Consider the following 56,225-nt stretch of genomic DNA (forward strand, 5'->3'; position numbering starts at 1 on the left):
CACAAACTTGCGCTCGATATAGTGCGCCGGTTCGATTACATCGCGGTTGGCAATGTGTCCGCCTCTAAACTTGCCAGAACCAGGATGGCAAAGAGCGTCTATGACGCGTCCTGGTCGTCCTTCCGAGACAAGCTCCGTTACAAAGCGATTGCGCACGGCGCCACGTTCGAAGAAGTGAACGAAAGCGGTTCTACCCAAGCCTGCTCGTCGTGCGGTTCCAATGACAGCACAACGCGGCCGAAAGGTATCGCAGGCTTGCGAATAAGAGAGTGGACTTGCAGCAGCTGCGGAGTTGTACATGATCGCGATACCAATGCCGCGCTAAACATTCTCCGATGCGGACGTGCATCGCTAGTAGTAGGAATCCCCGTCCTTTAGGACGGGGAGGACGTCAACTGTCAGCCCTCCCGCAGGTAAGCTGGTCCGAGGCAATGCTCGCGTGCTGACCACAAGCCACTGCCACGGCGGGCGACGTAGACCTCAACGGCGTCATTCAACCGCAATCCGCGACAATGGGCAATCATCGGCGACGGCGTTCCATCAAACCGTCACCACGATCTTGCCAACTTGCCGCGCAAGGTCCGTCTCGCCGTCGATGCGTTGGTGGCGGCATTGCCCAAGCGCATGCAGTGAGCGTGCGGCCACCGCCGGCTCTTACGGCAAGACAGGTTCTTCCATCTGATAGGCCCGGTGAAGCAGCGCCAGGAAGCTCGGCGTCTCAGGGATGGCCACGGAACCGATCCGGCTTACCGTCACCCCCGGCGTCCAGGAGTTCATCACCGCCGCCCCGGCCAGGCCAGGCAGGTCGGCGGGCGTCACGGGCTGCACGCGCTGACGGAAACCGAGGCGATCCAGTTGCTGGCGGACGATGCCCATGGTCGTGCCGGCCAGCATCTCGGCCTCGGGCCACACTACCGTTTCGCCGTCCCAGAAGACCAGGTTCCAGATCGTTCCCTCGCTCAGGCGCCCCTGACGGTCAACGAAAGCGGCATCGTCGAAACCTTGCCCGACGGACTGACGGAGGAAATACGTCTTGGCCACTTCGCCAACCTGCTTCAGGGCTGGCAGCACCCGTTCGTGGGCGACAGTCGCCAATGCTAGCGGGCCCCTTGGGCCGGACGCGGGCGGCCCGGTACGGACCAGTACTTCCGGCTCGACATCCGCGCCGGCCACGGTGAACTCACCCGCCGGCGAGTACACCGTGGCTACCAGCGAGACGTCCGCTGGCGCGCACGCCAGCGCCGCGCGCAGATAGGCGCGCACCTGATCGTCGGCCAATGCGCGACCGAACAGCGCCATCGAGGCCACGCTCAGCCGCTCGAGGTGGAGATCCAAGCCACGGACCCGGCCTCCACGCACCTGCATCGCGGTGAAGTGCGCATAGCCCGCCAAGGCGAGAGGTGCCAACGCTTCGATGGTAGCCGGCAGGCCATTGCGTTGAACGATAGAAGAAGACTGGCTAGCTGACATGGACAGGCTTCACTCGGGTAGTTGCGTGGAACGGGCTTGGCGAGGGGCGCGTCCCGCACCCATGCGCATGGATTGCCGCAACTATCTGCTATTGACCGGGCTTTGAGAAACGAGTATTTCTTGCTGGATCATTAAATACGGCTTGAAGATCGATGAGGCGAATGCTGCCGGGAACACGAGCACTGAGGACCTTCGAGGCGGCCGGGCGGCACCTGAACTTCACGCGCGCGGCGCAGGAGGTGGGGTTGACGCCGGCGGCGGTCAGCTACCAGATCAAGGAGATCGAGGACCAGCTGGGCATTACCCTGTTCGCGCGCACCAGCCGCAGCATCCAGCTGACGCCGGCCGGCGCCGTACTGTTCGAGGCGGCTGCCGACGCGCTCGACACCCTGCAGCGAGCCACCAGCCGGGCCCGGAGAATGGCGCGGGGGCCGGCACATCTGCGCGTCTCGCTAGGCGCGGTGTTCGCCACCAACTGGCTGCTGCCCAGGCTTGCACGGTTCAGGGCGGCGAACCCCACGCTGGAACTCATATTCGATATTTCCGATCAGGTACGGGATTTCGACGTGGACGATATCGATATCGCGATCCGCTTTGGCGCCGGATCCGTTGAGGGAGCGCGCTCGGACCGGCTGTTCGACACCGTCGTCGTCCCGATCTGCAGCCCGAAACTGCGCGAGGCCGGTTTCAGGCTGCAAACACCGCAAGACTTGTTCGGCCACACGCTGTGCTATGTCGACTGCCCGGTCGACGGCATGGTCTGGCCCGACTGGCGCATGTGGATGGCCGCCGCCGGCGTCGATGATTTTGACGACAGCCGGTGCGTTGCGTTTTCCGATTCGAGCCATGTCGTGCAGGCCGTGATCGACGGCGCCGCGATTGGCCTGGTGGAACTGCCCATGATTGCCAATGACCTGTCCCAGGGCCGGTTGGTGCGGCTATTCGAGATTGGCGTCAGCATAGCGCCTGAGTATGCCTATCATCTCGTCTATCCGGAGCGCAGCAGCCAGGACCCTCGCATCCTGGCGTTTAGCCAATGGATGCGCAACGAGACCGCTCACCCTGTTCAGAGCGGTCATCCGGGCTGACGGTGGAGATCGTGGATGCCCCCGGCGCAGCGCGGGGGCACTAAGCATCAGAAGATATGCTTGATGCCAACCATCGAACCCAACTGCTTACCGCCCGGAGCAGGTGCCGTACCCGTGCCCGCACTGCTCACCGACAGCGCCGATTGCCCACCGTTGGCGAGATAGCCGGCCGTGGCATACACCGAGGTCCGCTTGGAGAACGCGTAGCTGGCGCGCAGGGCACCCAGCCATGCCTTGTCCGCGCTGTTGCGGTACTTCAGGTAATACAGCTCGCCCGCGACATTCACCGTGGGCGTGACATCGTAGGACACGCCGCCGTAATACAGGTTGCTGCGCGACGCCGTCAGCGCCTCGTTGCGACGGGCGACCCAGCCCAGGCCCGCCTTGGCGTTGCCGGCGAGCACGTAACCACCCAGGACCAGGCGGTCATCCTTCAAGTTGCTGTTGGTCAGCCCGCCGAATGCGCCGGGCCCGCCGCGCAGCGAGTCGTACCCGGCGGAGACGGACCACCAGTTGGTTTCGTACTGCAGCAGGGCGGACCACTCACGGCAAGCCTTGCTGTCAGCGGCATTCTCGCCGGCGCAGTTGGTGCCGGAAGGGCTCGGCCCCGCGTTGACCGTGTCGCGGCCAAAGCTGTACGTGGCGCCCACCGTCAGCCCGCCAAACTTGCCCTTGTAGGCAACGGCGTTGTCGGCGCGGGCGTTGGGGAAGTAGTTGTCCAGCGAGCTGGAGCCATAGGCGTTCGGCCCCAGGATGTCGGAGTCCAGCATCGCCCAGAACAGCATGGTGTACTGGCGGCCGAAGCTGATCTGGCCCCAGTTGTTGCTCAGCCCCACCCATGCCTGGCGTCCGAACAGCCGTCCCCCCTGGTTGGACGCCCCCGTATCCGGCCCGAAGCCGGACTCCAGTGCGAAGTTCGCTTTCAACCCGCCTCCAAGGTCCTCGGTGCCACGCAGGCCCCAGCGCGACGGCACCGTGCCGCTCAGGTTCGGCATGCGCGTGACGCTGTTGCTGGCGGCACCGATGTGATTCACGTACTCGACACCGGTATCGACCACGCCGTACAGCGTGACGGACTGGGCCGAGGCCCAAGCCGGCAGCGTGCAAAACAAGGCAAGCGCTAAGGGGCGCAGCTTTCTCATGTTGACTCCTCCTTTCTTCTTGTCAGAGCCCGCGGGTTGCGGGCGGTTGGCTCAATCCAGGTACTGCAGTCCGGCGCGGGCCAGGGCGTCGCGCAGGTTGTACATATCGAGTCCCAGCTCGCCGGCGGCGAAGCGCTCCCGTTTTGCGGCTTCGTTGGCCGTGCGCGCTTCGGCAGCCTCGGCCACGGCCATGGCGCAGGCCGCGGGCACCACCACCACGCCGTCGTCGTCGGCGATCACCACGTCGCCCGGATTGACGAAGGCGCCCGCGCACACCACCGGCACGTTGACCGAGCCCAGCGTGGCGCGCGCGCAGCCTTTGGCGTGCACGGCGCGGCTGAATACGGGGAAGTCCATCGCGGTCAGGTCCTTGACGTCGCGCACGCCGCCATCGATGACCAGGCCCTTGGCGCCGCGCGCCCGGTAGGACGTGGCCAGCAGGTCGCCGAAGAAGCCGTCCGTGCTGTCCGACGTGCAGGCGGCGACCACCACGTCGCCGGGCTGGATCATCTCGGCCGCCACATGCAGCATCCAGTTGTCGCCGGGCTGCAGCAGTACCGTGACGGCCGGGCCGCACGTGGCCGCGCCGGCATACACCGCGCGCATGGTCGGCTTCATCAGGCCAAGGCGGCCCATCGCTTCGTGCACGGTCGCCACGCCGAAGCGAGACAGGCGTGCCACCGTTTCGGGATGCGCCCGTTCGATATGGCGCCGGACCACGCCAAGCTGGGTTTGAGAGGGATTCACTACAGTCTCCTTATGTTCTCAGTGTCAGAGTCCGCGGGCCCTGAGCCGGGCGTCCAGGCGGGGATACACGCGGCGGGCGTTGCCCTCGAAGATCTTGTGGCGCTCCTGCGGCGTGAGCTGGCCCGCCTGGTCCACGTAGCGGCGCGTATCGTCATAGTGGTGGCCGGTGCGCGGATCGATGCCGCGTACCGCGCCGATCATCTCGGAGGCAAACAGGATGTTGTCGACGGGGATCACGCGGGTGAGCAGGTCGATGCCGGGCTGGTGATACACGCACGTATCGAAGAAGATGTTGCCGAGCAGATACGCCTCAAGCTCAGGGAGCTTCAGCTCCTGCGCCAGGCCACGGAAGCGCCCCCAGTGATAAGGCACCGCGCCGCCCCCGTGCGGAATCACGAACTTCAGCGTGGGAAACCGCTTGAACAGATCGCTGGTCAGGCATTGCATGAAGGCCGTGGTATCCGCGTTCAGGTAGTGCGCGCCGGTCGTGTGAAAGCACGCATTGCAGCTGGTGCTGACATGGATCATCGCCGGCACGTCATACGCGGCCAGCATCTCGTAGATGGGATACCAGTACGGGTCCGACAGCGGCGGCGAGGTCCAATGGCCGCCCGAAGGATCGGGGTTCAGGTTCACGCCCACGAACCCGTATTCGACGATGCAACGCTCGAGTTCAGCGAGGCACGTGCGCGTGTCCACGCCCGGCGACTGCGGCAGCATGGCCGCACCCACGAAGTGATCCGGGAACAGTTCCGCGACCCGGTAGCACAACGCGTTGCACAGGCTCGACCACGTGGCACTGGTTTCGAAGTTGCCGATGTGGTGCGCCATGAACGATGCGCGTGGCGAGAAGATGGTGAGATCGGAGCCGCGCTCCCGCATCATCCGCAGCTGGTTGGAGGAGATGGCTTCGACCAGCTCATCGTCGCTGATATGCAGATCTGACGCAGAGGGGCCGAGGCTGGGCGAGGCAAGGTTGGCGATCTGCTGCTTGCGCCAGTCTTCCAGCGCCTTCGGCGCGGTAGTGAAATGCCCGTGGCAATCGATGATCATAATGACGTGTGCTAAGCGTGTACGTTCAGTTTGCAGGCCATGCAGCGGCGGGGATCATGACCTCGCCGCGCATGATGGGTCGGGCGGTGCGAACCAGCGCGCTGCGCGCGATGGTGTTCGGCCGCGTGGGATCGATTTCCAGCTCGACGGTGAATTCGCCGGTGGGGTGTTCAACGCTGATGGCATGGACTGGGCCGCTGCCGGAGATGTCGGCGATGCCTTGCGCTACCGTTTGGGGCAGGACGCAAGCGGTGCCCACCGTCACGGCCGCCAGCACGCCGATGGCGTCGTGGCAAACGTGCGGAATGAAGCAGCGTGTGGCAACGCTGCCGCCGGCACGCGGCGGGGCGATCAGGCACATCTTGGGATAGCTCTTGGCGGTGACGTCGCCCAGTCCCATGCGATGTCCTGCTTCCAGGCGCAGCGCCTCCAGCGTGGCCTTCAGCGGCGCGTCTTCGTTCAGGGCTTGCACGCTTTCATAGCCGGAGCGCCCGAGATCGCTGGCGCGCAACAGCACCATCGGCATGCCGTTGTCGATGAGCGTCGCGTCCACGGTGATCGTCTTGCCGGTGGCAGCGTCGCTGACCGTCAACCGGTCCAGCGCATTGCCGCTGGGAAGCAGGGCAGGGCAGACGGACCCCGCCGTATCCAGGAAATCGATCACGATGGGCGCGGCCGTACCGGGCACGCCATCGATGCGTGCATCGCCTGCGTAGTGCGGCTTGCCGCCCGGCGTCTGCATGGTGATGTCGCACACCATCCCGGTATTCCGGGTGAGCACCCGGGCACGGGTGACATCGCCGGAAGGCTTGAGCAAGCCGCGCTCCACCGCGAACGGCAGCACGGCGGCCAGCATGTTGCCGCAGTTGGGCGTGGTGTCCACCGTATCCGTCCTGGGCTGGAGCTGCGCAAAAAGAAACTCCAGATCGGCCTCGCCCGGCACGCCGCGCCCCACGATGCCAATCTTGCTGGTCAACGGATGCGCGCCACCCAGGCCGTCGATCTGCCGCGGATCCGGCGAGCCCATGGCGGCCAGCAGCACGCGGTCCCGCGCAGGGGTTTGCGCAGGCAGATCCGCGGCGAGAAAGAAGGGGCCGCGAGACGTGCCGCCACGCATCAGGATGCACGGTACCGGCATGAGATCCGAAGCGATGAGGTCATTCATGGAACACGATCCGCGTACGTCGATGATGGGCGAGTATTGGCGCTAAGCCCTTGCGGCGGGTTGCCTTCTGACCCGGCCAGTGTTCCAATCTTCTTATTGGCTTGGCGAACCGAAAGCACAACGAAGGCGAAACTCAGGCACCCGATGGATCTCCCCCCGATCAGCTTGCATCACCTTTATGTGTTTGCCGGCGTGGCTGCCGCAGGCGGCGTGCGGCGCGCAACGGAGACGCTGCACCGCGCGTCGTCAGCGATCGCGCGCTCGGTCAGCGCGTTGGAGAGCAGCCTGGAGGTAGAGCTCTTCGAGCGCAAAGGGCGGGGCATGCTGCTGACCCGCGCCGGAGAAGAAGTGCTGCTCCGCGTGCAGCAGATCGACGCCATCCTCAGAGAGGTCCGGGACGAAGCCATGCGCCTGCGCAGCCGGCATGGCGGCGCTGTCGCCAGCCTCGAATCGCTCTACAACGAGCGCCGGCTGGAAGTCGCCACCATGCTGGCCGAGGCACACCACATGCCCAGCGTGGGCGCGGTGCTTGGCATTTCGCAATCCGCCGTCAGCCAGGCGGTGGCGCGGCTGGAGGAGATACTGGGGCAGCCCCTGTTCCTGCGCACCGCGCGCGGCATGATTCCCACGGACGCGGGCGACCGCTGGATGGTGCGGTTCGAGCGCGTGCTGGCGGAACTGCGCCATATCAAGGCCGACGTGGCCGCACTGAGCGGGGTGCTGGAGGGCGTGGTCACGGTGGGCGCGCTGCCGCTCGGCCGCACCCAACTGCTGCCGGCCGCCATCGCCGGGCTGCACGCGCGCCACCCGCGCTTGCGCTTTCGCTCGCTCGAGAGTCCTTATGAGGAACTGACCGCGGGGCTGCTCAGCGGGCGCATCGACCTGATCCTTGGCGCCTTGCGGCCGGGCTCCGCCCAGGGTCTGGCGATGGAGCCGCTGTTCGAGGACCGGATGGCGCTGATTGCCAGTGCCGACCATCCGCTGGCATCCAGGCGGCGGCTCACCCTGCGCGATGTCGAGGCCTACCCGTGGGTGCTCTCCCGTGCCCGCTCACCGCTGCGCGAGGCGCTGGACGGCTACTTTGTGCAACAGGGACGGCCCTTGCCGCAACCCTTCGTGGAAACCGGAGACCTGGCTTTATTGCGCGGCCTGCTGCTGCGCGGCGAGATGATCACTGCCTTGTCTGCCCACCAGCTTCATTATGAGATCGAGCAGGGATCGCTCTGCGTGCTCGATCTCCCCATACCCGGCGCGAGCCGCCCCATCGGCATCACGACCCGCGCGGGCGCTCGGCTCTCGCCCGGCGCCGACGCGCTGCTTGCCGAGCTGCGCACCTGCAGCGCGGCCTGGCGCTGAAGTCCACGCCGCAGCCGGTGCCGCGGCGCTAGCCGCCCGTGCATCGATAAGCAGATGGCAACGCCCCGCCAGCCGAAAGCAATACATGCAGACCGCCCGGATCGTAGACTAGCCTTGCCATGAACGTTGCGCTGGCGCCCACACCCAGCATGGCGATTCTGGCCATTAGTCAGATGAACGATAAGAACCCGCGTTCGGGTTCACCAGGAGACGGCATGACTGCACGGCCCCGGCTCGATATCCGAGCCCACATCAATGATAGAAAAATGTCGAGCTACCAGTGGCTGCTGCTCGGCTTATGCTTCCTGATCGTCGCCACCGACGGCATGGATGTCGCCATCATGGGCTTCCTCGCCCCGGACATCACGCGCGAGTGGGGCATCTCCCGTGCCAGCTTCGGCGTCGTGATGAGCGCTGCGCCGCTCGGCCTTGCCATCGGCGCGCTGCTGGTCGGCCCGCTCTCCGACCGCTTTGGCCGCAAGAAGCTGCTGATCGGCTCCATCGCGCTGTTTGGTTCGTTCAACCTGCTGAGCGCGTTTTCCGACGGCATCGTGACGTTGTCGCTGCTGCGCTTGCTCACGGGCCTAGGCCTGGGCGCGGCCATGCCCAGCACCACCACGCTGCTCTCGGAATACGTGCCGGAACGCTCCCGCAGCACGCTGCTGGCCGCCATGTTCACCGGCTTCAACCTGGGCTCCGCATTGGTCGGTTTCGGCGCCGCCGCGCTGTTGCCGCACTACGGCTGGCGCACGGTGCTGATGGTGGGCGGCGCGCTGCCGCTGATCTGCCTGCCGGTCTACATGCTGCTGATTCCGGAATCCGTGCGCTTCATGGCCGTGCGCAAAGCGGCCCCGGAGAAGATCGCCCGTACCCTGCGCCGCGTGTGCGGGGGCAACATTGCGGACAATACCGAGTTCACCATCAGCGAGCCGCCGGTGCCCACCTCGCAACCCGTGCGCACGCTCTTGTCGCCCGGCTACCGTGGGATCACACTGTCCCTGTGGCTCACTTACTTCATGGGCTTGCTGGTGATCTACCTGCTCAGCGGCTGGCTGCCGACCCTGATCAAGGACGCAGGACTGCCGATCGAGCGCGCCGCCAACCTCACCGCGCTCTTCCAGCTGGGCGGGACTGTTGGCGCACTCGTGGTCGGGTTCTACATGGACCGCCGCGCCGCCAACAAGGTCATCGCGCTTGCCTACGTTTGCGGCGCAGCATGGATTCTCCTGCTGGCCTCGGGCAATGTGAGCTCCACGCTGTTTGCCTTCTACGTGCTGATGGCGGGCTTTTGCATGAGCGGCGCACAGACCGGCCTGAACGCCTTCGCCCCCGGGTGCTATCCCACCCCGGTGCGCGCCACCGGCGTGAGCTGGATGCTGGGCATCGGCCGCTTCGGCAGCATCACCGGGTCCATGGCTGGCGGCGTGCTGCTCGGCCTGGGCTGGGGCTTCAGCGCGGTCATTGCCATCCTTGCCGTCCCCGCGGCCATGGCCGCGATATCGATCATTTCCACCAAGGTGCAGCAACGCGCCGTACCCGCCTGAGTCGTTAACATGGCCACTATCATCGGCGCCATCGCGTCATCCCACACGCCCACCATCGGCTTCGCGCTGGATGCGGGCAAGCAGCAGGATCCCGCCTGGGCTCCGATCTTTGCCGCGTACGCGCCGGTCAGCGAATGGTTGGCCAAAGCCAGGCCGGATGTCCTGGTCATGGTCTACAACGACCACGTGACATCCTTCTTCTTCGACCACTACTCGGCATTCGCGCTCGGGGTCGGCGAGTCCTACGCCGCGGCCGATGAAGGCGGCGGCCCGCGCGCGCTGCCCGCCATCGGTGGCCATCTTGGTTTGTCCAGGCACATCGGCGCATCGCTGATGGCCGATGAGTTCGACATGTCCTTCTTCCAGGACAAGGCGCTCGACCACGGCTGCTTCTCGCCCTTGTCGGTCCTGCTGCCGCACGGCGAGGGCTGGCCTGTCAAGATCGTGCCGCTGCAAGTCGGCGTGCTGCAGTTCCCGGCGCCGTCCGCGCGCCGCTGCTACAAGCTGGGGCAGGGGCTGCGCCGCGCCATCGAGAGCTACCCGGAAGACCTGCGCGTGGCCATCGTGGCCACCGGCGGGCTCTCGCACCAGGTGCATGGCGAACGCGCCGGCTTCAACAACACCGCGTGGGATCACCGCTTCCTGGATCTGTTCGAATCCGACCCTGAGGCGCTGCTGGAACTCACCCACGCCGACTACGCCAAGCTGGGCGGCTTCGAGAGCGCCGAGGTGGTGATGTGGATGGTCATGCGCGGCGCCATGTCCAACGCCATCCGCTGCATCCATCGCGACTACTACCTGCCCTCCATGACCGGCATCGCCGTGGCCGTCTACGAGAACCAAGCCTGCACGGACCCCGAGCGCGTGGCGGCGCGCGCCGAGCGCCAGCGCGAGCATATCGGGCACCAGTTGCGCGGCATCGAAGCGCTGGAAGGCACGTATCCCTTCACGCTGGAAACCAGCGTGCGGGCCTACCGCATCAACCGCTACCTGCATCAGCTGGTGCAGCCGGACTTCCGCGTCCGCTTCCTGGCCGATCCCGCCGCCACGTACGACGAATCCGGACTCACCGCGCAGGAGCGCGACCTCATCTCACAGCGCGACTGGCGCGGGATGATCCACTACGGCGTGATCTTCTTCCTGCTGGAGAAGCTCGGCGCGGTCAGCGGCGTCTCCAATCTCCATATCTACGCCGCCATGCGCGGCGAGTCGCTCGCGGATTTCCAGAAGACCCGCAACGCGCCCGGCGCGCTTTACTCGGTAAGCGGCACTGCCGCCACAGCCGGCCAGGGCGCCGCGTGGCAAAGCCCCGGCGCGCAGCCGGACGCGGTGGCGCCCGTAGTCAAGCCGGACTAAAGCAGCGGGGCGAGCAAATTGCCAGAGGATATTCGCTGGACTGGCGACAAGGGCAACAACCCATTAGCCCGCGCGATGCGCATCCACATCCAGCGCAGCCTCGGCCGCCGCGCCGGACTGCCCCTTGTAATAGAGGTGCACGCCGATCGCGAGCGAGTCATGGCGGATCTCGTGCAGCGCCTTCCAGGCCTTGGCGGGGTCCTTGAACACCAGGTAATGCGCTTCCTTCTCCACCATGTCCGCGACCTGGTGCAGGCCATGCACGTGCAGCGCGTTGACAAGCGCGTCGAGGCTGCGATGCGTGCGGGCGTCGGTGCGCGGGTAGAGCATGTGGAGCACGGCGACACGTTGCGAAGCGCTCGTTGCCGTGTAGGCCTCGACGATGTCCTGGTGACGGATAGCCGTGACGACGTCTTCCGTCGTCACGTGTTGGGTCGGGAGCAGGGTTTCGGGTGTGAGTCGCATGACGTTCGCTTCCTTGGCAAGGCCGATTGGAGTAAGTAATCTACGCCAACGTCGCGCCAAGGGAAAACCCTCGGTTTGCAATTCACTGTTGCGAGGAGTGGGCGAATCGATGGGGAACCATTTGTGCGAGCCACTCAAAATGCCCATCCGTGGTTTCCACAGCGACAACTCTGACGAGCCGTGGGCCGTGCGGCGCTTCTATGTTCGCGACCCATTTGGCAAACTGATCAATGTGCTCGCCCACATCTGACGTGGAGGTCTGCCAAGGCGGCCGTAGTCTGTCCGGATGACTGCGCGTGGCCAGCCGTCTACCAGGAAGAGGTACCCCCACGTGCCCTAAGCAGTTTCCCTTCAAAGTGGGCAACCAGGAAGTCGAGGAACGCCCGGACCTTGGCCGACATGTTCAGCCGCTCCGGGAAGACGGCAAAGATGTCGGCTGGTGGCAAGGCATAGTCTTCGAGCAGCAAGACCAGGCGGCCACTTCGGAGGTACTTGGCAAGGTCCCACTCCGCGCGTTGCAGGATCCCTTGCCCGGCAAGGCCCCACGTCAGCGTGACTTCGCCATCATTGCTGCTCAGCGCGCCGCGAACCTTCACCGTTTCCGTCTTCTTGCCTTTGACGAAGCGCCAGATGCCATACGCGGAGTCATTCTGGCGCAGCACGATGCATTGATGCTGCGTCAGATCGTGTGGCGTGACCGGCGTGCCGTGTGCTTTCAGATACGAGGGCGCGGCGCAGACCAGGCGCCGGTTGTCAGCAATCTTCCGTGCCATCAGGCGTGTGTCCGGAATCTCGCCGAACCGTATCCCGATGTCGAATCCTTCATCCCCCAGGTTCATTGGCCTGTCCGTCAGATGTAGCTGCACCTCCATCTGTGGAAACCGTTTGGCGAAATCGGATATCGCAGGCGCGATGTAAGTTCGCCCGAATCCCAGCGGAGCGTTGACTCGCAACGTCCCACGCGGCGCCACATGGCTGCTGGAGATCAGTTGGTCGAGATCCTCGATCTCCGCGAGCAGGCGCCGGGCGTGCTCGAGGTAGACCTCTCCCTCGGCGGTCAGGCCGATGCGCCGCGTCGTCCGGTTCAGCAACCGCACCCCAAGCCGCTTCTCCATTTGAGCGAGCCGTTTACTGATGGCCGCAGGTGTGACGTCTTGCTCACGCGCGGCCGCTGACAGGCTGCCCGCCTTGGCCAGGCCAGCGAAGAAGGCAAGTTCCGAAGGATGTCCCATCTTCAACCCCAAGTTAATATTAGTTTGAAATCCAGTTCATCTTACTCCCTCAGTTTTCAACGATAGTTAGGTCACAGAAGGCGCCGGCATACCTGGCGGTTGAAAGCGGCCTTCGGTGTGTGGAAAACAATGAGAGGAGCAACGCTATGCGTGAATACAAGATTGCAGCCATCCCTGGCGATGGCATCGGCCCGGAAGTCATCTCTGCCGGTTTGCAAGTGCTGGAGACCCTGGCGGGGCAAGATGGCGGCTTCAAGCTGAGCGTCGAGCATTTCCCGTGGAGCTCCGACTACTACCTGGAAAAAGGCTACTACATTCCCGAAGGCGGGCTTGAACGCCTGAAGCAGTTCGACGCCATCTTCTTTGGTGCCGTCGGCGCACTGAACGTGCCCGACCACGTGTCGCTGTGGGGCCTGCGCCTACCCATCGCCCAGGGCTTCGACCAGTACGCCAACGTACGCCCCGCACGCGTACTGCCAGGGGTGAAGAGCCCGCTGGCCAATGGCAAGGACATCGACTGGGTCATCATCCGCGAGAACTCGGAAGGCGAGTACGCGGGCAACGGCGGCCGTACCCACCGTGGCCTGCCCATCGAGACCGGCACGGAAACCGCTGTCTTCACGCGCGCCGGTGTCGAACGGATCCACCGCTTCGCATTTGAGCTCGCGCAAAAGCGCCCCCGCAAGCACCTTACCCTGGTGACCAAGTCGAACGCGCAGCGCTTCGGCATGGTGATGTGGGACGAGATCTTCTACGAAGTCGCCAAGGACTATCCGGACGTCAAGGTTGACCGCGAACTGGTCGACGCCGTGACGACGCGCATGGTGTTGAAGCCCCATACGCTGGACGTGGTGGTCGCGACCAACCTGCACGCCGACATCCTGTCCGACCTGGCGGCGGCACTTTCCGGCAGCCTCGGCATCGCGCCGACCGCCAACCTGAACCCGGAGCGCCTGTTCCCGTCCATGTTCGAGCCGATCCACGGCTCCGCCTTCGACATCACGGGCAAGGGCGTGGCGAATCCCATCGCCACCTTCTGGACCGCGGCCATGATGCTTGAGCATCTGGGTGAAAAGCCCGCGGCTGACCGCCTGATGGCAGCCATCGAGCAGATCACCGCGGACGGCGTCTTCACCCCGGATCTGGGCGGCAACGCGACCACCGCGTCGGTCACCGAAGCCATCTGCAAGGTGCTGGCCAACCAGGTCAAGAAGGCGGCCTGAGGCTGAGCAGGAAGCGCGGCTCGCCGCGCCGCATCAAACAGCTAGCGGGCTAGCACCGGCACAGGTGCCCCGCACCGAGTCGGCCCTGAGTGGGCCGGCCAATCAAGAATGCCATCAGGAGACAGGCATGCAATCCGTTATCCGGACTGCGGTGGCTGCGTTCGCCCTCGCTCTCGGCGCCGGCACCGCTTTCGCCCAGGCATATCCCACCAAGCCCATTCGCCTCATTGTCCCGTTTCCCCCGGGGGGCACCACCGACGTCCTTGCCCGCGCCGTGGGACAAAAGCTCACGCAGGCGCTAGGCCAGCCCGTCATCATCGAAAACCGGCCGGGCGCTGGTGCAACCATCGGCGCGGACGCCGCCGCGAAGTCCGCGCCAGATGGCTACACACTGCTCATGGGCGCGGTTCACCACACCATCGCGCCGAACGTCTACAGAAAGCTCTCTTACGACTTCCAAAAGGATCTGACGCCGGTCTCCGTCGTTGCCATCGTGCCGAACGTGCTCGTCGTCAGCCCGAGCTTTCCGGCCAAGAACGTGCAGGAGTTGGTCGCCTATGCCAAGGCCAATCCCGGAAAGCTGACCTACGCGTCCAATGGCAACGGCACGGCCCATCACCTCATCGGCGAGCAATTCAAGGCACAGACCGGCACCAACATCGTCCACGTTCCCTACAAGGGGAGCGCCCCGGCCATCACTGACCTGATGGGCGGCCAGGTATCGATGATGTTTGACACCGCGTCGTCCGCGCTGCCTTACATCAAGGCGGGCAAGCTCAAGCCGCTGGCGGTCGCCACGGCCAAGCGCTCTTCCGCACTGCCGGATGTGCCTACCCTTGCCGAATCCGGCTTGCCCGGCTTCGACATCGCCTCCTGGTTCGGCATCCTTGCCCTTACCGGAACGCCGCCTGAGATCGTGAACAGGCTTAGCACTGAAATCGCCAAGGCCCTGGCACTGCCCGATGTGAAGAAACAATTCGCTGCCATCGGCGCAGAGCCGGTCGGCAACACCCCGGCCCAGATGACGGCCCAGATCAAGGACGAAGTCACCCGCTTCGGCAAGCTCGTCAAGGAAGCGCACGTCAGCATGGACTGACCAAGAGGCACGGCCGTCGCGCAGGCGTCGGCCGCATCCGGTTGATGAAGGCAAGACAGGCTGCGCTGCAAGTGCGTCGCCACAGGAGACATCATGAAAAGGCGACTCATAGGCTCACTGTATGTTCAGGTGCTCATTGCCGTGGCGGCGGGCATCCTGCTGGGTATCTTCATGCCCCATATCGGCAGCGAGCTCAAACCACTTGGCGATATCTTCATTCGCCTCATCAAGATGGTGTTTGCACCCATCATCTTTGCGACCGTTGTGCTCGGCATCGCCAAGATGGAAAGCATGAAGGATCTCGGCAGGGTGGGCTGGCGTGCGCTGCTGTACTTCGAAGTGCTGTCGACGTTCGCGTTGCTGCTCGGCGTGATCGTCGTCAATGTGGTTCAGCCTGGGCATGGCATGAACGTCGACCCGGCGACGCTCGACACAAAGAGCATTGCCGCCTATACGGCACAGGTCAAGCACGAAGGCATCATGGACTTCCTGCTCAGCCTCGTGCCGATGAGCATCGTCGATGCGCTCGCCAAGAACGACATCCTGCAGATCCTCGTGTTCTCGGTATTCATGGGCGTGGCGCTGGCACACCTGGGCGAACGCGGCAAGCCGTTCGTCGCCGCGCTGGACTCGTTCGCCAACGCCATGTTCGCGGTCGTCGGCATGATCATGCGCTTCGCGCCGATCGCCGCGTTCGGCGCGATGTCCTTCACGGTAGGCAAATACGGATTTGGCTCCATCGCGTCGCTGGGCAAGCTGGTTGCCACCATGTACGGGACCTGCGCGCTGTTCGTGCTGATCGTGCTGGGTGCAATCTGCCGCGCCTGCGGGTTCAGCTTGCTGAAGTTCCTGAAGTACATCAAGGACGAAATCCTGACCGTGCTGGGTACGAGCTCGTCGGAATCCGTTATCCCGCAGTTGATGCGCAAGCTGGAAAACGTTGGCGTGTCGAAGCCCGTCGTTGGGCTGGTGGTGCCGGCGGGGCTTACCTTCAACCCCGATGGCCAGTGCATCTACTACACCATGGCCGCGATCTTTATCGCACAAGCCACCAACACGCCCTTGACCCTCACCGACCAGTTCGTCGTGCTCGGCGTGCTGCTGCTGACGTCGAAGGGCTCCGCGGGCATCACCGGCTCGGGCTTCATCACCCTGGCCGCAACGCTCGCGTCGCTGGGGAAGATTCCGGTGGCCGGCATGGTGCTCTTGCTTGGCGTGGACCGTTTCATGTCGGAGGCGCGCGCCATTACCAACACCATCGGCAACGCGGTTGCGACCATGGCGATTGCCAAGTGGGTCGGCGCACTCGATGAGGACCGTGTCCAACGCGTGCTCAATGGCGAAGTCGACCCCGAAGACCTGGAGGAACTCTATGAGGGTGTCGCTCAGGAACCGATCCCGCTGGTGCCGTTGCAGCCCAACTATGCAGCCGACGCCCGCAAGAGCGCTTGAAGCCGGAACGGAAACAGGTAACGCATCGTGAAACACGCCATCATTGAAAACCCCAAGGCATTCCTGGAGTCGCTCTTCCGGACTGCCGTATCCGCAGCGGACCCGCAGGACTGCCTGGCGTGCGCATTACCCGAGCCGCCGGTCGGTCGCACCATCGTCGTCGGGGCCGGCAAGGCAGCCGCCAGCATGGCGCGGGCGCTGGAACGCGCATGGCCAGGCCCATTGGCCGGCCTGGTCGTGACGCGGTACGGCCACGCCGCGCCGACCTCGCGCATCGAAGTGGTCGAAGCCGCGCATCCGGTGCCCGACGCGGCTGGCCAGGGCGCCGCGGTTCGCATGCTGGACATGATCTCGGGACTGTCCGAAGACGATCTGGTCATCTGCCTGATTTCCGGCGGGGGCTCCTCACTGCTTAGCCTTCCGCTTGCCGGCATCAGCCTGGACGAGAAGCGCGCCGTCAACCAGGCGCTCCTGGCCAGCGGCGCGACCATCTCGGAGATGAACTGCGTGCGGCGGCATCTATCCAGCATTAAAGGTGGAAGGCTTGCCGCGGCGTGCCATCCGGCTCGCGTGGTGACGCTGTTGATTTCAGACGTACCTGGCGACGATCCGGTCAATATCGCTTCCGGGCCAACGGTATGCGACGCGACGACGTGCCAGGACGCGCTGGATATCGTCCGGCGCTACGGGATCCTCCTCCCGGCCAGCGCAGAGCGTCTCCTGGGGTCCGGCGGCGGGGAGTCCATCAAGCCTGGCGATGAACGGCTCGCGCACAGCGAGGTGCACATGATCGCGACGCCAGCAATCTCCCTTGCCGCCGCGGCGCAGGCAGCGGCGGCCGCGGGCATCCAGCCCTATGTACTGGGGGACCGCATCGAAGGCGAGGCTGCCGACGTGGGCAAGGTGATGGCCGGCATCGCCTTTCAGGCCGCGCAGGGGACCGCGCCATTCCAACTGCCGTGCGTGCTCCTGTCAGGGGGCGAGACCACCGTCACGGTGAAGGGCAATGGCCGCGGCGGGCGCAATGTGGAATTCCTGCTCTCTCTGGCCATTGCGCTGGACGGCCACCCCGGTGTCTTCGCACTGGCAGCCGATACGGATGGCGTGGATGGCATAGAAGAGATCGCGGGGGCATACGCCGATCCCACGACGCTTTCGCGAGCCTGGCAGGCAGAGATGGCGCCGCACGCCTTTCTCTCCGACAACGACGGCCACACTTTCTTCGAGGCGCTTGGCGACGCCATCGTCACGGGCCCCACTCTTACCAACGTCAACGATTTTCGCGCCATGCTGATTACCAGCCCGGCCGGAAAAGGATGCTAGATCATGCGCCGCACTCGAAATGCCAAGATTGTCGCCACCGTCGGACCGGCCAGCAGCGATGCGGCAAGCCTTCGCCGCCTGTTCATGGCCGGCGCCGACGTTTTCCGGCTGAACTTCAGCCACGGCACGCATGCCGACCACAAGGCACGCCTCCACCTCATCAGGGATCTGGAGACGGAACTGGGACGGCCAATCGGCATCTTGCTGGACCTGCAAGGGCCAAAGTTGCGCGTGGGCCAGTTTGGGAACGGTCCCGTTACGCTCGTGCAAGGCCAGACGTTCCGGCTTGACATGGACAAGGACCGTCCGGGTGACGCGAGCCGGGTTGCGCTGCCCCATCCCGAGATCTTCGCGGCGCTGAAAGCGGAGACCGACCTGTTGCTCGATGATGGGAAGCTTCGCCTCCGGGTAAAGGCATTCGGGCCGGACCATGCCGAGACCGAAGTGATCGACGGTGGGGTGCTGTCCGACCGCAAGGGCGTCAACGTGCCAGGCGTCGTGCTGCCGCTGTCGGCCTTGACCGCGAAGGACCGCGAAGACCTGGACTATGGCTTGTCGCTCGGGGTCGACTGGATCGCCTTGTCCTTTGTCCAGCGCGCGGAGGATATTCGCGAGATCAAGCAGATTGTCGGAAACCGGGCCAGCATCGTCGCCAAGCTGGAGAAGCCGGCGGCCATCGCGGAGTTGCATGCCATCGTCGCCGAAACCGACGCGGTGATGGTCGCCCGCGGCGATCTTGGGGTCGAAATGCCCGCCGAGCAGGTGCCATCCATTCAGAAGCGCATCGTGCAGGCTTGCCGCAAGGCGGGCAAGCCCGTCATTGTCGCCACGCAGATGCTGGAATCCATGGTGAGCTCGCCCGTACCGACGCGCGCCGAAGCTTCCGACGTGGCCACGGCCATCTACGATGGCGCCGACGCCGTCATGCTCTCCGCGGAATCCGCTTCCGGCAAATACCCCGTCGAAGCCGTGCAGATGATGAACAGCATCATTGTGCAGACGGAGGCGGACCCGTACTACAGGGAGGTCATGGAGGCATCGCAGACCCCGCCGGAGCCGGACATCGCCAACGCCATCGGCAGCGCAATGCGCCGCGTAGCCGGGCTTCTCCACGTAGCCACCACCGTGGCTTACACAAGCTCAGGCTATTCCGCCATGCGCATGTCTCGCGAGCGTCCCGAGGCTCCCATCATCGGCATGACCCCCAATCTACATGCTGCGCGCGCCATGGCACTCGTCTGGGGCGTGCATGCGGTCGTCATCCATGAGGTGGAAAGCGTGACCGAAATGACGACCTACGCTTGCGACACAGCCGAGAGCGAGGGCTTTGCCACTTCGGGGCAGGTCATCGTGATCTCTGCGGGCATGCCCTTTGGCACGCCTGGCACGACCAACCTGCTTCGCATCGCAACGCTCGGCCAGCCAGCCGCCTGAAAACCCTCGGCACCCGCGACATCACTATTTGAGGCATTCATCATGACCGTCATCCGATCCATTCGAGGCTTCGAGGTATTGGACTCCCGTGGCAATCCTACGGTAGCCGCAGAGGTGACACTGGCCGATGGCGCCTGCGGATATGCGGCCGCACCCTCGGGCGCCTCCACCGGCAGCCGGGAAGCGCTGGAACTCCGGGACAATGACCCAGCTCGCTACGGTGGCAAAGGTGTCCGGCAGGCCGTCAAACACGTCAGCGAAGACCTGAGCGCAACGCTGGTCGGTTGCGACGCGGCGGACCAGGCGGCCGTGGATGGTTTGCTCCTGCAAGCGGACGGTACGGAGACGAAATCCCGCATGGGCGCGAATGCGCTCTTAGCGGTGTCGCTCGCCACCGCCAGGGCAGCGGCTGCATCCCAGCGGGTGCCCTTGTACAGACGCTTCTCGGCGGCCGACCGCTTCGTGCTCCCAGTACCGATGATGAATGTGATCAACGGAGGCGCCCACGCGGACAACAACGTCGACATACAAGAGTTCATGATCTTGCCGGTAGGCGCCACGTCATTTGCCGAGGCGATCCGGTGGGGCGCAGAGGTATTTCACTCGCTCAAGAGCGTGCTGCGAAAACGCGGCCTCTCTACCGCCGTGGGTGACGAGGGCGGGTTCGCTCCTGATCTCCCCTCCAATGAGGCTGCGCTAGAAGCGATCATCAGCGCAATCGAGCTCGCCGGCTATCGGGTTGGCCCCGATATCGCACTTGGGCTGGACGTCGCCAGTTCGGAACTCTACGAAAACGGGGTATATAGCCTGGCCTCCGAAGCCAAGCGCTTCGACGCCAGCGGCTTCTGCGACTATCTCGCCACACTGGCGAAAAGCTACCCCATCGTCACGATCGAGGATGGCATGGCAGAAGACGACTGGGCAGGATGGAAGCTGCTGACGCAGACGCTTGGAGAACGCATTCAGCTTGTGGGCGATGACCTGTTCGTCACCAATACCGCCATCCTGGAGAGAGGCATCAGGGAGGGGATCGCCAACTCCATCCTGATCAAGCCGAATCAGATCGGGACCCTCACCGAGACCTTGGCAGCTATCTCGATGGCTGCTGCGGCAGGATACACAGCGGTCGTATCCCATCGCTCCGGCGAGACGGAAGACACAACGATTGCCGATATCGCGGTAGGGACTTCGGCCATCCAAATCAAGACTGGCTCACTCTGCCGCTCGGATCGTGTGGCGAAGTACAACCGGATACTGCTGATCGAAACCGAGTTGGGCGAGCGGGCCACGTATGCGGGAACGACGGCGCTTGCGCAGCAACGCGCGGGTGGTGGACGTGAAACGGCCGGTAAGAAGGCCGACCTGAGCGCGCTGCTCTACTGAGCGGCCACGCGAGCGAGTGCTTCAGCCCTCGCTCGCCTCACCGCATAGTGTTCGATGTGTCATGAGCCCCTGAGACTGTCTGAGCGTCTGCAGCGGCCTGCTAAGAATTGACGGCACTGGCTGAGTACGGAGACATTCGGATCAAGCACCTACCGCCTGATTCAACCGCCCATACAGAAGCGGGGCCGCAACGAATGGAGTGTCAGACACTACCCAGCGCAATGAGCTTTGAGATCGTATTGAAATTACGAGTTGTCGCGGGCACCTTGAGTTTTCTCTCGATGAAGTTGTTGTTGGCCTTCAGATCGCTGTACTTCGTGGCGCATAGCACGTAAGCCATGTCATCGATTACTTGCACCTGGTCCGGTGCATGCCCAACAGAATGGAACTCTTCGAGCAAGACATCATCCGGCTTGGACGAGAGAAGCGTGAAGTACAGCTTCGCAGGGTCGGCATCCTTGAAAGGGTTTTTCTCGATCACGTCTTTGAAGAATGGCACCGACCTGACCAGGACTTTGATGTCGCCGCCAAAGTGTTCCTTGATGACACCGTGAACAAGGCCTTCAAGGGCGGATTGGACCAACTTCGTGGATGCGATGACATTCCCGCTCTGGATATACGTCCTCACGTTTTTCAGTCCGGCTTCTTCTAGTGCCGCGCGCAGCGGCGCCATCAACACCTTGTTCTTGCCCGTCGGCGTAAGGCCGCGCAACAGGATGATTTTCGTGGTCATGAGCTAAAGTCGAACGTGGTGTGCGGGCGGGGAGTCGAGGCAGGGAGTTGAAGGCGGTGGAGGTTTCAACTGAGAATCTGATTGTCGAAGTCTGAAACCAGCAACAATCCACCATGAGCAAGGATAAGGAAAAACAGGCTGTTGGTCTATCGGAAATCCGCAGAATCAGTCCGTACTCTCGCCGGCTGGGATCGAACCGGTCCGTCGGCGCCGCCGGAACGCAGCATTGAGCAGCGAAAAATCGATCGCGTAGCGATGTCCGGCGATGGGAGGCGTAGCGGAGAGTTCGATGTCTGCAGCGAGGGCGAGAACGCCTGACGATTTTTTGGACAGGAACGAGGTGAGAGGAATTCCGTGACTCTCACGTCCGCCCGAAAATTCTGAATTGGAGTGCAAGATGCGCTTGCGAGATAGCATGTTTGTCCTGGTGGGCTTGGCCGAGGTCCCTTCCTGGCCAATAGGCGCAGGCTTTGGGCAGCGACCCAATGGCCGCTCTCCAAGCCCGAACGGACATTGCGCTACCCTCGGCGCGAGTGGCCACGTGATCGGATTGCGGGTTGCGCATCCACGGCGGTGAGCAGATGCTGGCGGCCCTCATCAAGAATCTCATCCGCGAGCGCCGGGTCAATGTCGGCAACAGCACGCGAAAGCAGCAACGTGCCAACCATTTGGCTGAACAGCGTGATCGCCTTCCTGCGGCTACCTTCTTTGGTCCCATCCGTCTCTTCGATGACTCTGGTGAATCGTTCGAGGTTCCCCGCGAGACCTTCCGCGTAAGCGTCGCGCGCCGCTTCGCCCAGCCGGCGGGCGTCGCCTACAAAACCCGACAAGGGGCAACCCGCATCGATACTCGCGCGATGCTCGGGGGATAGATACCACTGAATCTGTTGCTTGACCGGGTCGGCGCCAGCCGATCTGGCGGCTTCGATTATCGAGGCAAACGCATCTCCACCATCCTCCATGGCCTTGTCCATCACCGCGGCGACCAGCGCGTCCTTTGATTTGAAGTGGTTGTAGAAACCGCCCTGCGTAAAGCCCGCCGCCTTCATCAGCTCGGCGAGCCCGACCGCATCGACGCCGCGCTCGCGAAACAGCTTCTCGGCGGCTGCCACGATCGCGTGCCGGTTTTCAATCGCCTGCTGCTTGGAAACACCCATTCCCCCTCTCTTCGGCCGCCAACGGCCCAATAAGACCCATCGAAAATACAATGTCGATCACCATTGACATTGCCGAGACGAGTCGCCACAATCCATCGCGTGACAATGTCAGTCACCATTGTGTTAAGTATAACCCACTTGACTCAAACGTCCACGCAGCACGGACACAACAACTACCCGACGCCTGGCCGCGTCGCCGCCCGGCTCTTCAAAGAGGAACGCAACATGACGAAGACAACCCCTGAACAGAACAAGGCGCTTGTGCTGGAAGCGTTCGACACCCTGTTCAACAAGCGCGACTACGTTGCAGCAGAGCGCTTCTGGTCCGATCGCTACATTCAGCACAGCGCACATATCGCGCCGGGACGCGCAGGCCTGTTCGATCTGATCCGCACGCTGCCCGATACCTTGCGCTATGAAAACCAGCTGATCCTGGCCGAGGGTGACTATGTCATCGCGCATGGCCGCTTTTCGGGAATGGGCAGACCCGCCGCGTGGATTGCAGCCGACGTCATCCGTTTCGAAGACGGCAAACTCGCCGAGCACTGGGACGTCCTTCAGGACGAAGCGACCCAGGCGCAATCCGTGAGCGGCCTGCCGATGTTCGGCGACCGGTTCCCGGCCTGAGCACGCAAGCGTCAATCACTGAACCATCAGCAAGGAAACGATCATGAAACTCACCGGAAACACGATCTTCATCACGGGCGGCGGTTCGGGCATTGGCCGCGGGCTAGCCGAGGCGCTCCACAAGCGCGGCAACAAGGTCATCGTCGGCGGCCGCCGGCGCAGCCACCTGGACGAGGTGGTGGCTGCGAACCCTGGCATCGCCGCGGTCGAGCTCGACATCACCGATGCCGCCAGCATCGAACGGGTAGCGGCGCAGTTGATCGCGGACTATCCCGATCTCAACGTGCTGATCAATAACGCCGGTGTCATGCAGCCGGACCAGGCGGGTGGCCAGATCGATGACGCGCTGATGGTGTCCACCATCACGACCAACCTCATGGGGCCGATCCGCATGACGTCCGCGTTGATCGATCACCTCAAGACCAGGAACGATGCTGTCGTCGCCTATACCAGCTCGGTGCTGGCTTTCGTGCCGTTGGCTGTGACTGCCGTGTACTCGTCGACCAAGGCGGCGCTTCATTCGTACATCCTCTCGCAGCGCTTCATGCTGCGGGACACGAAGGTTCGCGTACTCGAGATCGCACCGCCTTGGGTACGCACGGACCTCATGAACAGCCGCGAAGCCGAACAAGCGATGCCGCTTGAAGCGTTCATCGACGAAACGATCGCTGTCCTCGGAACCGATGCAGATGAGATTCTGGTTGAAGGCGCCAAGCTGTTCCGCGGCAACCCCGGTCCCGGTGAACACGACATGGTCAATGGCTTCAATGCACAGATGATGGCGATGCTGGCTGGGTGATTCGCTGCCTGCCGGATACAGAGTGCCGCCGAGTGAGAGGGGATTGACTTGGATGCCCATATCGCCGAGTGCCATAGCCAATGTCTTGGTCTTGGCCTTGGCCAGCCGGGCACTGGCTCGGATTCTTCCGCATCGGCATGTCCGCGCTCCCTCCGCTACGAGCGGATGCCGAACAAGCCGTGCCAGAACGAATCGAAGGCGCCGGGGTGACGCCTGGGCCGCGTCACCTCGTCGGGGTTTGACGCCTCCGCCCCGCCGGGCGTCGGGGCAGCCCCGGTGTCAGGCGCGTCTGCGGCCGGCGCGCTTGCCCGCCGCGACGCCTCCAAGGCCCATGCGCTGTCCGCGATGCGTGCCGCCAGTTCCACGTCGCAGTCCCGGCCGAGCAGCACGCCGAAGATGACGTCGCGGTTGTGGCCGTCATCGGCAAAGCGCATCGCGATGGCGACCATCTTCTCGTAGTGTTCCTGCGCGACGCGCTGGGCCTCGCGTTGGGTCTCGCGCTCCTGTTCTTCCTGCGCCTCGCGCTCGGCCTGGCAGCGCCGCATCTCCCGCTCGAATACTTCGTCGTAGATCTGGCGCTGCACGGCATCGGAAAGAATGGCGTAGGCATCGCGGATTTCCTGGAATACCCCGTGCGCCTCCGCCTCGCGGCCAAGGTTGCGGTCGGGGTGCCACTTCATCGCGGCACGGCGGTAGGCGCGCTTGATCTCGTCCAGGGTGGCATCCGATTGCACGCCGAGGGTCGCGTAGAGGGTGGTCATGGGCCTGGGGTGGCTGCTGGGGGGCTTTTATCCTAGCACGGGGTGACCCGCCAGCACGGTCACCGCCACGTCGACGTGGTGCTGTTATCGACAGCGCACTTATCCCCTTATGCGCGCTTATACGCGCTTATACGCACATCGACGTCATTCGACACGGTTCGGCTCCTGGCGTGGCGGCCTCGCCGATAGGGCATGCCGCTGGCGGTACCGCGTCTTGCAGCCCCCCGGAGCGGCCAAGACGGCGAAAAGTTGCCTAGGCTTGATGGATGCCGATGAAATTGTGGGAGGACCAGAGATGGCCGCCACGAAATCCACTCGCCGGCCGGCAAAGGGCCGCGCCAGTACTAGCGCCGGGACCGTGCGGCGCTGGTCGCAGGATGTGACCGGGCGCAGCAACGCGCTGGACCTCGAACCGCATCTCTTCGCCTCGGACAGCCCCGAGGAGATCGCCGCCTCGCTCAAGAGGTCCGCCCTGAGCAGCCGGCGCCGCAAGGGCATGGCTTTCCAGTCGGCGATGTCGATGCTCAACTTCTACATCAATCGCGCCGGCCGTAACCTGCCCAGGGAGCGCCGCGCCACGCTCGAGCAGGCCAAGGGCAAGCTGCGCGAAGCGTTCGGGCGGCCACCATAAGCACCGGCCACGCGCCCCCGGCTCGCTTGCGCGATTGCGTGTGCGAGCTAATGCTTGTTCCCATGTCATCTTCGCGGAGTAACATCATGGACACACGAAGCGAACTACAAGCCACCGTGGACGCCCTGGTTCAAGCGGGCAAAGGTCTGCTGGCCGCCGACGAAAGCGGCCCGACGATCGCCAAGCGGTTCGAGCGCATCGGGGTGGAATCGAGCGAGGAAAGCCGCCGGGCGTGGCGCAACCTGCTCCTGTCGATACCAGGTCTTGGTGAATTCATCAGCGGCGTGATCCTGTACGAGGAAACGCTGGGCCAGCGCGCCGACGATGGCACGCCGCTGCCAGAACTGGCTGCGCGCCATGGCATGGTGCCCGGCATCAAGGTGGACAAGGGCAAGCTCGCGCTCGCCCATGCTCCCGGCGACGAGATCACCGAAGGCCTCGACGGGCTGGCCAAGCGGCTTGCCGGCTATCGCCAGCAGGGCGCGCGCTTTGCCAAGTGGCGCGCGGTGTACAACGTGTCCGACAAACTGCCTGGCCGGCTTGCCATCCAGGCCAATGCGCAGGCGCTGGCACGCTATGCCGCAATCTGCCAGGAGACGGGCGTGGTGCCTATCGTCGAGCCCGAGGTGCTTATGGATGGCGCGCACTCCATGGCGCGTTGCGCCGAGGTCACCGAGGCCGTGCTGCACGAAGTCTTTCACGCCTTGCACCGGCATGCGGTGGTGCTCGAACACATGCTGCTGAAACCCAGCATGGTGCTCCCCGGCAAGGAGGCCGGGCATGCGGCGCCGGCCGAGGTTGCCATGCAGACCGTGCAGGTGCTCAAGCGCACGGTGCCGGCGGCGGTGCCGGGCATCTTCTTCCTGTCCGGCGGCCAAACGCCCACGGAGGCCACCGCCAATCTCGATGCCATGAACCGGCTCGCCCCGCAGCCCTGGCGGCTGGCCTTCTCCTACGGGCGCGCCTTGCAGGAGCCACCCCTGCTGGCCTGGCATGGCGAAGCCGCTAACGCGGCGCAAGCGCAACGGGCGCTGCTGCAGCGCGCACGGCTGAATGGCATGGCCTGCCTGGGGCAATACGAAGCGGCGCTGGAGACTGCTGCGGGCTGAGCTTTGGGAACATAGCCCAAAGTCGATTGATCGTTGAATGCGGGTTGAGAATACGTGCGCTCGCCGCCGCAGGAGAGTGTCCCAGCTTGCGTCCTGCGGCCGACAGCCCGCCCGGGTTTGCCGTTTCAACAAAAAGCCGGATGTCACCGAGGTTCTCCACGATATTTCCGTTCTTTTTGAAGATGATTCAACCGGTGGGCCAATTATCAAAGCGCGCCGGACCTTGCACAATGTTCCACATCAGCAATCGGCGATCGAATCCCCATGAAGCGCGTGCGAACGTTCCCGACAGGGCACGGGACGCCGTCAGCCTTGCATGAACGCCGCCGACCGCCGTCGCCAGCCAGGCAACGTGACCGGCAATCCAGGCCGGGATCAACGCGTCGGCGAGGCTAATGCAAGTTCATCCTTATGCAAGGGGTAAAGAATGTTTGTTTATCGTGGCTCGACCGCTTTGATTACAGGGGCATCGAAAGGGCTAGGGAAGGTCTTCGCGGAGACACTTGCCGCACGCGGCATGGACCTGGTGCTGGTAGCGCGCTCTGGTGACGCTTTGCGCGCCCTGGCGCAAGACCTTACCGCCAGGTACAGCGTCCAATGCGTCCCACCCAGCGCTGACCTGGCCAATCCCTGCGCCGCCATTCAGATCGGCGAGGAACTCGAGCACCGCGGCATTCAGGTCGAGCGGGGCAAGGGCGGCATCATCAATCTTGCGTCCAACGCAAGCTTTCAGCCGCTCCCTTACATGGGCACCTACGCTGCCACCAAGGCGTTCGTCCTTTTCTTCAGCGAAGCGCTGCAATATGAGCTTGCCGGCACGGGCGTTCATGTGATGGCAGCTTGCCCAGGACCCACGGCAACGAGCTTCTTTGACGGGGTGTCGACCGAGGTGTCGCCCAAGGACATGGACAGCTCGGAATCGGTTGTCGAAAAAACACTCAAGGCCTTCGATCGAAGGAAAGCGGTCGCCTACCCAGGGCGGACAAGCGTGCGAGCGGCCACCTGGTTGTCGCGCTTTGTTCCCCGAACGCTCGCGGTTCGCCTCGCGGCAATGGCCACTGGAAAAATGGGGCTCCAAGGCTGAAAGCACTCGGAGACGCTTGCAGCCGGTCCCTGCACGCGTCTTCGCCTTCGAGACGGGTAACCCAGGGCTTCCGCACCCGCAAATCGGACGCGGCCGTGCATAGGGTCGACACCGGGACGCCGAGCTGCGCGCGAAGCGTGCTCAATTCAACGATTCGCCGGATCCGGACGGCGGCTTCTAACGCTCAGACTCATTGGATATGAACATGAAACATCAGGAAAGAACGCCGGCTCGTCAAGGAGAAACGCAATGAAGATTCTCGTGACCGGAGCGACCGGCTATATCGGTGGTGCCGCCGCCAAGGCGCTCGTCAAACGTGGACACGAGGTCTTCGGCCTCGCGCGATCGGAAGAATCCGCCGGGCGGCTTCGCCTCGCCGGAATCACCCCTGTCGCCGGCGACTTCACCGACAACGCGAGCCTGATCAGAGCGGCCAGCGGAGTCGATACGATCGTCAGTACGGCAAGCATCGGCTCACTGGCGGGCAGCGCCGAAACGTTCGCGCAGGATCGGGACGCGATTCGCGCCATGCTTGGCGCTGTCGAGGGGTCGGGCAAGACCCTGGTCTTCACCAGCGGCTCGGCGGTCCTTGGCATCGTCAATGGCGGCGACGCGACGCGCGACGTATTCGATGAAGATGTGCGCCTGCCGTTGCCGCCCGCGGTCTTCGCGCCTGCATCGGCAAATGTGCCGCCACTGCTGGTGGAAATGCTCGGCGCAGCCATGGGCGCGCGCGTCGAGACGGAGAAGGAAGTGGCGAACGCCTTGGGGATCCGGGGCATCGTGATGCGTCCGGGCCTCGTTTATGGAAACGGCGGCAGCTACGACTTGCCCGCCCTCATCCGCATGGCCCGCGCCCAAGGCGTCGCGCCCCACCTCGGAGCAGGCGGCACGCTGCAGGGATATGTTCATGTGGATGACCTAGCCGAACTGTATTGTCTCGCGGTCGAGGGCGCGCCCGCTGGCGCAGTGCTGCACGGCGTAGCAGGTGAAGTCAGCCAGCGGGAGCTCGCCGCGGCCGTCAGCCGCATGATCGGCGCCGGCGATCGCACAGCGAGTCTCCAGCTCGAGGAGATGTACGCCGCTGGCGGCCCGGTCGGCGTGAGCCTCTCGTTGAACAAGCGCATGTCGTCAGATAAGACACGTCGTCTGCTGGGCTGGTCGCCAACCCGCACGGACATCCTGCGCGATATCGAGTTCGGGTCGTACGCCGCCTGAATGTCGCGCCCGAATGTCGCGCCTGGAGGCCGGCTCAAGAACGCCTCCAGGATCCGCCCGTCGCCTTCAGCGTATCTGCCTCGATGGCATGAGAATATGCTGCCATCGCAATGACATCCTGCCGTGATGACGATCGCTCGCCTGCTCTCCTTCCCGCCGCTTGCCTTGCTTGCCTTGCTCGCCGTCAGCGCTAGCGCGGCCGCCCCCGACGAAGAATCCCTGGGCAGAGCCGAGGGCTATCCACCGGCTCGCAGCCAGAGGCAAGCCTTTGATGAGCGCTATCGCGTCGGCTCGTTCAGCGCGATGGACAGCTTCAATCCGTCCTGCGCGCTCGCGCCGGCAGACGATCCGCTTGCGCTGAAGAAGGCCGCCATCGAGACGCCGTTCACCTACCGTTTTCGTGGCCGCCAGTTGACACTGGACGACTACATGCAGCGACAGCGCGCCACCGGACTTCTGGTCGTGAAGGACGGCGAGATTGTCGCGGAACGCTACAACTACATGCGCACCGCTGACATGCGGATGCTCTCCAACTCGATGGCCAAGACGATTACCGCGCTGGCCATCGTCAAGGCGCAGGAAGAGGGCTTCATCCGTTCCCTTGATGACACCGCCGAGACCTACGCGCCTCAGCTCAAGGACACGCTGTACGGACAGACCCGAATCGTGAATCTGATGCGCATGGCCTCGGGCGCCCGGTACACCGAGGACTACTCGGCGCACGACGATCGGGCCAGGTTCAACGATGCCGTGCGCCGAGCTGGCGTTGCCCAGGCCGCTCGGCTGATCACGGCGCGCAGCGATCCCGAAGGGGTGCGCTTCAACTATGCCGGGGCCCAGACCCAAATCCTGGGGCTGGTGTTGCGTGGTGCCACGAGCCGCACGCTCTGTGACTACGTCGATGAGAAGCTATGGAAGCCGATCGGCGCCCAGGCGCAGGCGACGTGGCTGGTGAACCCGGTCGACCAGGAAGAGCTCGCGCAAGGTGGCTTCAATGCCACGCTGCACGACTACGCTCGCCTGGGCTTGATGATGGCGTCCGATGGACTGGTGAGGGGCACCGCTGTGCTATCACGCGACCACCTGCTCGCGATGACGGATGCAACACGGCAACCCGAAGCATTTCGGCCAGGGCACATGGAGTACCACGGCAGCACCTACTACGGCTACGGCCTGCAAACCTGGATCCTGCCCGGCAGTCACCGCCGGTTTGCCCTCCTGGGCATCCACGGGCAGGCCATCTTCGTCGATCCCGCGTTGAACCTGGTGGTGGTGCATACCGCTGTCGGCAAGGATGCGTCGGGCGACGCGAGCGGCGCCCACCTTGGCGCGGAACGCGACGCGCTGCTGCGTGGCATCGTATCGACCTATGGCAACTGGTAGCAACTGGTAGAAGCATTGACCCAAGCGCTCAAGAGGCTCGTGCGGCTCAGGCGGGCGACGGTGTATCTCGCGGCGGCGCGCCGCCGTCGCCCTCAATGCGCAGTCGCGGCAGGAACTGCGGGAATTCGCGCTGCATGAAGTCGATCAGCCCTTCGCGCACGATGCAGCGCAGATCCCACGCCTGGCCAGACGAGGCCGCGGTGCACAGTACGCGTATCTGCATCGTCCGCTCCGTGGCTTCGGTGACCACCAGATTGACGAAGCGCTGGTCCCACTGTGGCGCTGCGCGCACGATGCGCCCCAGCTCCTTGCGCAGCGGGGCCAGCGGCATGCCGTAGTCGACGTGGAAGAACACGGATCCCGTGATCTGGGCATTGTTGCGGGTCCAGTTCTGGAAGGGCTTCTCGATGAAATACTGCAGCGGGATGATGAGACGGCGCTCGTCCCATATCCGGAGCACCACATACGTGCCGGCAATCTCCTCCACGCGGCCCCACTCACCTTCGATGATCAGTACGTCATCGAGCCGGATAGGCTGCGTCAGCGCAATCTGCAGCCCGGCAATCAGGTTGCTGAACACGGGCTTGGCCGCCAAGCCAGCAATCAGGCCAATCACGCCTGCCGAGGCCAGCAGGCTGGCGCCGACTTGTCTAGCCCCCGGAAAGGTCATGAGCAGCATCGCCGCACCCATCACCACGACCAGGGTCATCGCAGTGCGCGAGAGCACGCGTGTTTGCGTGTGAATGCGCCGTGCACTCATGTTGTCCGCTACGTCCACGGGGTGCCGATCCAGGATGCCCTGGGCGAAGCCGGCGATGATGCGCACCACAAGCCAGGTGGTGGCGGCAATGAGCAACAGGCCGTTGAGATGGCGCACGCTGTCGATCCAGCGTAGCGCGTCTGGCGCGGCCAGCCAGACCGGCTGCAGCGCCAGCAAGGGCAAGACCACCTCAGCCGGGGCACGCGCTTTCCTCACAATCGTATGCAGCACCGGGGCGGGCCGGGTAATGCGCAACAGCAGCATGCCGCCGAGGCGATGCGCCAGCAGTGCGACGACGACGGCGATCAGGGCCGCTGCCCATGTGCCGAACCAGGGGTGGGCGAGGAGGATTGCAATGTTCATCGGTCGATCGTCCTATGTCATCGCGGGTTGCGTGTTGATTGCAGGTAACGACATGAAGATGGGACAGAAGTTTCGCCGTTTTGGGGCAGGCGGCGGCGATCGCATGGAATTCGGCACCGCACGCGCCATGGTCTGCCGGGCAAATGATACGATCAATGGATGAATTGTTGCCGCCGTCGGCCGACATTCGCTGCAGCGACTTGAGCGATGCGCTGTTGCCCGGCCCAACCGGATGGAGAGTCATGAACGACAAGCAAGATGTAGCGCCGGACAGCACGGCAGCGCGAGTCGCCTTGTGGCGCGCCCTGCATGTCGAGGCCGACGCCCCGCCGCATGTGCTGGAAGACAAGATCGGCCTCAAGCTGCTGGCCCCGGACGAGGACTGGCGCCGCCGCGGGGACATGGACCCGCAGTTCACGCGCCCCTTCCGCGCTTCGATCGTGGCGCGCGCTCGCGTCATCGAAGACCTGGTCGCGGAACAGGCCGCCCGCGGGCTAGCTCAGTACGTCATCCTCGGCGCCGGCCTTGACAGCTTCGCGCAGCGCAGGCCGGAGATCGCATCCCGCCTGAGGGTGTTCGAGGTCGACCAGCCGGGTCCTCAGGCATGGAAGCGTCAGCGCCTGATGGAGCTCGGTTTCGGCATCCCGGACTGGCTGCGCTTCGTGCCGGTCGATTTCGAGGCGGGCGAGGGATGGCGGGACGGGCTCGCGGCCGCCGGCTTCGATGACAGCAAGCCGGCAATCGTGGTCTCCACTGGCGTCAGCATGTATCTCACCAAGGCTGCGAACGCGGCCACGCTGCGCCAGGTCGCCGATCTCGCCCCGGGATCGACCCTCGCCATGACGTTCCTGCTGCCGCTGGAGCTGGCGGACCCCGAGGTACGTCCCGGGCTCGAGATGGCGGAGAAGGGCGCGCGAGCAAGCGGGACCCCTTTCCTCAGCTTCTTCACCCCGCCGGAGATCCTGGCGCTGGCCCGCGAAGCTGGCTTCAGGGAAGCACGGCACGTCTCGGCGGCCGATCTTGCCCGGCGCTACTTCGCGGGCAGGACGGATGATCTGCGCCCGCCGAACAATGCGGAGGAGCTGCTGGTGGCGAATACCTAGCGGCCCGCATGCATTCCCGTTGTGGCAACACCCCGGTACGGGCTACCTGCGGTTCGGCACGGGGCGGCGGCAAATCAATCCGAACCCCCGAGCAAGAAACGAAGGGCATCGCGCCACCAGCCATCGTCAACTCGCTCGAACCAATCGTTGTGCTCGGCACCAGGCACTACGCGCAATTGCCGAGGCGCTACCAACTCCTTATGCAATGCCACGCCAAAGCGCGCCGGGACGATGCTGTCGCGCTCGGCAACCACCACGACCACGGGCCGGTCGAACAACGCCAGGTTGGCCGCGCTGTCGTAGCGGTCCCGCAGCAGCCACGACACCGGCAGCCAGGGATAGTGGTAGCCGGCAACATGCTGCAGCGTGTCCCATGGCGTGATCAGCATCAGGCCTGCTGTCTTGTCCCGCTGGCGCGCTCCGGCCGCGGCCGCAACGCCGGCCCCCAGCGATTCGCCGATCAACAGCAGCGGTGCGCCATATTGGCGATAGGCCTGCGCGATGATCTGCTCTGCATCCGCCACAAGGCTGGCTTCGCCCAACGGTCCCGGGCGCGGTCCATAGCCTGGGTACTCGGCGAGAATCACGCGCACGCCCACGGGCGCCAGCGCCGCGGCGTAAGCCTTACGGTTACCGGCATGTCCGGCATTGCCATGGAAAACAATCGCAGTGGCACGCACCGGCCCGGTGGGCTCGGCAACCAACCCCTTGAAGTCTTGCGAAGACGGCCAGGCCCTTAGCTCGCCAGCAACCAGTTCTGGCAACTCTGCCTTGACAGGGAAATACAGAAACTGGTCCTGCAGAGCCGCAAGGGCAGGGGAAGGCAGAAGAGCGCCGAGCCATAGCACAAGTCCAGCGGTCTTCATCGCCATTCGCAGCCCGGCACCCCCGCATCCAGGCATCCCATCAGTCCGCGCTGTCCCCATGCGCCTTGTGCTGCGACGCCATCTGCTGCTGCTGTGCGGGCGGCACGGCTTCGTAGTGACTGAGCTGGATCGTGTAGTTGCCATGACCGCCAGTGATGCTGTTCAGGCGCGACTGATAGTCGTTGAGCTCCGACAGCGGCACCTGTCCTGTCACGAGAACGCTGTTGCCCGCCGCGGTACGCGTGCCACGCACCTGGCCGCGCTTGGCGGAGAGGTCGCTGATGATGTCGCCCATTGCCGCCTCTGGCATCGTCACCTCGATATCCACGATAGGCTCCAGCACGCTCGGCCGCGCCTTGAGCACGGCCTCGATAAAGGCCTTGCGCCCCGCGGCCGCGAATGCCACTTCCTTCGAATCGACCGAATGGCTCTTGCCGTCGTACACGGTGACGCGCACGTCCTGCATCGGAAAGCCCGCCAGCGGGCCACTCTCCAGGACCTGGCGGATGCCCTTTTCCACAGCGGGAATGAACTGGCCCGGAATCGCGCCGCCCTTGACCGCGTCGACAAACTCAAAGCCCGTGCCGCGTGGCAGCGGCTCAACGCGCAGCTGCACCTCGCCGAACTGGCCGGCACCACCCGTCTGCTTCTTGTGGCGATGATGCCCCTCGGCCTTGCCGCCAATGGTCTCGCGATAAGCAATCTTCGGCGGCCGCGTCACCACCTCCAGCTTGTACTGCTCCGTCAGGCGCTCCAGCGCGCAGCGCAGCTGGAGTTCACCCAGGCCAAGCACAACGGTCTCATTGGTGCCGGCCGGATGCTCGATGCGCAGGCAGGGGTCTTCCGCGCTCAGCTTCTGCAGCACCTCAGCCAGGCGCTGCTCGTGGCCGCGGCGCGATGGTTCGATCGCCAGGCCATAGATCGGCGTGGGAAAGTCGAGCGGGGCCAGGTGGATGTGAGCATCCTCGCTGGCATCATGCAGCACGGCATCGAAGGCGATCTCGTCGATCTTCGCCACGGCGCAGATGTCGCCGGGTCCGGCCTGCGGCACTTCAACGCGCTCCTTGCCCTGCAGCATCAGCAGATGCGCGACCTTGAAGGGCTGGCGGGCGTTGCCGATAAAAAGCTGGCTGTCACGCGTGACCGTGCCCTGGTGGATGCGGAACACCGCCATCCTGCCCAGATACGGGTCCATCGTGATCTTGAAGACATGGGCCAGCACATGCTTGTCGGGCACCGGCTCGGCACGAACCGTTTCCTGGCGCTCGCCTGCTTCACGGTAGAACAGCGGTGGATTGCCCTCGGCAGGGTTAGGCAGCAACCGCACGATCACATCGAGCAGTTCCGGAACGCCCGTGCCGCTGGTCGCCGACGTGAAGCAGATCGGCACCAGGTGCCCCTCGCGCAACGCCCGCTCGAACGGCGCGTGCAATTGCTCCGGCGCAATCTGTTCGCCCTGCTCAAGATAAAGCTCCATCAGCTTGGGATCGATCTCCACCACCTGATCGACCAGCGCCTCGTGCGCCGAAGCCACCGACAGGAAATCAGCCTCGCCCGCCGGGTTGAAAAAGCAATCGACAACCTCGCTGCCTCGCCCCGCCGGCAGGTTGATCGGCAAGCACTCCTTGCCGAACGCCTCCTGGAGGTCCGCCACCAGCTTGGGCAGATCCACCTTCTCCTTGTCGATGCCGTTGACCACGATCATCCGGCACAGCTTGCGCGCCTGCGCCCAGGCCATCATGCGCCGAGTTGTCATCTCGATGCCGGCCTGCGCGTTGATGACGATGGCGGCCGTCTCCACCGCCGCCAGGGCGCTTATCGACAGGCCGGCGAAATCCGGATAGCCAGGCGTGTCGAGCAGGTAGATACGGGTGTCGTGATAGTGGAGGTGGGCAGCCGCCGTGGCGAGCGAGTGGCGATATTTGCGCTCCAAGGGATCGAAATCGCACACCGTGGTGCCGCGCTCGACGCTGCCGGGCATGTGCAGCGCGCCTCCCTTGTGCAGCAACGCCTCGACCAGCGAGGTCTTGCCGCACCCCGCGTGCCCCAGCAGGGCGACTGTACGAATGGCATCGGGACTATAAAGCATGGTCGCCCTCGTCCGGCAATGGCAGTTAGACCATTATTGGCGATATAGGGCGGGAACGCCATGCGCGGTAGCAGCGTGGTTTGCCTGGTGCACTGCACAACGACTGTCTTGTCCCTGCGGTTCACCCGGCGACGCCATCATGACGGCGTCGCTGCAGTTTCCGCCGCCAGCAGATTCGCATCCCGCGCAAGCCGCCAACGCCCGTCGGCGTCCTTGCGCAGGATCGTCAACGTATAGCCGGAGCGGCGCACGGCGGGGCTACCGCCAGGCGGCGTGATGGTCATCCGGATATGGTTGCGCAGATAAGCCCAGTCGCCGAGGACCTGGATTTCCTGGATGTCGTAGGCGCCCTCGATCTTGACGTTCTTCATGCCTTCCGACGCCGCCGCGAACGCCTTCTTGCCGAAGGGTGGCTGGCCGGCGACCACGAAGATCACGTCGTCAGTCATCAGGTCCAGGACGGTGGCGATGTCGCCGGCCTTGCTGGCGGCGAACCAGGTGTCGACTACGTCGCGGATGGCACGTTCGTCTTGGGTCATTCCTGATAGTTCCTGTAAGGGTCAAGCCAGGGCAAGTGCGCGCCCTGCGCCCGTCCGGGACGCAGCGAGCGCACTTGCCCATTCTAGCTGGCAGAGCGCGGCAGACCGGCGCACGCGGTACGGCCCCATATCGCTTGTTAGTCCCGCCAGATGGCTACCGGCAGGCAGGCCTCGTTATTACTCTCTATCCGTGGCAACCAATACCGGCACCACTTAACGAAGCCCCTCCGGCCAGCACCACCAAAGCCCGAGGGACTCGATCTGGAGAAGCATCATGGCAAACAAGCTCGAAGGCAAAGTCGCGTTGATCACCGGAGCCAGCGCAGGCATCGGCCTGGCCACCGCCAAGCGGTTCGCATCGGAAGGCGCGCGCGTCTTCATCACGGGGCGCCGTCAGGCCGAACTCGACCAGGCCGTCAGCGAAATCGGGCGCGGCGCAGTCGCGATTCGCGGCGACGTGGCAAATCTGGACGACCTCGACCGCATCTACGCGCAGATCAAGGAAGAAGCAGGGCGCCTGGACGTGCTGTTTGCCAACGCAGGCGTCTATGAATTCGGTACGTTCGGGGAGATCACGGAGCAGCACTTCGACAAGACCTTCGACGTGAACGTACGCGGCACGCTGTTCACGGTGCAAAAGGCGCTACCGCTGCTGGTAGACGGCGGCTCGGTCATCCTGACCGGATCCGTTGCCTCGTTCAAGGGCTACGCCGATTTCTCGGTCTACAACGCCACCAAGGCTGCAATACGCTCGTTTGCCCGCAGCTGGACAAACGATCTGAAGCCGCGCCATATCCGCGTGAACTCGCTCGCCCCGGGCCACACCCAGACTCCCGGCCTGGACACCCTGGTGACGCCGGAGCACAAGGCCGCGATGATTGACGCCACACCGGCGGGCCGCCTGGCCACGGGAGACGACCTCGCCAAGGCTGCGGTATTCCTCGCCTCGGACGACAGTGCCTTTATCTCGGGTATCGAGCTTTACGTGGACGGTGGGGTGGCGCAGATTTGATGGGGCGGTGTCGCGGGCGAGGAGGCGGACATTGCGTCCGCCTGCTCGCCTGCTCGCCCTATGCCGTCCTAACGCCGCCGTGCCGTCAAGCCGGCCGCTTTGCTCCGCACTCGCCGCAGAACAAGTCATCCGCCGCCATGGGCGCATGGCAGCTGCCGCAGGCGGACGCCACCGCTGCGGGCGCCGCAACTTGCGCAACCGCCGGCACCGCAGGCTTGGCCTGCGGCGATGCCTTGGCCTCGCGCATGCGCTCCGCGGCACGGTCCCGCGCCTGCTCGGCTTGCCGCTTTGCCTGCGCCATGCGCTCCTTCAGCATCGCCTCTGAGTCCGAGAAGTCCATGCCGTTGACGGTCTGCAGATAGATCAGGCAAGTGCCGTTGATAAAGGTCAGGAACGGGATCACCAAGGCAATCGTCAGCAGCAAGCCCGCGCCAAAGCCAAATGACTTGGCGTAGGCCATGCCATCCTGCAAGGCAGCCATGTCACCGCGGTTATAGCCGCCGCCAAATCCACCGCCACCGTAGCCGCGACCGAACGGATTGAAGTCAGAGAACATCGCCAACAGCGAGCTCATGGGGCTGGCACCCACCGCGCTAGACAGCGACGCCGACATCACGGCGCCATAACCCAGGATGCCAAACACCACGAACGACAGCACCGCCACCAGCACCAGCAGCAGGAACATGTTCACGATCACCTGCAGCAGCCGGTGACGGCTGATCTGCATCAGCCGCGCCACCGTCTGCACCGCCGTATTGCCCTCCCAGATAGCAGGCGCGGCCAGCGGGTAGCCCACGTACCCCAGGCCCGCGAACGTCGCGCCGATGACCACTGCCACCAGCGGAAACGCAAACGCGTACAACAGCGGCCCCAGGCCCGGGATCTTGCACAGCAGGAAGATCAGCAACGCACCCAGCAGCACCGCCAGGTAGCCCAGCAGCAGCAAGATGCCAACGCCAAGGAACCGGTGCGCGGTGAACACCGCCTGCAGCACCGCATCCACAAAGCCGATGGTGTGCCCCTGCGCCTGCCGCATCAGCGTGATGCCCACGGCGGAATACCCCACCAGCATCACCCCCAGCGTGACCAGGCCAAGCAACAGCCCCAGGAAGAAGCTATGCGTGATCGTATAAGTGGTGAGCATGCCCGCGATCAGCGTCGCCACGCCCGCCATGCCGCACATTGCCAATGCGCGCCAGTTGGTAATCGCCTCAGCCGCTCGAAGCAGCGCATAGGAAGGCGCTGCGGCTTTTTCGTTTGTCGTCATGAACTTGGTTTATCCGTATTGTTATTGTTTCTGCGGTTGCCTGATTGATCAACGCCGTGATCGACTCAGTGGTCCAGCATGGCAACGGCTGCCAGTCACGACTGTAGTTCGGGCTCGCACATCAGTGGCGGCAGGGTAGTAGGCACGTAGATGCCCTGCATGTATCGCCAACCCAGGAGCGCCCGTTTCGCGCTGAAACGCAAGGAAATCGAGAACGTGCTGGCGCTGCCGTGGATCTTGCGGTGAAGTAAAGCGCCGGCGACCGGTCCGGCACCCACGGGATTGGGTGTCTTCTGATGTGGCATCAGCCGGCGTAACCGAGCCGTTCCGCGTCGGTCATGCCATCCATCCGCAGCTCATCGAACGCCGTAAGCAATGCCCGGACCTTGGGCGGCATCAGTTTCCTCGCAGGGGTCATAGCATAGACCTTCACCGGCGACGAGAGCATCGAAGGCAAAAGACGCACCAACTCACCACGACGCATGTAATCGGCGACGAAGCTCGGCGGCAGTCTCACCACCCCCAGCCCTTCGATCGCCGATCGCACACGTATTTCCGCATTGGGTGCCCGGATGCTGGGACGAACCCTGATTCGAGCAACTTCCCTACCATTGTCGAAGACGTCCCACTGCTGGTCTTCCGCGTCCACGATGGCTGGCCAGGAATCCAGGTCTGACGGTTGCCGGGCAAGACCCAGTTTCGTGACAAGCGCCGGTGATGCGTAGAAGGCGCGGTCCATGGCGACGACTCGCTTGCTGATCAGCGAACTGTCCGGCAGTCTTGCATCGGTCTTGATGAAGGCGATGTCATATCTCTTCTCCAGCAGATCGGGCAGATCCCGGATATCGTCGATTTCAACCCGGAGCTCGGGATAATCCTTCAGTACGGATGCCAGCGCCGGCGCCAGATGGAGCCAGCCTGTTTCGTATGGCGCAGCGATTCGCAGCGTACCGGACACCTCGTGTTGACTGGATCTTGCCGCGCTTTCGACCTCGCGAAGCTGGCTAAACAACGGCGCAACACGCGCGTAAAGTACCTCACCAAATTCCGTGACGCGCACCTTTCGCGTTGTGCGATCTAGCAATCGGCTACCAAGTCGCGCCTCCAGTCGCGCCAGCGACGAACTGACCGAAGACTTGGGAATGCCGGCACGATCGCCTGCCGCTGTAAAGCTTCCAGTCTCTACGATCCGGCAAAAGTTCTCCCAGTCACGCCAGTCCGTGACGTCATCAGGTCTTTTGTACAACATGGTTCTCTACCGCAAGATACTACCGATGAATCAAGCTAGACCGCCGCTTTGCCTATTGAAGCGCCGCCATCCACGAACAATGTCTGCCCGGTGATGAACGCGGCAGGCTCAGAAAGCAGGAATTCGATCGCCGCAGCCAGTTCATCTGGCTTGCCCAGGCGACCCATCGGCACCAGGGAAAGAAAGCGCTTCTCGGCGTCACTGCCTTGGGGCGTATTGACGCGGAACATTTCCGTCTCTACGGGGCCCGGCGCGATGGCATTCACCGTGATTCCTGTCGGCGCAAGCTCAAGTGCCCAGGTCCGTGTGAAGCTGACCATGGCGCTCTTGGCCGCGGCATAAACGGAGCGGTTCGCTACACCCAGTACGACCAGGCTCGACAAATTTACGATGCGCCCCCAGCCTCGCTCCCGCATGCCGGGCAAAAGCGCCTGAACGAGCTGGACGGCTGGGCGCAGGTTCGATCGGAAGATGTCGTCCATGACATTCAGGTCGATGCTACCAAGCGGCGCAAGCTCGATGAATCCCACATTGTTGACCACGCCATCGATAGCGTGCTCGGCCTTCAGCTTCGTCAGCGCCTCTTCGGTCGCGACGGCATCGGTCAGGTCGATCGGCACCAGAATGCCGGGAAAATCGCGGTCGGCATTGCGCGCCACCCCAATCACCTTATGCCCGGCAGACGCCAGGCGATGAGACAGGGCACGGCCGATTCCCTTGCTGGCACCGGTAATCAAAAAAGTCTTCTGTGACATGGCATTTCCAGGTTCGGTGCGAGGAGCAATATCCCTGCGCACCCTCTTTGCATCGAAAGGTACAAAACGGTTGTAAATCGATGAGCACAAAACGCAGTTGGCCCATCAAGGCACCACAACGACTGTATGGTCTGGGGTTACGCGTGCCAAAACGCAATCGAATCGGCCGCCTGAGTATCACGAGTGTTGTGGAATTCTCGACAGAAGTTTGCACAGCAATCTCCTGAAACGCAGCTACAGGCGGCATGCCTCATACGCGGCAAGCTTGATGACTTGGTGTGGTTCGGCGAACCGTCGAACTACGCGTCAGGGATAGTCACCGTGCTGGGTTGGTACAGCACGTCCGAAGAGGTCGGCGAGGATAGCCAGGACCAACAGCGCGGCGCCCGTCAGAAACAGCACCCGATGATTTCCGCCCGTCGCGCCATACAAGGCCGAGAATCCGTAGGCGCCAATGGCAAGCGCGACGGCTGAAATGATGCTCGCGCGCGTCCACGCGATGTTTTGGCGTGGACCATTGTGTGGCACAAGCTCATGCACGCACGCCAGCGCAAGCGGAACCATTCCCGGCGCAAACGTGCCGATCGCCAGCGTGAGGATCCCGAGGACGTAGATATTGTCGGTGATGTAGAACGCCGCCAATACGGGCATCATGGCCGCGCAAACGGCTCTCGCGACTGCCCGAGGACGCAGGCGATCCGCCATGTAGCCATAGAGCGGGGGTCCCACGATCGCCCCCAAGCCGTATATCGCCCAGAACAGTGCGCCCTGGTCCGCGCTGCGGCCGAGCCCGCGTGTGACGAAGTCGACCAGGAATACCATCGGTGGGACGGCCGACGCCGCCATCAGCGCATATTGACCATACAGCAGGCGGACAGCGCGGCTGAATCGGACCATGTCGTGTGTCGACGTCGGGGCATGAACTCCTTTGGCCGCAAGCTTGCCTGAAAGCCACGCGAACCAGCTTGCCGCCGTGAGAAGTGCGGACACTGCGGCGAGGCCGATCCAGGTCTGCGCCAGTCCCAGCTTGAGCAGCAGCGGAATCAGCGTTCCCGAGCCGGCAATGCCCAGTCCGAGCCCCAGGAATATGGCCCCTCCCGCAGCGCCTTTACGTGCTTGGGGCACATGCGGGAGGATCGTGCCGGCCAGCAGCACCATGACCACGCCGCCCGCCACACCTGAGATGAAGCGCCAACTGAAGTACCAGAGAAAGGACAGCGGATACGCACAGGCAACGAAAGCCAGCGAGATCAGCACCATCATCAATCGCAAGACACGCTCGTTGGTAAGCCAGTTGGCAATGCGTCTGCCGATCAGCGCGCCCAACACGTAGCCCGCGAGATTTGCCGCCCCGAGGTAGACAACCGTCGTTGCCGGAAACCAGTGCGACTGGATCAATTCCGGGATAAGCGGCGTAAAGGCGAAGCGCGCCAGTCCAATGCTCACTAGGCTTGCGCACAAGCCGGCAAATATATAGCGCCATACAAGCCGTCGATCAATTTCTGCCGACGTCAGGCCGGCTGCATGAGTGGACATGTCTGATTCCTTGATTGCGACTGACCAACGGCACACGTCCCCGCAGGATCGCGCACCCCTATCTTTGACACTAGTGTCATGAATAGGCGCAATCTAGGCTAGTTTGACAGTGGCGTCAATGTTGGTGTCTAATTCCCGCTACGGACGACTACGGTGCGGGAAGACAAAAAATGGTTGGAGTTCGCCAGTTCAATGAGGATGACGTGCTGGACAAAGCCTTGACGCTGTTCTGGAGCAAGGGTTACGCGAATACGACCATGCAGCAGCTTGCGGAGGCGACAGGCGTGCAGCGTGGGTCGCTCTATAACGCGTATGGCGACAAAGAGACCCTGTTCCTGCGGGCCTTCAGCCTTTACCGTGAAAAGTATGTCGGCCAGATGCGCCTTGCGCTGGGCGAGCCGCGGCTACGGGAGTCGTTGCGGAAGTTCTTCGGCTTCGTCATTACGTCGATGACGAGCGGGACGCCGACGCGTGGTTGCCTCAGTACGAAAACCGCGGTGGGTTCGGAAGATCTGGACGATGCGATTCAGATCGTACTCAAGGACCTGCTGGACGATATCGAAGCCGCGATTTTCGAACGGTTCTCACGCGCTGATGTGGAGGGGCAACTCGCGCTGCCGGCACGCCAGGCCGCTCGGTTGATCGTCACGATGACACGGGGCCTGGTCGTCATCGAGCGTATCTATCACGATGAGAAACGTATGCGCGCAACGGCGGATTCGCTGCTGACATTGTTGCTGCGGGACTGAAAGCCCACTGGCGCGCCGGCCCATGTAGTGGACAAGTTGTCCTACCCAAATGCGTGCCACTATGCATCGCAAAGCTTCATGGGCACGTAAAGGGCTAAGGTAGGGGGCGGCGTGGGTCTTCGGCGTCGATTCTCATGCTGCTGGAACCCCGTTACTCAACTTGAAAGCACTGCACATAAAGAGGTCCGGGATAGCCAGGGGCTCCGACGATACTTTCAGGCGCGTGTTCTGCTGGTTCTGTGTGCCACCCCGCAGTGGCGGTCGGTGTTTCGACGTCGTCGATTTGTCGCAGTGCAACAACCATGGTCTGCCGTTACCTGCATTTGGCTCGGCGCGGTAGAGCCTACAACGCGTTGCAAGGTTGCGCGTTGACAGGGGCGCAGGGCCCGCTCGCACCTGGTCTTGGCCCAGGTGAAATTTGAAAACTTGTGTCTGTCGGTTGACGCACCGGCAAGCGAGACTGTTCCCGCAATCGCCTCCCGCACGGCCCCGCTTGTTGGCCATTCTTGCGATTTGCTTCATTTGTAGTATTGTGCAGCGACGTGAGGCCCTATTCAGGCAACTCCCGTGGTTGGCAGTGGAGGATGAACCATGAAGATCGTCGTTATCGGCGGCACCGGTCTCATTGGCTCGAAGACCGTCGTCATTCTTCGGCAGGGCGGCCACGATGTCATTGCCGCCTCGCCCAAAAGCGGTGTCAACAGCATTACTGGCGAAGGGCTCCAGGAAGCCATGGCCGGGGCGCAAGTGGTCATCGACCTCGCCAACTCACCGTCATTCGAAGACAAGGCAGTGCTGGAGTTCTTCGAGACCTCCGGCCGCAACCTTCTCGCGGCGGAAGCTGCAGCCGGTGTCGGGCACCATGTGGTGCTATCCATTGTCGGCACCGACCGAGCGCCGGAAAACGGATACTTCCGCGCCAAGGTCGCCCAGGAGAAGCTGGTCAAGGCCTCCGGCATTCCCTATACCGTCATTCGCTCGACCCAGTTCCTGGAATTTCTTGGCGGCATTGCCGATGCCAGTACGGATGGAAATACAGTGAGGGTTGCGCCGGGCCTGTTCCAGCCAATCGCGTCCGACGACGTCGCCGCCATGGTTGCCGATGTGGCGATCGCGGCGCCACAAAACGGCATTGTCGAAATCGCTGGCCCGGAGCGCGCGCCATTCAACGAAATCGTCGCCCGCTATCTGAAGGCAGTGGGCGACCCGCGCGAGGTCGTGCGTGATCCCGAAGCCCGATACTTCGGCGGTCGCGTCGAGGAGCATTCCCTGGTGCCGTTGGGTGAGACGCGCCTCGGCCGCATCGGTATGGACGAATGGATCCGCCGCTCACGGACAGGACGCTGATCCCACATACATCCGAGAACAGGAAAGCTCCATGAAACGCACCTTTGTACGCTGCTTGTCGCCGCCCTGCCGTTCGGCAGTGTCCTGGCGGAGGCACCGAAGTCAAAGAACGCCAAGGTGAACGTTGCCTACCAGCACGAACTGCCGAATGTTCCCGGCAAGAGCATCAAGGGCGTGCTCGTCGAATATGGACCGGGAGGCTACTCGCCAGGCCACACGCATGCCAAATCCGCCTTCATCTACGCGACCGTGCTTGAAGGGGAGATCCGTAGTCAGGTCAACGATGGACCGGTGGCGACCTGCAAGGCCGGACAAAGCTTTACCGAGATGCCGGGTGATCGCCATAAGATCAGCGCCGATGCCAGCGAAACGAAACCGGCCAAGCTTCTCGCGGTGTTCGTGGTGGACACGAGTGATATGGAGCTGACGACCGCGTTCTGGAACTGAGGCTCGTTGGCCTTCCTCCGGAGAGATTGCCTCGCGAGGAAATGCGGGGCGCCAGTGCACGTGTCGAAGCTACAGCCTCAATACTGCGAGCGAGAACGTGCCGGATCATGGTTGGAATTGCATCATGAACATGGGCCGCATTCGGCTGGTCCCCATGACGCTCGCCATCATGCTGCTTGCAGCATGCGCGAGCTTCAGCGGCTTGCGCACGCATGCCACGGCCAGCGATCCGCAGGATCTGGAAGCGGCACAGAGTCTTTCATCGGTTTCGTTTTCAACCGCGGCCTGGCCCAGTGAGCAGTGGTGGATCGCCATGGGCGACGATCAGCTGAATCGGGTCATTGGTGATGCACTGCAGGGGCAGCCAGACTTGCGCGTTGCCGAGGCGCGAGTCAGGGCTGCCCAGGCCGTGTCCGGCATTGCCGGGGCCGCGCTCTACCCGCAGGTAAACGCCATCGCCACCAGCGTACGCCGGCGCTTCAGCGAGGCGGGCACCGTGCCGCCACCGATCGCCGGCACCTGGCAAACCATCAATGACGCGGCACTGGGCGTCACTTACGAACTCGACTTCTGGGGCAAGAACCGAGCGGCCATGCGGGCGGCGCTCGATCGTGCCCGTGCCACGGAGGTAGATCTGCAGGCCACACAGCTTGTGTTGACCACAACGTTGACAAGGACCTATCTCCGCCTGGATGCAGCCTACGACCTGCGTGACCTGGCCGAAAGCACACTGAAGCAACGCGAACAGACGCTGGCATTGACGCGTCAAAGGGTGGCTGCCCAGATCGACTCCAGGCTGGAGCTGACCCAGGCCGAAGCCGCATTGCCCATCGCGCGGGAGCGTATTGCGTCGCTCAACGAATCCATCGCCCTGCTCAACAATCAGTTGGCAGCGCTGCAAGGAAAGGGACCGGACGCCGGCCTGGCCGTGCAACGGCCGCATCTGGCCAAGGTTGGGATCGTGCAATTGCCGAGTGATCTTCCCGTCGAATTGATCGGTCGCCGCCCTGATATCGTCGCAGGACGATGGCGGGTTGAAGCGGCGCGCCTGGACATCAAGGTTGCCAGGGCACAGTTCTATCCCAACATCAGCCTGAATGCCTTCATTGGATTGGAGCGGCTCGGCTTCGAAGATTTTCTCTCGGCCGGCAGCCGGGTGATAGGTATCGGCCCGGCCCTGTCGTTACCCATCTTCGACGGGGGCCGCCGGCGCGGCAATCTCGCATTGAATCAGGCCGCCTATGACGAAGCGGTCGAAACGTATAACGCAACCTTGATCAGTGCCCTCCACGATGTGGTCGATCAACTGATATCACTGCATTGGCTCGATGCCCAGGAGAAGGAGCAGAACGAGGCCTTGCAACTCACCCAGCAAGCGTATGACCTGGCCATCAGCCGGTATCGCCAGGGTGTTGCCAGCTATCTGCAGGTATTGATCGCTGAAGGCCAGGTCCTGCTGCAGAAGCGCCTGGTCATCGAATCGCAGGCGCGCGAACGCGAGGTGCGCCTGAACCTGATTCGCGCACTGGGTGGAGGGTATGCACCCGCATCCTCCCCCGATCCACGCCTCGCGGACGAATCATGACGCCTGGGGATCTAACATGAATGCCAGCGCAGGCAACGCCGAACCTGGAAACAATCCGCCAGGCGATTCGGGCGGCGGCTGGGCCAGTGGTACGCCGCGCTGGCGAATCGCGGGCCTGATCCTACTCGTGCTGGTAGCCCTGGGCACTGCTGTCTGGTGGTTCGTCGCCGGCCGATACCGGGAGTCCACCGAAGACGCCTATGTCGATGGCAACGTCGTATCGGTGACCGCCCAGGTCAGCGGCGTCATCACTGCCATCCGCGCAGACACCACCGACCACGTCACCGCAGGCAACGCACTGGTCATGCTTGACGACACCGACGCAAAGCTGGTGCTTGCACGAGCCGAAGCCCAGCTGGCCCGGACGGTACGCCAGGTTCGTACCCAATACGCGGCCGTCGAGCAGGCTCGTGCAAACCAGCGGCTGCGGGAAATCGAACTGGCCAGGGTCAAGGCCGATCTGGCTCACCGGAAGGAACTCGTGGGCAGCGGTGCCATCCCCGGCGAAGAGGCGCGACACGCGGAGGACGCCGTACGCTCAGCTGGCGCCTCCCTGGATGCCGCGCGCCATCAACTGGCAGCGAGCACCGCACAGGTTGAACACACGACGATCGCCACGCATCCCGATGTGCTGGCTGCGGCCTCTCAGGTCCGCGAGGCCTATGTGGCGGCTTACCGCACTAGGGTGCCAGCGCCCGTGACAGGTATGGTCACCAAGCGTAACGCACAGGTGGGCCAGAAAATCAACGCGGGGATCTCGTTGATGTCGGTGGTGCCATTGGACCACCTGTGGGTCAACGCCAACTTCAAGGAGTCCCAGTTACGGCATATCCGGATTGGGCAGTCCGTTCGTCTCTATGCCGATGCGTACGGCGAAGACGTGGTCTATGAGGGCATGGTCATTGGGCAGGACGCCGGTACCGGCAGCGCGTTCTCCCTGTTGCCGGCACAAAACGCGACGGGAAATTGGATAAAGATCGTACAACGGGTGCCGGTCCGCATAGCGCTCGATCCCCAACAGATTGCAAAGCATCCCCTGCAACTGGGGTTGTCGATGAAAGTGGTGGTGGACACTCGGCAGCGCGACGGCACGCGGCTGGTGGTTCCGGGATCTCAAACCCACGGTTATCAGACCGACGTATTCGCCGGCGAATTGGCGCGCGCAGACGACGTCGTGCAGAAGATCATCCAGGCGAATCAATAGCGCCTTCGCGAATCAGGAGAGGCTTCGACATGTCTCAAAGCAGCCCGGGACGCCTGTTCTACGCCACGATTTTCCTGCTGGTCTCCGTCGATTTCCTGCAGTCGGGGATGACCGCCTTTGCCGCCGTTCCGCTCATGGGCGAATTGGGTATGACCCCGGAGGACTTCAGTTTTGCCTCAGCGACCTACGCGAGCGTGGCGATTCTCTCGATCTCCATGGCGCGCTGGTGCGTGGAGCGCCTTGGGCCGCGTCGATTTGTCCAGTACGCCACTGCCATTTGCGCAACCGGTGCCGTGCTGTGCGCCACCAGCGATGACTTCTCTTCATTCTTGGCAGGACGGGCTGTGATGGCACTCGGCGGTGGCGCACTTTTCACGTGCGCCCGCATGATGATTCATCATGTGCTCGCTGGGCCCGAGCGATTCGTCGGCATCAAGTACCTTGCCGGTGGTGTGGCGGTGAACATTTCGGCGGCACCCTGGCTGGCTTCGCTCGCGGTATCGCATGAAAGCTGGAGTGCCATTTACTGGCTTCTTGCCGCATTGGCCGGATCGCTCGTACTTATGGCATCAGTGGTCCTGCACGATCGGCCGCTGGTCGCACCGGAGCATCGTTCGAAGCCGAATCTGTGGCCACAGATCATCCTGATAGGCGGAAGCTTCCTGCTGCTCTATGCACTGCAGCGCTTTTATTACGACTTCTATGGAGACGTACTGCTGATTGGGATGATGATGGTCCTGGCAGTCGTCGGTTTGATGTTCTATGGGCGCACCCAGCATGCCGGAGATAACCCCATACTGCGGGTGCGCGACATGCTGAGCGTTCGCTACGTGTCGGGCGTGGCGCTGTTCCTGTTTGGCTACGTGATGCTTGGCGCGAACAACTACATGATTCCGACGCTGCTGCAGCGAACCTTGGGTTTTGCGTGGGCGACCGTGGGTGATTTCGAGGCGCTGGGTTTTGCGGGGGGGATCCTGACCTGGGGCGTCATGATGCGGATCTTGCCACGTCACCCGTCTCCACGAAAGTATCTCGTCATCGGTTTCCTTGCGCTTGCCGTGTACGGTGCATGGCTCTCCAGGATCGATGGTCATGCCAACATGTGGCGTGACATCCTGCCGGCGCTTGCCATCTATAGCATATTTCCACTGGTCGTCATGCCCGTGGCTGCTATGAATACCTTCAGGGAACTCGAATATGACGAGTCGGTTTTCGCAAATGCCCAACAGATGAAGAACATGCTGGCGCAAATTGGCGTCGCCCTGGGCATCACGCTGGCGACACTAGGGCAGCAATGGCGGACGACGGCGCACTATGCCGTTCTCAATGAACGGGTGGCGTCGGGCGAGCCCATTTTTGTGGAGACATTCCAGAAGCTCCAGGACGCATTGATCCAGGCAACTGGTGCCGCGCAGGCGGCGCAGATGGCGACGGCGCAGGTCGCCCAGATGCTGGCCCGGGAATCCGCCTTGCTGGCGCATATCGACTATTTCGGACTGGTCGCAGTGCTCGGGCTTGCGGGTGTGGTGGTGACGTTGGTCCAGCGGGTGTTCCGATAAGGCCTGCGACCTGCCACACCGCTGCGAGATGCCACCATGCACCTGGGAAAATCGTACAAAATATCCGAGTTCACGGTCTGGTCGAGGCGGCAACTCTATGCCTCGCTGGCGTGCGGTTCGCTGCCCGTTATCCTCTATCAGTTCCTCGGGCTCAAATGGCTGTCGATTCCGGGCAGCCGCCGACCCCAAGGTAACTCGATCATCCAGAACGCCGGTTCGCCGGTCCTCTACATGAATTCGCCCCAGTTCCAAGCGTATTGGGACAAGGTTGCCGGCAAGTTTGCCACGGCCGTACGCAAGATCGGGAAGGTTGAATAGGCAGTGCAGGGCGCGCAGCGGCCCCTTGCCTTCTGCCCCGTGCCCTTGCCCACTCCAGGGCACGAGCAGGCTGGCTTCACGATGACTTGCCGAGGTCGAAAGTGACGGCGTAGCCCGCAACTCGAAAAGACCACCGGGACGTTGAATAAAGCTGGGTGTCAGAGAAGCTCGAGCGTCTCCAATGGCCGAGCTTCGGCCATTGGATGCATGAGGGTCGAACGGCAGAAACTGGCCGAAAGCGGGCACCCGTGAATCCTGACCGCTGGCCGGGGGTGCCGCTGTGATGTTCTCGCTCAATGTGGTTCATGGGTGATGTTATCGGGCTGTTCTCAAATAATGTGGGCCCGTTCTCACGTAATGTGGTTCCCGGGCGCTCGGATTTTTCAGCTAATGTGGTCCCGAAACCACCGATGTAATCGGTCCCGACCATTTGTGTAATCGGGCCGCTACAGCTAGCAAAGCCAGAACTGGCGCAGCTTCACGGAAAACAGATGTTTGGAGACATCTTCGCAACACCCACTTGAACTGACCTCTGGCCGCATCCAGAAGTATGCGGAAAACGCTGTCGGTATGCGCTACCATACGGAAACCTGCAAATCCGGACTGCCGTGCTCAATGACCAGCTCCGATCTCCGGTCGAACGATGGCATCCCTCCATCGCTGGTGAATGCGTTCATCGTGTCGCCGCTTAGCCCCCGGTTTGGCCCGGTCTCCTCTATCCATTGGATTGACGCTCCCGGGTCAAGCAGAACGGCCCCTGCGGATCGAACCGCGATGGTCGCCACGGGTTAGGAGGAACCCTCAGAGAAGAGCCGCTTCGTCACGCGCCGCGCTATTTCCACTTCGCGCCGAGTTGATCGAGTCCGGCCTTTTGTAAATCTTCGGGCTTCATGGCTAGCCGGAACTCGCATTCCGCGTTGAATTTGAGGAACCACGGTTCGGCGATCGACGGAAGATCGCTGGGTTCCGCGATGTCGACGATCAAAACGGCGCCGCGTTTCCTGCTTTGTTCAGTGAAATAGATGACCTCCGGTTTGCAGTCCTCGACTATTTGCGCGATGACGGCGCCGGCGTTGCCATTTCGCACAAGCGTGTTGAACGGTTCGTGCGGTATGTGGACGTTCACGAGTATGCGCATGATCGCATCCCTCCTGGTTAGCTGGTTGGTCGGCCCTTGCGGGCCGACAAGTCGGGCGTGATGACCCGGGACTATTCTTTGGACACATCGGTCGATCCATCCTTGCGCCACATATAGAGGGCCAGCGAACGAGATGGGCCCGCGACTTCACGTCTTTTCATGGCGCCATCGCCGGGGCGCGGTGAACTAGACCACCACGCATGCTCTCAGCTCGTGTGGAGATCGGCTACGGTGGTGCGCTCCTTTCGCCGGATCAGCGTGTCCTCAGAGATCCATTCCTTTATAGACGCAGATCACGCAAAGATCACGGCCGGTCACGGCCGCTGAACCAGCGGAAGTGGTGGGATTGAGGCCATTGCGACCGGCAGCACCCGACCCACAGTGGCCCTTCGCCTCCTCACGCAATCAACGGCCACTTGCAAGGTACAACGGTCACTCGAACAGCCTCCTCGGCCGGCAAGTTGGCGGCTGATTCAGCCGTTCGTCATCCCATCGCTCGTCGTCGGCGTGGCCGTCGGGAAAATGTTCGCAAGCGTGGACTGGGTGAGCGATTGTCGCCTCGCTGCCGGGGTCTTCGCTGGTCTGTGCGATGGCGTACAGAGCAATCCTGAAGCAGCATCATAGTTGTCTTGGTCGTCTCCATACGAGGAGCGTGACAGTGTCGGATTTCGGGGCCAAGATCGCCTCCCTGATAGTCTTATCCGGTTTGCTGCCGGCAGGTTCCGCCAGTATGGGAAGGCCATCTCCCGTACGGGAGGCGAACCTGCCCCAGTTGAGTGGTGTCGGGAGTTACCCATGCTGGCCGGGCTTGCGGGTCTCCGTTTTCAGGCGCAGGTGGCCACTGACGCTGGCCCGGATATTCAAGCGCAAGCTTCAGGGGCCCTGAAGAAGGTTCGGGCTATTGCCGACGCTGCCGGTTCGGCAAGAACCAGGGCTTACCTTGCGCAGCCGTTCTCAGTCGCTTACTCTCAATCAGATTTGGGCGTTTCATTTTGTTCCAGACGTACAACCTTGGGAGGGCCGCATGGAAACCCAACCGCAACCAAGTCAGCAGCGCTTTGTCGTCTGTCACCTGAAGGAGGCAGATTTCAAGACCGGAGGCCTGCGCGGATACTCCGCCTATCGGGATCTCGGAGTCGCCGATGCGACGGACGGAATGGCAGAGGCCCATGTGATCCGCATGATTGCTCCCTTCCGCCCCGAACTGAGCGTGCGACATCACCACATCCTGCAGTTCCAGATAGTCTACTGCCTGAAGGGCTGGTTCGAGACCGAGTTCGAGGGCGTCGGGCGTCACCGGCTAGTAGCGGGCTCGAGTTGGGTGCAGCCACCCGGCATACGGCACACCGTCGTGGGCTGGTCGGATGACTGCGAGCTGCTTGAGATCCATATGCCGGCGAAGATCGAGACGGTCAACGATGAATGACACTGTTTGGCGTCCGGCCGATGCGAGCAAGTATTGTGAGGGCATCAACGCTATACATTTGGGAAGAGCCAACGCTTCATAGCGCTGGACCAGCTTTGCAGTTCAAAACCAATTTAGGTATCCACGAACGAATGCCAAGGCGCCGCAATGCGGAACTCGGACGCGCTCCACGGGGTTGTGCTCTGTACCGGGAATGCGGTCAATCTCGAGGAGCCTGGAGCGCTCAACCGGATCATGTTTGACTTCATTTCGGCGGTTGACCGCCAGCGTCGGGGGTAAGAGACATGGACCTACACCTCACGGGAAAGTCGGTACTCATCACCGGCGGTACACGCGGTATCGGTCTGGCCTGCGCCAAGGCATTCGTCAGCGAAGGTGCCAAGGTCACCGTCGCCGGCAGTACCCAAGCTTCCGTGGAAGAAGCGCGGCATGAATTGCGGGACAAGGAAGGCATCGGAGTAAAAGCGCTTTGCGCAGATCTGTCGCGCCCCGAGGGACGGCAGGCGCTGGCCGAGCAGCTCCGCGGCGCCGACATCCTCGTCAACAACGCCGGGGCAATCCCCGGCGGGGGATTGACCGCGCTAAGCGACGACCAGTGGCGCAACGCTTGGGATCTCAAGGTGCATGGCTACATCGATACGACGCGGCACGCCCTTCTGGAAATGATGGCGCGCGGTTGGGGCGTCATCGTGAACGTGATCGGCATCGCCGCCAGGATGCCGCGCTATGACTACCTTTGCGGATCGGTCGGTAATGCCGCACTTTCCACGTTCACGCGGGCGGTCGGCGCGTTCGCCACGACGCGGGGCGTACGGGTCGTTGGCGTGAATCCAGGCCCAACAGAGACAGATCGTCTGATCTCGCTCTACAAGGCGCGCGCGCTCCAGAAGTTCGGGGACGAGTCGCGGTGGGAGGAGATGCTCCAGCACCTGCCGTTCGGACGCGCGGCTCGGCCGGAGGAAATCGCAGATCTGGTCGTTTACCTGGCGTCCGATCGTGCCTCCTATCTGAGTGGTGTCGTGGTTGACGCCGATGGCGGAGCCCAATACAGGGACGGCTGAGCGGGGTAGTCATCGCCGGTCCCTCGTAGCGCAATCTTGAACCCGTATTCGTACCACAGGCAGTGTTGTTCTTCAGATCGCACAGGGCCAAGAGCGCGAACGGCTGAAATGGCGGAGCTTCTGCCATTGGAGTGATGAGGGTCCGAGGGCGGAAGCTGGCCGGGAAGGGACGGTGGCCGGTAACCAACCGGCCGGCCGCGTTGGCCGAACTTCGGCCGTTGGCGCGGGCCGGCGCGAATGGCCGTTCATGGCCGGTTTCCGACCATGGCGACCTACCTTTGCGCACGGCAGGTACCGACCCGTTTCTGTCCTTCGACACCGCCCGGTGCCAGTGGCAGGTTTCAAGGTCAAGCGGTCAGACTTTGACGTGACTCGTGGGCGGCTCGTCGGCCCTGGGGAAGGCTTTGCATATGGCCGATAGTGTCGCCCGACAAATAAAGGCCTTAAAACTATTCGCTAGAGCCTCTATAAATAGAGCAATCTTTCGTAGGGGGCCGCCATGTCGGATGAGCAACGCGCCGCTTTCGAGGAGGCTTATGCTCTCGCCATGGCTTTCCATGACTCCCGAACGACGCGTAGGCCTGCGGCGACCGCCAGCTTCGATGAATTGTGGGAAGTACTGTATGCACCCACGCCTGACGATGGCATGTCGCCCCCCGAAGTCATAAGGCAGTTGGCCGCCAGAGTAGACGCAGGCCTCATGGGGGAGGCAGGCCCTCGGTTCTTTGCCAAGGTGATAGGCGGCTCCCATCCAGTCGGCGTCGCGGCCGACTGGCTGACAAGCATGTGGGGGCAAAACAGCGGGAGCTATCTTGGGTCCCCCGCGAATGCGGTCGTAGAGCAAATTGTGGTTGAGTGGCTGCTGGACTTGCTGTCTTTGCCTGCGTGCTGCTCGATAGGCTTCACGACAGGGGCGACGATGGCGACGTTCGTTTGCCTCGCTGCGGCCAGAAGTAAGGTTTTGCGACAGATCGGGTGGAATGCCGATGCTGATGGCTTGTTCGGCGCCCCCCTAATCAACGTATGCATCGGCGACGACGCTCATGCCGCCATCTTTGCAGCGTTGCGTTATCTCGGACTTGGGCACGATCGCGTCACCCGAATCGCGACTGATGATGCGGGACGTATGCAGGTTGCCGCGTTGTCCAGGGCCTTGGTGTCCTGCGATGGACCGCTGATAGTCATTGCTCAAGCCGGCCAGATCAACACTGGCGCGTTCGATCCATTCCGGGAGATCGTGGACATTGTGCATCTCCATGGCGGCTGGATTCATGTCGATGGAGCGTTTGGGCTATGGGCCAGAGCCTGTCCATCCCTGATCCAATTAACTGCGGGCGTCGAACAGGCGGACTCCTGGGCAACCGACGGCCACAAGTGGCTGCAAACGCCCTACGATTGCGGTTATGCCATCGTCCGCGACGCGGAAGCACACCGGCACGCGATGGCATACGAAGCGAGCTATCTGCCCGCAGCGGGCGAAGAATGCCGGGAACCCTTTCACTATGTCCCCGAGCTTTCAAGGCGTGCGCGCGGCTTCGCGACGTGGGCGCTTATCCGCACACTCGGGCGCAGTGGCATTGCGGCGATGATTGAGCGACATTGCCTTCTCGCATGGCGCATGGCGGATCGGCTCGGATCTGAAGCCGGTGTTGAGATTCTCAATCAAGTGGAGCTGAACCAGTTTGTCGTACAGTTTGGCATGGGAGGGCCGCCTGAGCGCCGAGATCAAGTAACCAGGGCCACCATCAAGCGAATCCAAGCTGCGGGAATCTGCTACGTCGCGGAGGCCACTTGGCACGGCAGGCTCGTCATGCGCTTCTCCGTCATTTCGTGGGCCACGGCTGAAGAGGATATCGATCGATCGGCGGATTCGATTATCGCGGCCTGGCGAGAGGTCAGCGCCGGGTACAGCGAAGCGAATGACCGCGCTTCTTGAGTCGCACCTCTTGTTAGCGGGGCCTCGCGGCCTGCGAGTTGGCTTCCATACGAAAGGCCGTGTCGCGAAGCGGTGTGATACTTGCGCTCAGCGAGCGCTCGCTATCTGGGCGGAGCGGACGTTTAAATGTCTGTGCCAAGGTGGCGGCGAATGTCAGAAACTGGCCGAACTCAGACGTTGGCGCGTCGATTCACCTCGGTTCATCGCTGCGATCATTGCGGGTACGGCAATCTATCAATTCGAGCCCCGCCGTCCGGTCCGAGTATGCCCCGATAGCCAACGCGGATGTTGACGCAGTCCAGAGCATGGTCCTCGCTGATTGACACCCCCGCAAACCTCCCCGACAATCTACCAGTCACCTCAAACAAAGGTGATCGGGCGTGGAAACCCGGGATAACGTAGGCGGACAGCCGCTATTTGCGGCTTTTTTGTGTCCGTGCGTTCGTGCGCGCGTAGTATGTCTACGGCGGGCCGAGCGGGGCAGCTTTCGGGCTGGCCGGTTCCTACGTTCCGGTTTCCACCCTCGCTGCGGGCCCGCCACCCTCACGTGGAAATGAGCGGCGGGTCTTCCAACCCAAACTAGGAAGCCGCTATGTCTGATGCCCTCGCTCGCTCCGAGCAAACCACCTACGTCGATCCACCCGAGCGCACGCTCACCCTCTCCCGGCAATCCGACCTATTAGCCGACCTGATCCGCATCACCTTCCCAGCAGACACCCCCACAAAACTAAGCGTCCAGGAACTAGCCTACCAACTAGACGCCCTGCGCAACGACGCCCAGGGCATCGCGCAGGAAAGCTGCGCCGACCTGCTACGGGTAAGCGCTGGCCTTGGTGCGGTTCTAAGACTGCTGGATTACGACAGTGAGGATGTGGAGGACAACCACGGGCTGCATTGCTTGCTGACACCGTTGAAGCAGCAGTTGGATGCGGCTTTGAATCGGGTGCAGGGGTTGCTTTGAGATTTGGGGGAGGAGGGGGCTTGTGGCGCTTGCTAGCTCCCGCCCTCTCCCCCGCCCCTCTCCCGCAGGCGGGAGAGGGGAGACAACAGAGCGCAACGTTAGAGGCTCTGGTTGTCTTCAGACCGAGGCGGCGAGCGTCGCCAGGTCTTGCTACTTACCGATAGCCAGCGATCAACGCCGGCTTACTTGATGCCCAGCCGCCACAACGAAGTCACCTCAGCCGCACGCGCAGCATGCAGCGGGTCCGTCATATCCGTAGCCTTCGGATGATTAGGCTTCACCTCCAACCGTCCCAGCACCTTCAGCCCGGCCTCATCAATCCAGCCCAGCAACTGATCCCGCGTCCGCAGGCCCAGGTGTTCAGCCAGATCAGACAGCAGCAGCCAGCCTTCGCCCTTGGGCTCCAGGTGATCCGACAGCCCGGCGATAAAGCCCTTGAGCATCTGGCAGTCCGGATCATACACCGCACGTTCGATCGGCGAGTTCGGCCGTGCCGGTACCCACGGCGGGTTGCACACCACCAGCGGGGCGCGGCCTTCGGGGAAGAGGTCGGCTTCTACCACTTCCACCTGGGCAGCGGCCTTCAGGCGGTGGATGTTGTCGCTGGCGCAGGCGAGTGCGCGCGGGTCCATGTCGGTGGCGATGACGCGCTTGACGCCGCGCTGGGCGAGCAGGGCGGCGAGCACGCCGGTGCCGGTGCCGATGTCGAATGCCAGGTTGAGGGCGCCGGCGGGTAGCTGGGCCTTGGCGACCAGGTCAATGTATTCGCCGCGCACGGGGGAGAACACGCCATAGTAGGGGTGGATGCGCTCGGCCAGGGCGGGGATTTCCACGCCTTTTTTACGCCACTCGTGGGCGCCGATCAGGCCGAGGAGTTCGCGCATGGAGGCCACGTAGGGGGCGTCGACTTCGCCGTAGGCTTCG

Annotated in this window: 52 protein-coding genes and 2 pseudogenes (1 of these 54 running past the window's edge); 33 read left to right on the top strand and 21 right to left on the bottom strand. The window is 63.2% G+C overall.

All coding sequences use genetic code 11. The features are described from left to right. Nucleotides 1-378: RNA-guided endonuclease InsQ/TnpB family protein (locus ACGLHR_RS17280; protein ID WP_400095457.1), on the top strand; the 378-nt coding region annotated here is incomplete at its 5' end. A 276-nt stretch (nt 379-654) separates the two neighbouring features. Here the strand turns inward: ACGLHR_RS17280 and ACGLHR_RS17285 are convergent. Further along, nucleotides 655-1,470 carry an aminotransferase class IV family protein gene (locus ACGLHR_RS17285; protein ID WP_400095458.1) on the bottom strand — a complete coding sequence of 272 codons (816 nt, stop codon included), beginning with the start codon at nt 1,468-1,470 and terminating at the stop codon, nt 655-657. Between the two features lie 152 nt (nt 1,471-1,622). Between ACGLHR_RS17285 and ACGLHR_RS17290 the strand changes: the two genes are divergently transcribed. Next, entirely contained in the window at nt 1,623-2,558 is a 936-nt protein-coding gene (locus tag ACGLHR_RS17290; RefSeq protein ID WP_267604171.1) for a LysR substrate-binding domain-containing protein, read from the top strand. A 47-nt stretch (nt 2,559-2,605) separates the two neighbouring features. On the opposite strand, the gene ACGLHR_RS17295 is transcribed toward ACGLHR_RS17290, so the two are convergent. From ACGLHR_RS17295 to ACGLHR_RS17310, 4 genes are read right to left on the bottom strand one after another with little or no spacing between them, the layout of a single operon-like run. After that, a complete protein-coding gene (locus ACGLHR_RS17295; RefSeq protein WP_400095459.1) occupies nt 2,606-3,700 on the bottom strand; it encodes a porin in 1,095 nt (364 codons plus the stop codon). A 51-nt stretch (nt 3,701-3,751) separates the two neighbouring features. Then, entirely contained in the window at nt 3,752-4,447 is a 696-nt protein-coding gene (ligK, locus tag ACGLHR_RS17300) for a 4-carboxy-4-hydroxy-2-oxoadipate aldolase/oxaloacetate decarboxylase (protein WP_400095460.1), read from the bottom strand. Nucleotides 4,448-4,471: 24 nt separating this feature from the next. Continuing rightward, complete coding sequence (locus tag ACGLHR_RS17305; RefSeq protein WP_400095461.1) at nt 4,472-5,500, bottom strand: amidohydrolase family protein; 1,029 nt, start codon at nt 5,498-5,500, stop codon at nt 4,472-4,474. 25 nt (nt 5,501-5,525) lie between these two features. Then, entirely contained in the window at nt 5,526-6,665 is a 1,140-nt protein-coding gene (locus ACGLHR_RS17310) for a 4-oxalomesaconate tautomerase (RefSeq protein ID WP_400095462.1), read from the bottom strand. Nucleotides 6,666-6,809: 144 nt separating this feature from the next. On the opposite strand from ACGLHR_RS17310, the gene ACGLHR_RS17315 reads away from it, so the two are divergent. The 3 genes from ACGLHR_RS17315 (at nt 6,810) to ACGLHR_RS17325 (ending at nt 10,921) form a co-directional block, all read left to right on the top strand. Beyond that, entirely contained in the window at nt 6,810-8,021 is a 1,212-nt protein-coding gene (locus tag ACGLHR_RS17315) for a LysR family transcriptional regulator (protein ID WP_400095464.1), read from the top strand. A 215-nt stretch (nt 8,022-8,236) separates the two neighbouring features. Beyond that, nucleotides 8,237-9,565, top strand: coding sequence for an MFS transporter (locus tag ACGLHR_RS17320; RefSeq protein ID WP_400095466.1), 1,329 nt, complete (start codon nt 8,237-8,239; stop codon nt 9,563-9,565). 9 nt (nt 9,566-9,574) lie between these two features. After that, nucleotides 9,575-10,921: a gallate dioxygenase gene (locus ACGLHR_RS17325; RefSeq protein ID WP_400095468.1), complete on the top strand. Its 1,347-nt coding sequence runs from the start codon at nt 9,575-9,577 to the stop codon at nt 10,919-10,921. 63 nt (nt 10,922-10,984) lie between these two features. Here the strand turns inward: ACGLHR_RS17325 and ACGLHR_RS17330 are convergent, their stop codons facing one another. Then, nucleotides 10,985-11,386: a hypothetical protein gene (locus tag ACGLHR_RS17330; protein WP_400095469.1), complete on the bottom strand. Its 402-nt coding sequence runs from the start codon at nt 11,384-11,386 to the stop codon at nt 10,985-10,987. Between the two features lie 169 nt (nt 11,387-11,555). Between ACGLHR_RS17330 and ACGLHR_RS17335 the strand changes: the two are divergent. Further along, nucleotides 11,556-11,636: pseudogene (locus ACGLHR_RS17335) on the top strand (glyoxalase); the annotation flags it as partial. A gap of 58 nt (nt 11,637-11,694) precedes the next feature. Here the strand turns inward: ACGLHR_RS17335 and ACGLHR_RS17340 are convergent. After that, the gene (locus ACGLHR_RS17340) at nt 11,695-12,618 is read right to left on the bottom strand and encodes a LysR substrate-binding domain-containing protein (RefSeq protein WP_267606489.1); all 924 of its coding nucleotides are present in this window, start codon (nt 12,616-12,618) and stop codon (nt 11,695-11,697) included. 146 nt (nt 12,619-12,764) lie between these two features. Between ACGLHR_RS17340 and ACGLHR_RS17345 the strand changes: the two genes are divergently transcribed. The 6 genes from ACGLHR_RS17345 to eno all read left to right on the top strand — a co-directional run bounded on the left by ACGLHR_RS17345 (nt 12,765) and on the right by eno (nt 20,529). After that, entirely contained in the window at nt 12,765-13,841 is a 1,077-nt protein-coding gene (locus tag ACGLHR_RS17345) for a tartrate dehydrogenase (RefSeq protein WP_318237763.1), read from the top strand. Nucleotides 13,842-13,968: 127 nt separating this feature from the next. Continuing rightward, a complete protein-coding gene (locus ACGLHR_RS17350) occupies nt 13,969-14,937 on the top strand; it encodes a tripartite tricarboxylate transporter substrate binding protein (protein WP_400095471.1) in 969 nt (322 codons plus the stop codon). A 93-nt stretch (nt 14,938-15,030) separates the two neighbouring features. Continuing rightward, nucleotides 15,031-16,389: a dicarboxylate/amino acid:cation symporter gene (locus tag ACGLHR_RS17355; protein WP_400095472.1), complete on the top strand. Its 1,359-nt coding sequence runs from the start codon at nt 15,031-15,033 to the stop codon at nt 16,387-16,389. Nucleotides 16,390-16,416: 27 nt separating this feature from the next. Then, entirely contained in the window at nt 16,417-17,712 is a 1,296-nt protein-coding gene (locus ACGLHR_RS17360; protein ID WP_400095473.1) for a glycerate kinase, read from the top strand. A 3-nt stretch (nt 17,713-17,715) separates the two neighbouring features. Beyond that, the gene (gene pyk / locus ACGLHR_RS17365) at nt 17,716-19,146 is read left to right on the top strand and encodes a pyruvate kinase (RefSeq protein WP_400095475.1); all 1,431 of its coding nucleotides are present in this window, start codon (nt 17,716-17,718) and stop codon (nt 19,144-19,146) included. Nucleotides 19,147-19,188: 42 nt separating this feature from the next. Then, the gene (eno, locus tag ACGLHR_RS17370; protein WP_400095477.1) at nt 19,189-20,529 is read left to right on the top strand and encodes a phosphopyruvate hydratase; all 1,341 of its coding nucleotides are present in this window, start codon (nt 19,189-19,191) and stop codon (nt 20,527-20,529) included. Nucleotides 20,530-20,731: 202 nt separating this feature from the next. Here eno and ACGLHR_RS17375 read toward each other — a convergent pair whose 3' ends face one another. Both ACGLHR_RS17375 and ACGLHR_RS17380 read right to left on the bottom strand, forming a co-directional pair. After that, nucleotides 20,732-21,262, bottom strand: a complete 531-nt coding sequence (locus ACGLHR_RS17375; RefSeq protein ID WP_400095478.1) for a DUF1697 domain-containing protein — start codon at nt 21,260-21,262, stop codon at nt 20,732-20,734. Nucleotides 21,263-21,780: 518 nt separating this feature from the next. Next, complete coding sequence (locus ACGLHR_RS17380; protein ID WP_400095480.1) at nt 21,781-22,419, bottom strand: TetR/AcrR family transcriptional regulator; 639 nt, start codon at nt 22,417-22,419, stop codon at nt 21,781-21,783. Between the two features lie 225 nt (nt 22,420-22,644). On the opposite strand from ACGLHR_RS17380, the gene ACGLHR_RS17385 reads away from it, so the two are divergent. Continuing rightward, nucleotides 22,645-23,046 carry a nuclear transport factor 2 family protein gene (locus ACGLHR_RS17385; RefSeq protein ID WP_400095482.1) on the top strand — a complete coding sequence of 134 codons (402 nt, stop codon included), beginning with the start codon at nt 22,645-22,647 and terminating at the stop codon, nt 23,044-23,046. 43 nt (nt 23,047-23,089) lie between these two features. Then, the gene (locus ACGLHR_RS17390) at nt 23,090-23,845 is read left to right on the top strand and encodes an SDR family oxidoreductase (RefSeq protein ID WP_400095484.1); all 756 of its coding nucleotides are present in this window, start codon (nt 23,090-23,092) and stop codon (nt 23,843-23,845) included. A 155-nt stretch (nt 23,846-24,000) separates the two neighbouring features. Here the strand turns inward: ACGLHR_RS17390 and ACGLHR_RS17395 are convergent, their stop codons facing one another. Beyond that, nucleotides 24,001-24,606, bottom strand: coding sequence for a J domain-containing protein (locus ACGLHR_RS17395; RefSeq protein ID WP_400095486.1), 606 nt, complete (start codon nt 24,604-24,606; stop codon nt 24,001-24,003). Between the two features lie 295 nt (nt 24,607-24,901). Between ACGLHR_RS17395 and ACGLHR_RS17400 the strand changes: the two genes are divergently transcribed. Next, nucleotides 24,902-25,237 (top strand): DUF3175 domain-containing protein, encoded by a 336-nt coding sequence (locus ACGLHR_RS17400; RefSeq protein WP_400095488.1) that lies wholly within the window; start codon nt 24,902-24,904, stop codon nt 25,235-25,237. A gap of 86 nt (nt 25,238-25,323) precedes the next feature. After that, the gene (locus ACGLHR_RS17405; protein WP_400095489.1) at nt 25,324-26,346 is read left to right on the top strand and encodes a class I fructose-bisphosphate aldolase; all 1,023 of its coding nucleotides are present in this window, start codon (nt 25,324-25,326) and stop codon (nt 26,344-26,346) included. Nucleotides 26,347-26,395: 49 nt separating this feature from the next. On the opposite strand, the pseudogene ACGLHR_RS17410 reads toward ACGLHR_RS17405, so the two are convergent. Further along, a pseudogene (locus ACGLHR_RS17410) lies at nt 26,396-26,506 on the bottom strand (LysR family transcriptional regulator); the annotation flags it as partial. 267 nt (nt 26,507-26,773) lie between these two features. Here ACGLHR_RS17410 and ACGLHR_RS17415 point away from each other — a divergent pair. The 3 genes from ACGLHR_RS17415 (at nt 26,774) to ACGLHR_RS17425 (ending at nt 30,031) form a co-directional block, all read left to right on the top strand. Then, nucleotides 26,774-27,430, top strand: coding sequence for an SDR family NAD(P)-dependent oxidoreductase (locus ACGLHR_RS17415; RefSeq protein WP_400095490.1), 657 nt, complete (start codon nt 26,774-26,776; stop codon nt 27,428-27,430). Nucleotides 27,431-27,679: 249 nt separating this feature from the next. After that, a complete protein-coding gene (locus tag ACGLHR_RS17420) occupies nt 27,680-28,648 on the top strand; it encodes an NAD-dependent epimerase/dehydratase family protein (RefSeq protein ID WP_400095491.1) in 969 nt (322 codons plus the stop codon). Nucleotides 28,649-28,774: 126 nt separating this feature from the next. Further along, nucleotides 28,775-30,031 carry a serine hydrolase domain-containing protein gene (locus tag ACGLHR_RS17425; RefSeq protein ID WP_400095528.1) on the top strand — a complete coding sequence of 419 codons (1,257 nt, stop codon included), beginning with the start codon at nt 28,775-28,777 and terminating at the stop codon, nt 30,029-30,031. Nucleotides 30,032-30,077: 46 nt separating this feature from the next. Here the strand turns inward: ACGLHR_RS17425 and ACGLHR_RS17430 are convergent, their stop codons facing one another. Next, entirely contained in the window at nt 30,078-31,154 is a 1,077-nt protein-coding gene (locus ACGLHR_RS17430) for a mechanosensitive ion channel family protein (protein ID WP_400095492.1), read from the bottom strand. Here ACGLHR_RS17430 and ACGLHR_RS17435 point away from each other — a divergent pair. Together ACGLHR_RS17435 and ACGLHR_RS17440 are read left to right on the top strand one after the other, a co-directional pair. Continuing rightward, nucleotides 31,147-31,317: a hypothetical protein gene (locus tag ACGLHR_RS17435; protein ID WP_400095493.1), complete on the top strand. Its 171-nt coding sequence runs from the start codon at nt 31,147-31,149 to the stop codon at nt 31,315-31,317. The two genes, ACGLHR_RS17430 and ACGLHR_RS17435, sit on opposite strands and share 8 nt — an antisense overlap. 79 nt (nt 31,318-31,396) lie before the next feature. Further along, nucleotides 31,397-32,257 (top strand): class I SAM-dependent methyltransferase, encoded by an 861-nt coding sequence (locus tag ACGLHR_RS17440; protein ID WP_400095494.1) that lies wholly within the window; start codon nt 31,397-31,399, stop codon nt 32,255-32,257. Nucleotides 32,258-32,331: 74 nt separating this feature from the next. On the opposite strand, the gene ACGLHR_RS17445 is transcribed toward ACGLHR_RS17440, so the two are convergent. The 3 genes from ACGLHR_RS17445 to ACGLHR_RS17455 all read right to left on the bottom strand — a co-directional run bounded on the left by ACGLHR_RS17445 (nt 32,332) and on the right by ACGLHR_RS17455 (nt 35,751). Continuing rightward, on the bottom strand, nt 32,332-33,123 hold the full coding sequence (locus ACGLHR_RS17445) for an alpha/beta hydrolase (RefSeq protein WP_400095495.1): 792 nt from the start codon (nt 33,121-33,123) through the stop codon (nt 32,332-32,334). 40 nt (nt 33,124-33,163) lie between these two features. After that, nucleotides 33,164-35,212 carry an elongation factor G gene (gene fusA, locus ACGLHR_RS17450; protein WP_400095496.1) on the bottom strand — a complete coding sequence of 683 codons (2,049 nt, stop codon included), beginning with the start codon at nt 35,210-35,212 and terminating at the stop codon, nt 33,164-33,166. A gap of 137 nt (nt 35,213-35,349) precedes the next feature. Continuing rightward, nucleotides 35,350-35,751: an SgcJ/EcaC family oxidoreductase gene (locus ACGLHR_RS17455; protein ID WP_400095497.1), complete on the bottom strand. Its 402-nt coding sequence runs from the start codon at nt 35,749-35,751 to the stop codon at nt 35,350-35,352. Nucleotides 35,752-36,025: 274 nt separating this feature from the next. Between ACGLHR_RS17455 and ACGLHR_RS17460 the strand changes: the two genes are divergently transcribed. Continuing rightward, a complete protein-coding gene (locus tag ACGLHR_RS17460) occupies nt 36,026-36,763 on the top strand; it encodes an SDR family NAD(P)-dependent oxidoreductase (RefSeq protein ID WP_400095498.1) in 738 nt (245 codons plus the stop codon). An 85-nt stretch (nt 36,764-36,848) separates the two neighbouring features. Here the strand turns inward: ACGLHR_RS17460 and ACGLHR_RS17465 are convergent, their stop codons facing one another. The 4 genes from ACGLHR_RS17465 to ACGLHR_RS17480 all read right to left on the bottom strand — a co-directional run bounded on the left by ACGLHR_RS17465 (nt 36,849) and on the right by ACGLHR_RS17480 (nt 41,570). Continuing rightward, a complete protein-coding gene (locus ACGLHR_RS17465) occupies nt 36,849-38,030 on the bottom strand; it encodes a DUF883 domain-containing protein (RefSeq protein ID WP_400095499.1) in 1,182 nt (393 codons plus the stop codon). 304 nt (nt 38,031-38,334) lie between these two features. Beyond that, nucleotides 38,335-39,279 (bottom strand): LysR family transcriptional regulator, encoded by a 945-nt coding sequence (locus ACGLHR_RS17470; protein WP_400095501.1) that lies wholly within the window; start codon nt 39,277-39,279, stop codon nt 38,335-38,337. A 35-nt stretch (nt 39,280-39,314) separates the two neighbouring features. Continuing rightward, entirely contained in the window at nt 39,315-40,034 is a 720-nt protein-coding gene (locus ACGLHR_RS17475) for an SDR family oxidoreductase (protein ID WP_400095503.1), read from the bottom strand. A gap of 306 nt (nt 40,035-40,340) precedes the next feature. Further along, the gene (locus ACGLHR_RS17480) at nt 40,341-41,570 is read right to left on the bottom strand and encodes a YbfB/YjiJ family MFS transporter (protein ID WP_400095504.1); all 1,230 of its coding nucleotides are present in this window, start codon (nt 41,568-41,570) and stop codon (nt 40,341-40,343) included. Nucleotides 41,571-41,773: 203 nt separating this feature from the next. Between ACGLHR_RS17480 and ACGLHR_RS17485 the strand changes: the two genes are divergently transcribed. The 7 genes from ACGLHR_RS17485 to ACGLHR_RS17515 all read left to right on the top strand — a co-directional run bounded on the left by ACGLHR_RS17485 (nt 41,774) and on the right by ACGLHR_RS17515 (nt 48,779). Beyond that, nucleotides 41,774-42,319: a TetR/AcrR family transcriptional regulator gene (locus ACGLHR_RS17485; RefSeq protein WP_400095505.1), complete on the top strand. Its 546-nt coding sequence runs from the start codon at nt 41,774-41,776 to the stop codon at nt 42,317-42,319. Between the two features lie 591 nt (nt 42,320-42,910). Continuing rightward, on the top strand, nt 42,911-43,666 hold the full coding sequence (locus tag ACGLHR_RS17490; protein WP_400095507.1) for an SDR family oxidoreductase: 756 nt from the start codon (nt 42,911-42,913) through the stop codon (nt 43,664-43,666). A gap of 84 nt (nt 43,667-43,750) precedes the next feature. After that, nucleotides 43,751-44,113, top strand: coding sequence for a cupin domain-containing protein (locus ACGLHR_RS17495; protein WP_400095529.1), 363 nt, complete (start codon nt 43,751-43,753; stop codon nt 44,111-44,113). A gap of 124 nt (nt 44,114-44,237) precedes the next feature. Continuing rightward, nucleotides 44,238-45,698: an efflux transporter outer membrane subunit gene (locus ACGLHR_RS17500; protein ID WP_400095508.1), complete on the top strand. Its 1,461-nt coding sequence runs from the start codon at nt 44,238-44,240 to the stop codon at nt 45,696-45,698. A gap of 16 nt (nt 45,699-45,714) precedes the next feature. After that, nucleotides 45,715-46,902: an efflux RND transporter periplasmic adaptor subunit gene (locus ACGLHR_RS17505; RefSeq protein WP_400095509.1), complete on the top strand. Its 1,188-nt coding sequence runs from the start codon at nt 45,715-45,717 to the stop codon at nt 46,900-46,902. A 29-nt stretch (nt 46,903-46,931) separates the two neighbouring features. Further along, a complete protein-coding gene (locus tag ACGLHR_RS17510; protein ID WP_400095511.1) occupies nt 46,932-48,461 on the top strand; it encodes an MFS transporter in 1,530 nt (509 codons plus the stop codon). A 36-nt stretch (nt 48,462-48,497) separates the two neighbouring features. Beyond that, nucleotides 48,498-48,779, top strand: a complete 282-nt coding sequence (locus tag ACGLHR_RS17515; protein WP_400095512.1) for a hypothetical protein — start codon at nt 48,498-48,500, stop codon at nt 48,777-48,779. An 832-nt stretch (nt 48,780-49,611) separates the two neighbouring features. Here ACGLHR_RS17515 and ACGLHR_RS17520 read toward each other — a convergent pair. After that, a complete protein-coding gene (locus ACGLHR_RS17520) occupies nt 49,612-49,917 on the bottom strand; it encodes a panthothenate synthetase (RefSeq protein WP_400095513.1) in 306 nt (101 codons plus the stop codon). 1,024 nt (nt 49,918-50,941) lie between these two features. Here ACGLHR_RS17520 and ACGLHR_RS17525 point away from each other — a divergent pair. The 4 genes from ACGLHR_RS17525 to ACGLHR_RS17540 all read left to right on the top strand — a co-directional run bounded on the left by ACGLHR_RS17525 (nt 50,942) and on the right by ACGLHR_RS17540 (nt 55,301). After that, nucleotides 50,942-51,343: a cupin domain-containing protein gene (locus tag ACGLHR_RS17525; RefSeq protein WP_400095514.1), complete on the top strand. Its 402-nt coding sequence runs from the start codon at nt 50,942-50,944 to the stop codon at nt 51,341-51,343. A 284-nt stretch (nt 51,344-51,627) separates the two neighbouring features. After that, nucleotides 51,628-52,404 carry a short-chain dehydrogenase/reductase gene (locus tag ACGLHR_RS17530; RefSeq protein WP_400095515.1) on the top strand — a complete coding sequence of 259 codons (777 nt, stop codon included), beginning with the start codon at nt 51,628-51,630 and terminating at the stop codon, nt 52,402-52,404. A gap of 646 nt (nt 52,405-53,050) precedes the next feature. Continuing rightward, nucleotides 53,051-54,340 carry a pyridoxal phosphate-dependent decarboxylase family protein gene (locus ACGLHR_RS17535; RefSeq protein ID WP_400095530.1) on the top strand — a complete coding sequence of 430 codons (1,290 nt, stop codon included), beginning with the start codon at nt 53,051-53,053 and terminating at the stop codon, nt 54,338-54,340. Between the two features lie 592 nt (nt 54,341-54,932). Beyond that, on the top strand, nt 54,933-55,301 hold the full coding sequence (locus tag ACGLHR_RS17540; protein ID WP_400095516.1) for a DUF1484 family protein: 369 nt from the start codon (nt 54,933-54,935) through the stop codon (nt 55,299-55,301). A gap of 182 nt (nt 55,302-55,483) precedes the next feature. Here ACGLHR_RS17540 and ACGLHR_RS17545 read toward each other — a convergent pair whose 3' ends face one another. Next, on the bottom strand, nt 55,484-56,225 hold the 3' portion of the coding sequence (locus tag ACGLHR_RS17545; protein ID WP_400095517.1) for a 50S ribosomal protein L11 methyltransferase. The gene runs 410 nt beyond the window's last position; the window shows 742 of its 1,152 coding nt (coding positions 411-1,152); its start codon lies off the right edge, out of view — the gene reads right to left on this strand; it ends in the stop codon at nt 55,484-55,486.

The sequence above is a fragment of the Cupriavidus sp. CuC1 genome (genome assembly GCF_044627735.1).
GTDB lineage: Bacteria > Pseudomonadota > Gammaproteobacteria > Burkholderiales > Burkholderiaceae > Cupriavidus > Cupriavidus ulmosensis.

Excerpts from the sequence above, each read along its gene's own strand:
- ACGLHR_RS17295 (WP_400095459.1), bottom strand. The coding sequence starts at position 3,700 with ATGAGAAAGCTGCGCCCCTTAGCGCTTGCCTTGTTTTGCACGCTGCCG.
- ACGLHR_RS17415 (WP_400095490.1), top strand. The coding sequence starts at position 26,774 with ATGTTTGTTTATCGTGGCTCGACCGCTTTGATTACAGGGGCATCGAAA.
- eno (WP_400095477.1), top strand. The coding sequence starts at position 19,189 with ATGACCGTCATCCGATCCATTCGAGGCTTCGAGGTATTGGACTCCCGT.
- ACGLHR_RS17465 (WP_400095499.1), bottom strand. The coding sequence starts at position 38,030 with ATGACGACAAACGAAAAAGCCGCAGCGCCTTCCTATGCGCTGCTTCGA.
- ACGLHR_RS17430 (WP_400095492.1), bottom strand. The coding sequence starts at position 31,154 with ATGAACATTGCAATCCTCCTCGCCCACCCCTGGTTCGGCACATGGGCA.
- ACGLHR_RS17475 (WP_400095503.1), bottom strand. The coding sequence starts at position 40,034 with ATGTCACAGAAGACTTTTTTGATTACCGGTGCCAGCAAGGGAATCGGC.
- ACGLHR_RS17425 (WP_400095528.1), top strand. The coding sequence starts at position 28,775 with ATGACGATCGCTCGCCTGCTCTCCTTCCCGCCGCTTGCCTTGCTTGCC.
- ACGLHR_RS17525 (WP_400095514.1), top strand. The coding sequence starts at position 50,942 with ATGGAAACCCAACCGCAACCAAGTCAGCAGCGCTTTGTCGTCTGTCAC.
- ACGLHR_RS17350 (WP_400095471.1), top strand. The coding sequence starts at position 13,969 with ATGCAATCCGTTATCCGGACTGCGGTGGCTGCGTTCGCCCTCGCTCTC.
- ACGLHR_RS17305 (WP_400095461.1), bottom strand. The coding sequence starts at position 5,500 with ATGATCATCGATTGCCACGGGCATTTCACTACCGCGCCGAAGGCGCTG.
- ACGLHR_RS17310 (WP_400095462.1), bottom strand. The coding sequence starts at position 6,665 with ATGAATGACCTCATCGCTTCGGATCTCATGCCGGTACCGTGCATCCTG.
- ACGLHR_RS17355 (WP_400095472.1), top strand. The coding sequence starts at position 15,031 with ATGAAAAGGCGACTCATAGGCTCACTGTATGTTCAGGTGCTCATTGCC.
- ACGLHR_RS17435 (WP_400095493.1), top strand. The coding sequence starts at position 31,147 with ATGTTCATCGGTCGATCGTCCTATGTCATCGCGGGTTGCGTGTTGATT.
- ACGLHR_RS17540 (WP_400095516.1), top strand. The coding sequence starts at position 54,933 with ATGTCTGATGCCCTCGCTCGCTCCGAGCAAACCACCTACGTCGATCCA.
- ACGLHR_RS17445 (WP_400095495.1), bottom strand. The coding sequence starts at position 33,123 with ATGAAGACCGCTGGACTTGTGCTATGGCTCGGCGCTCTTCTGCCTTCC.
- ACGLHR_RS17515 (WP_400095512.1), top strand. The coding sequence starts at position 48,498 with ATGCACCTGGGAAAATCGTACAAAATATCCGAGTTCACGGTCTGGTCG.
- ACGLHR_RS17530 (WP_400095515.1), top strand. The coding sequence starts at position 51,628 with ATGGACCTACACCTCACGGGAAAGTCGGTACTCATCACCGGCGGTACA.
- ACGLHR_RS17480 (WP_400095504.1), bottom strand. The coding sequence starts at position 41,570 with ATGTCCACTCATGCAGCCGGCCTGACGTCGGCAGAAATTGATCGACGG.
- ACGLHR_RS17375 (WP_400095478.1), bottom strand. The coding sequence starts at position 21,262 with ATGACCACGAAAATCATCCTGTTGCGCGGCCTTACGCCGACGGGCAAG.
- fusA (WP_400095496.1), bottom strand. The coding sequence starts at position 35,212 with ATGCTTTATAGTCCCGATGCCATTCGTACAGTCGCCCTGCTGGGGCAC.
- ACGLHR_RS17505 (WP_400095509.1), top strand. The coding sequence starts at position 45,715 with ATGAATGCCAGCGCAGGCAACGCCGAACCTGGAAACAATCCGCCAGGC.
- ACGLHR_RS17345 (WP_318237763.1), top strand. The coding sequence starts at position 12,765 with ATGCGTGAATACAAGATTGCAGCCATCCCTGGCGATGGCATCGGCCCG.
- ACGLHR_RS17400 (WP_400095488.1), top strand. The coding sequence starts at position 24,902 with ATGGCCGCCACGAAATCCACTCGCCGGCCGGCAAAGGGCCGCGCCAGT.
- ACGLHR_RS17385 (WP_400095482.1), top strand. The coding sequence starts at position 22,645 with ATGACGAAGACAACCCCTGAACAGAACAAGGCGCTTGTGCTGGAAGCG.
- ACGLHR_RS17520 (WP_400095513.1), bottom strand. The coding sequence starts at position 49,917 with ATGCGCATACTCGTGAACGTCCACATACCGCACGAACCGTTCAACACG.
- ACGLHR_RS17340 (WP_267606489.1), bottom strand. The coding sequence starts at position 12,618 with ATGGGACATCCTTCGGAACTTGCCTTCTTCGCTGGCCTGGCCAAGGCG.
- ACGLHR_RS17320 (WP_400095466.1), top strand. The coding sequence starts at position 8,237 with ATGACTGCACGGCCCCGGCTCGATATCCGAGCCCACATCAATGATAGA.
- ACGLHR_RS17420 (WP_400095491.1), top strand. The coding sequence starts at position 27,680 with ATGAAGATTCTCGTGACCGGAGCGACCGGCTATATCGGTGGTGCCGCC.
- pyk (WP_400095475.1), top strand. The coding sequence starts at position 17,716 with ATGCGCCGCACTCGAAATGCCAAGATTGTCGCCACCGTCGGACCGGCC.
- ACGLHR_RS17325 (WP_400095468.1), top strand. The coding sequence starts at position 9,575 with ATGGCCACTATCATCGGCGCCATCGCGTCATCCCACACGCCCACCATC.
- ACGLHR_RS17510 (WP_400095511.1), top strand. The coding sequence starts at position 46,932 with ATGTCTCAAAGCAGCCCGGGACGCCTGTTCTACGCCACGATTTTCCTG.
- ACGLHR_RS17455 (WP_400095497.1), bottom strand. The coding sequence starts at position 35,751 with ATGACCCAAGACGAACGTGCCATCCGCGACGTAGTCGACACCTGGTTC.
- ACGLHR_RS17535 (WP_400095530.1), top strand. The coding sequence starts at position 53,051 with ATGTCGCCCCCCGAAGTCATAAGGCAGTTGGCCGCCAGAGTAGACGCA.
- ACGLHR_RS17380 (WP_400095480.1), bottom strand. The coding sequence starts at position 22,419 with ATGGGTGTTTCCAAGCAGCAGGCGATTGAAAACCGGCACGCGATCGTG.
- ACGLHR_RS17490 (WP_400095507.1), top strand. The coding sequence starts at position 42,911 with ATGAAGATCGTCGTTATCGGCGGCACCGGTCTCATTGGCTCGAAGACC.
- ACGLHR_RS17330 (WP_400095469.1), bottom strand. The coding sequence starts at position 11,386 with ATGCGACTCACACCCGAAACCCTGCTCCCGACCCAACACGTGACGACG.
- ACGLHR_RS17315 (WP_400095464.1), top strand. The coding sequence starts at position 6,810 with ATGGATCTCCCCCCGATCAGCTTGCATCACCTTTATGTGTTTGCCGGC.
- ACGLHR_RS17460 (WP_400095498.1), top strand. The coding sequence starts at position 36,026 with ATGGCAAACAAGCTCGAAGGCAAAGTCGCGTTGATCACCGGAGCCAGC.
- ACGLHR_RS17290 (WP_267604171.1), top strand. The coding sequence starts at position 1,623 with ATGAGGCGAATGCTGCCGGGAACACGAGCACTGAGGACCTTCGAGGCG.
- ACGLHR_RS17285 (WP_400095458.1), bottom strand. The coding sequence starts at position 1,470 with ATGTCAGCTAGCCAGTCTTCTTCTATCGTTCAACGCAATGGCCTGCCG.
- ACGLHR_RS17440 (WP_400095494.1), top strand. The coding sequence starts at position 31,397 with ATGAACGACAAGCAAGATGTAGCGCCGGACAGCACGGCAGCGCGAGTC.
- ACGLHR_RS17500 (WP_400095508.1), top strand. The coding sequence starts at position 44,238 with ATGAACATGGGCCGCATTCGGCTGGTCCCCATGACGCTCGCCATCATG.
- ACGLHR_RS17395 (WP_400095486.1), bottom strand. The coding sequence starts at position 24,606 with ATGACCACCCTCTACGCGACCCTCGGCGTGCAATCGGATGCCACCCTG.
- ACGLHR_RS17405 (WP_400095489.1), top strand. The coding sequence starts at position 25,324 with ATGGACACACGAAGCGAACTACAAGCCACCGTGGACGCCCTGGTTCAA.
- ACGLHR_RS17390 (WP_400095484.1), top strand. The coding sequence starts at position 23,090 with ATGAAACTCACCGGAAACACGATCTTCATCACGGGCGGCGGTTCGGGC.
- ACGLHR_RS17470 (WP_400095501.1), bottom strand. The coding sequence starts at position 39,279 with ATGTTGTACAAAAGACCTGATGACGTCACGGACTGGCGTGACTGGGAG.